Here is a 57456-nt window from a genome sequence, read left to right on the forward strand (position 1 = left end):
TTGGCGGAACGGACCTGGGCTTCTGGTTTGCTCAGCAAGGCTCCATTCTTACCTTCATCGTGCTGATCTTCTTCTACGCCTGGAGAATGAACGCGCTCGACAAAAAATACGGCCTGGGGGAGTAAGCCAGCATGAGCCAGTTTGCAATTAACTTACTGTTTGTTGGCGCCTCGTTTGCCCTCTATATCGGGATTGCGATATGGGCGCGAGCGGGCTCCACCAAAGACTTCTATGTCGCCGGTGGCGGCGTACACCCGATCACCAACGGCATGGCCACAGCGGCCGACTGGATGTCGGCGGCATCCTTTATCTCTATGGCGGGCTTGCTCGCTTCTGGCGGCTACGCTAACTCCACCTTCCTGATGGGCTGGACCGGGGGCTACGTTATCCTGGCGATGCTACTTGCCCCTTACCTGCGTAAGTTCGGCAAGTTCACCGTTCCAGATTTCATCGGCGACCGCTTCTACAGTAACACCGCGCGTTTAGTGGCGATTGTGTGTTTGATCGTAGCCTCGGTGACCTACGTTATCGGCCAGATGACCGGTGCAGGCGTTGCGTTCTCCCGCTTCCTAGAAGTGAGCAACACCTGGGGTATCTGGATCGCCGCGTTTATCGTCTTCCTTTACGCTGTTTTCGGCGGTATGAAAGGCATCACGTATACGCAGGTTGCTCAGTACGTGGTACTGATCATCGCCTACACTATCCCGGCGGTGTTTATCGCCATGCAGCTTACCGGCAACCCAATCCCGATGTTCGGCATGTTCAGCACACATACAGAGTCCGGCATTCCGTTACTCACGAAGCTTGACGATGTGGTCAATGCACTGGGTTTCCAAGACTACACCGCAGACGTTGATAACAAGCTGAACATGGTGTTGTTCACTCTATCGCTGATGGTCGGTACTGCCGGTCTGCCCCACGTTATTATCCGCTTCTTTACTGTACCGAAAGTAGCCGATGCACGTTGGTCAGCGGGCTGGGCACTTGTCTTCATCGCACTGCTGTATTTAACCGCTCCTGCGGTTGGCTCAATGGCACGTCTCAACCTGGCTACAACCGTCTATCCAGATATGGCTGGGCAGGTGGAAAACTATGAAGAAGCCGCTCTTAACCCCATCCTCTATGAAGATCGCCCTGACTGGTTCCGCACTTGGGAAGAGACTGGCCTGATTACCCACAACGACCTGAACAACGACGGTCGTATCCAGATGTACAACAATGCGGCTGATTTTTCTGATCGCGGCTGGGAAGGTAACGAGCTAGAAGTAAACAACGACATCCTGGTATTGGCGAACCCTGAAATTGCCAACCTACCAGGCTGGGTAGTGGGCTTAATTGCAGCGGGCGGTATCGCAGCGGCACTCTCTACGGCAGCGGGTCTGCTCTTGGCAATCTCGTCAGCGATCAGTCATGACTTGATCAAAACCATGATCAACCCGAAAATCTCCGAAAAAGGCGAAATGCTGGCAGCACGTATCTCCATGGCCGGTGCGATCCTACTAGCAACTTACTTGGGCCTTAACCCACCTGGGTTTGCCGCTCAAACGGTAGCACTTGCCTTCGGTATTGCCGGTGCCTCGCTGTTCCCTGCGCTAATGATGGGTATCTTCTCTAAGCGCATGAACAACAAAGGCGCAATTGCCGGTATGCTGACAGGTCTGATCTGCACCCTGCTCTACATCTTCACCTACCTGGGCTGGTTCTTTATTCCGGGCACCAACATGCTGGCCAATACGCCGGATAACTGGATACTGGGCATTTCACCGCTCTCGTTTGGTGCTGTAGGCGCGCTGATCAACTTCGCTGTGGCCTTCGTTGTCTCTAACGCCACCGATGCGCCGCCGCAAGAAATTCAGGACCTGGTGGAAAGCGTACGCTATCCGAAAGGTGCTGGTGCAGCGGTTGATCACTAAGTCATAATCGTTCCACTCTGTTGCGCCGTCGGCCAATAGCGAACGGAACCATCTTCCATCGGGCTTCCTCAGGGAAGCCCGATGGCTTTTCAGAAGGAAATAGTATGATTTGGCACTTAGTGGCCGCCGTGTTTGCAGGCCTTGCCGCGGCAGGTATCGGCCTATTGCTTCGAACAATCAGCCGTAAGCGGCTACCCAAATGGATCGTGCCGGTGTTTGGTGGGCTGGGCATGCTGGGTTATCAGGTTCAATTTGAGTATGACTGGTTCGAGCATAAGCAGCTGCAGCTGCCGGAAACGGCCCAAGTGATTTCCAGCGACACGTCCAGCAACATGTGGCGACCCTGGACGCTTATTTTCCCGATCACCACCACTTTTAGTGTGGTGGATAGCGAGAATGTACGTGCCCAAACCGTCGATGGCGATCTGGTGGCCAAGTTTATTCTTTACCAGTTTGAGCGCCGCCATACGGACCTGATCACCACGCAGCCCTACATCCTCAACTGCTCAAGCCGAGAGCTGATTCCGCTAAACCCAGAGACCGGGGACGCGGATCTCAATGAGCTACGCACACTCCGCGACACCTCACCGCTGCTGACCACCGTTTGCCAACTGGCCAACGAACGGCAGACGTAGCGCCGCCCCTTCGCCTAGAATGGAGCCCTTTGCTGGGCGAAGGCCGGTTTAGACGTGCTGTTTAGACGTACTGCTCAGTACGCGCTATTTAAAGGTACAGTTAAAAGTACGATTGGTGAGGAGACACTATGTTTCATGGCGGGCTGCTGGTCGCGGTGTCACTGCTCTATATTGCAGTGCTGTTTGGTATTGCCTGGTTTGGCGACCGGCGTGCACGCACTCACGGCGCTAGCCGGCGCCGCCCGATTATTTATAGCCTAGCGCTCGCTATCTACTGTACGTCATGGACCTTCTACGGCGCGGTGGGTCAAGCTGCCACCGCGGGCTGGTCATTTGCCAGTATCTTTGTCGGGCCTATTCTGACGTTTTTGCTCTTCTGGCCTGTGCTGGCGAAGATGATCCGCGTTGCTAAGCACCAAAACGTCACCTCCATTGCCGACTTCATCGCCTCCCGTTACGGTAAAACCCAATCGCTGGCCGCCTTTGCTAGTCTGGTCGCCCTTGTCGGCACCCTGCCCTACATCGCGCTACAGCTAAAAGCGGTCTCCACCACGTTCAGCGTGCTCACCGACGCTTCCGATGTTACTCATACGCCACTGTTTGGCGATACGGCCTTTTATGTGGCAGTAGTGATGGCCATTTTTGCCATTCTATTCGGCACGCGGCATACCGATGCCACTGAACATCATGAAGGTTTAATCCACGCCGTCGCGTTTGAGTCATTGGTCAAGCTGCTGGCCTTTGTCGTGCTCGGCGCTTTTGTTACCTGGGGCATGTTCGATGGCCTGGGTGAGCTGATGGGGCACGCAGAGAGTCAGCTTGAACTTCAGCGCCAGCTCGCTAATCAGGATTTTGGCCAGAGCTTCTGGGCGCAGACCCTGCTCGCCATGCTGGCAATCCTGTGTCTACCCCGCCAGTTTCATGTGGCGGTGGTCGAGAACATTCACCCTAACGACGCCACTAAAGCACGCTGGCTGTTTCCGCTTTACTTGCTGGCGATTGCCTTTTTCGTAGTTCCCCTGGCCGCCGCTGGTCTGCTGCTGTTTTCAGAAAGCGGTGTGGAGCCCGACACCTATGCGCTCGCCCTTTCCATGGCCTCCGGCCAGCAGTGGCTCACGCTGCTCACGTTTATCGGCGGATTCTCTGCCGCAACGGGCATGGTGATTGTGGCGGCGGTGGCGGTCTCCATCATGATCTCGAACGAAATTGTGATCCCGGCGCTCTTCAGGCTGCGCTGGTTCGACACCAAAGCCAGAGACTATGGCCGTTTGGTGCTGCGCGCTCGCCGCCTCACTATCGTGGCCGTTCTGGCCATGGCGTACGGCTTTTACCAACTGATTGGCGAATTCACCTCGCTGGCCTCCATCGGCATGCTCTCGTTTGCAGCGGCGGCCCAGTTTGCTCCGGCGCTGATTGGCGGGCTGTACTGGAAGCGCGGCAACCGCTTAGGCGTCATTGTGGGCATGAACGTGGGCTTTGCTATTTGGGCGTACAGCCTGCTCATGCCCGCCATGATTAACGCTGGTGTACTGCCTCAAGCGTGGCTTGCCGGTGGCCCGCTGGGGCTTAACTGGCTGTCGCCGACGGCGCTGTTTGGCCTGAACATGGGCGATGCCTTTACCCATGGCGTGATGCTTTCGCTAGGGGTCAATCTGTTCTGCTATATCTTTGTCTCACAGATCACCTCCCAGCGGGTAGTCGAACGCATTCAGGCGTCGCTGTTTGTGGATAGCGTCGAAACTCGCCAAACCTCCGTTAATCGCCCCTGGACAGGGGCCACAACGGTGGGCGATTTGAAAGTGCTGTGTGAGCGCTTCTTAGGCGCGGGCCAAGTCGACCGTGCCTTCGATGATTACGCACGCCGAGCGGGCAAGCCGCTGGACGATGGCACCCGCGCCTCCATCGACGTGATCCAATTCACCGAGCGGTTTCTCGCCTCTGTCTTGGGGGCATCGTCGGCGCGGATCGTGGTGAACTCTGCCCTTCAAGGGCGAGGCATCGGTATTTCCGATGTGATCTCCATCGTGGATGAGGCCTCCCAGGTGCTGGAGTTCAACCGTGCCCTGCTACAAGCCACCATCGAGAACATCAACCAAGGCATTAGCGTGGTCGACCAGAACCTGCGCCTAGTGGTGTGGAACCAGCGCTATTTAGAGCTGTTCCGCTTCCCCGACCACATCATTCGCGTCGGCGCACCGATGGATCGCATCTTCCGCTACAACGCCCACAACGGCGAGTACGGCCCTGGCGACCCGGAAGAGCACGTGCAACTGCTGCTGGATAACATTCGCGATGGCCAACCCCACCGCTACGTGCGCTACCGCCAGGATGGGAGCGTGCTGGAAGTACAGGGCAACCCGATGCCCGGCGGCGGCTTTGTCTACACCTATCAGGATATTACCCAGCAAAAGCGTATCGAAGAGGCGCTGATCCGCTCAGAAAACAATATCCGCATCTATACCGATAACGTCCCGGCGCTGATTGCCTACTTCGATAAAGAGAGCCGCTATCTCTTTACCAACCGCGCCTACGAGCAGGCGTTCAACATCGACCGCAACGCGGTGATTGGGCGGCGCTACGAAGACGTGCTGCCGGTGAAACAGGCCGAAGAACGGGTGCCCTGGGTACAGCGCACCCTGGCCGGTGAGCGGGTCAGTTTTGAAGTCTCCATGCAGGTCAACGACGCCATGCGCTATATGCTGGTGACCTACACCCCGCACTTTGGTGACAGCCAGTCGATTTTGGGTTTCTTCGCGCTGTATCAAGATATTACCGAGCGCCGCCAAGCAGAAATTGCCCTCAAAGAGACCAACGAAACCCTGGAAGAGCGGGTGCGCGAGCGTACCCAGGCGCTCTCCGAAGCCAACGCCGCGCTTCGCCAGGAGAACCGTGTGCGTGCCGAAGCGGAGCAGGCACTGCGACAAGCGAAACAGCTCGCGGAAGACGCCAACGCCTCGAAAACCCGCTTCCTGGCTGCCGCCAGCCACGACCTACTGCAACCTCTGAATGCCGCGCGCTTGTTTACCTCTGCGCTGATGCAGAACGTCACCGCCAGCGACACCCAGCGCACCATTGGCCATATCGATAACTCGCTGCAAGCGGCCGAAGAGCTACTAGGCACGCTGCTGGATATCTCCAAGCTGGATGCAGGGGCGCTGACACCTCGGCGCAGCCACTTTGCCCTGGCCGATATTTTCCGCCCACTACGCGCTGAGTTTGAGGTGATGGCCGATGATCGCGGCTTGGATCTTGACGTTGTGCCCACTCAGCAGTGGGTGGATTCCGACCCGCAGATGCTGCGCCGGATCGTGCAGAACTTCCTCTCCAACGCGATTCGCTACACTCAAGAGGGGCGCGTGCTGCTTGGCTGCCGCCGCCAAGGAGGGCGACTGCTGATCGAAGTATGGGACAGCGGGCCAGGGATTCCCGAATCCAAATTGACGGAGATATTTCAAGAGTTCCGACGCCTCGATCAGGTTTCCCGTCATAAAGAGAGTGAAAAAGGCCTGGGGCTGGGACTCTCCATCGCTGATCGCATGAGCCGCGTGCTGGATCACCCCATCAAGGTGCGCTCCTGGGAGGGTGTAGGTACGGTGTTCTCGGTCAGCGTGCCCATCGTTGCGGCACGGGAAGCGACGATAACTGATCATCAAGAACCCCACAGCCGCCGCAGCGGCAACAAGCTGGCAGGCACTCGGATCGTGTGTATCGACAACGAAACACTGATTCTAGAAGGCATGACTGCGATGCTCAGCGGCTGGGGCTGCGAAGTGTTTACCGCCACCAGCATCGGTGGGGCAAAGTCGATTCTACGCAATATGGACGGTGATCCTGACGCCATCCTGGCAGATTATCACCTGGATAACGAGGTCACCGGCCTGATGGCGCTAGAAGCACTTAGTGAGCGCTTTGCAGGGGCCGTTCCCGGCATTGTCATCACCGCCGACCGTACCGAAGCCGTCGCAGAAGAGATCAAGCGGGCAGGCTACCAGCTCCTGCTCAAGCCGGTGAAACCAGCCGCCCTACGCGCACTGCTCACTCGTACTCTCCAGGCCAGCCGCGCCAAACCCTAATAGTAAGCCTAAAAAACAGCAGCGCCGCGCTTAGAAAAATCTAAGCGCGGCGCTGTTCACCTGCCGTTAGCCGTTACGACTCGACTTTCGGCGGCTCCACTTCCAGTTTCTGCGCGGCAATAACCGCCTGAGTGCGCGAGTGCACACCCAGCTTACGCAGAATGGCCGTCACATGGGCTTTAATAGTCGCTTCTGACACATTCAGCTCGTAGGCAATTTGCTTATTCAGCAGGCCTTCGGTCAGCATGTTCAGCACGCGAAACTGCTGGGGTGTTAGCGAGGCAATCGCCTCAGCAAAGCGCGACTCCTCTTCACTGGTCTCTTCCAGTACGTTGGCTAGTGCTTCCGGTAACCACACCTCACCCTGCAGAATCTCGCCGACCGCTTCCGCGATCAGTTGCAGCGACGATGATTTAGGAATAAAACCAGAGGCACCGTAGTCGATGGCACGACGCACCACGTAGGGCTCATCGCTGCCGGACACGACGGCTACCGGAATATCCGGCATCTGCCCGCGCAGTTGGATGAGACCCGAAAAGCCGTGGGCACCAGGCATATGAAGATCCAGCAGAATTAAATCCGCATCGGGGTGTCGATTAACGACCTCCGTGGTGGCTTCCATGGTGTCGGCTTCGACAATCTCGGCCTGGGGGGCCAACTGGCGCAACGCCTGGGTAAGCGCTGCGCGAAACAGCGGATGGTCGTCAGCGACGATAAACTTATGGGCTACTGCCATGGATTTTCCTCCGGTTCCTCGAGCAGCGGGGTTGCCTGCCGCCGCGACGCTAGGCTCATACGGTTGAAGCATGGTACCCCATGGGCTTCATCATGCCCAAGCATCACATGCACAATTTGTTATTGGAACGTCATTCAAACAGAAACAGCGGTGCCGGCTCATGGCCGGCACCGCAACAGACTAACGCAGTTTGCCCTGATTCAATAAATCCAGGCGTGACGCTGGTCATTGAAAACAGCCCCCACAAGACGATTCATGGGGGTGCTTCCCTTACTGGTTGGCACGATGTTCGATCAGGTCATCGACCACCGACGGGTCTGCCAGCGTGCTGGTATCGCCCAGACCATCGCACTCGTTGGCGGCAATTTTGCGCAGAATGCGGCGCATAATTTTACCTGAACGCGTTTTCGGCAGCCCCGGCGCCCACTGGATAACATCCGGCGAGGCAATAGGGCCGATATCCTTACGCACCCACTGAGTCAGCTCTTTCTTTAGCTCGTCCGTGGGGTCGATACCGTCGTTCAGGGTCACGTAGATGTAGATGCCCTGGCCTTTGATATCGTGGGGGAAGCCCACTACAGCCGCTTCGGCCACGGCAGAGTGCGCCACCAGAGACGACTCAATCTCGGCGGTGCCCATGCGGTGGCCGGAGACGTTCAGCACGTCGTCCACCCGGCCGGTGACCCAGTAGTAGCCATCCTCATCACGACGGCAGCCGTCGCCCGTGAAGTACATGCCGTCGTAGGTAGAGAAATAGGTCTGAACGAAGCGCTCATGATCGCCCCAGATAGAGCGCGCTTGCCCCGGCCAGGAGTCCAGAATCACCAGGCTGCCCTCGGTAGCTCCTTCGAGTTGGTGGCCTTCGTTATCGACCAGGGCAGGTTTGACGCCGAAGAAAGGCGTGGTCGCCGAGCCTGGTTTCAGGTCGGTGGCCCCCGGCAGCGGCGCAATCATGATGCCGCCGGTTTCTGTCTGCCACCAAGTATCCACAATCGGGCACTTCTCGTTGCCGATCACGCGGTAGAACCACTCCCACGCTTCGGGGTTAATCGGCTCCCCCACCGACCCCAGTAAGCGCAGCGAATCACGCTTGCTGGAATCCATCACGTTGTCGCCATGAGCCATCAGCGCACGCACGGCTGTGGGCGCGGTGTAGAGGATATTGACCTGATGCTTATCGACGATTTCACCCATGCGACCGTGGGTCGGATAGCTCGGTACGCCCTCGAACATCAGCGTCGTGGCACCGTTTGCCAGCGGACCGTAAACGATATAGCTATGGCCGGTCACCCAACCCACGTCCGCCGTACACCAGTAGATTTCGCCCTCTTGATAGTCGAACACATACTGATGCGTCATGGCGGCGTAAGTCAGGTAACCGCCGGTAGTGTGCTTCAAGCCTTTCGGCGCGCCGGTGGAGCCTGAAGTGTAGAGAATGAACAGCGGGTCTTCCGCGTTCATCGCCTCGGCCGGGCACTCGCTGGACTGTTTGTCGACCAGCTCGTCAAACCAGATATCGCGGCCTTCCTGCCAGTCGATCTCACCGCCGGTGCGCTTCACAACCAGCACGTTTTTGCACACATCGGTGCCGTCACGCTTGAGCGCGGAGTCGACGTTCTCTTTCAGCGGCACATGCTTGCCGCCGCGAACCGACTCATCGGCAGTGATCACCAGTTTGGAATCTGCGCCGATGACCCGCTGGGCCACAGCGTCTGGCGAGAAGCCGCCAAATACCACCGAGTGCACCGCACCGATACGGGCGCAGGCCAACATGGCCATGGCCGCTTCGGGAATCATCGGCATATACAGCGTTACTGTATCGCCTTTCTGAACACCCAGCGATTTCAAGCCGTTTGCTAGCTGATTGGTGCGCTCGTAAAGTTCGCGATAACTAATATGTTTGGATTCGTTGGGGTTATCGCCTTCCCAAATAATCGCCGTTTGGTCGCCACGCTTCTCTAGGTGGCGATCTAAGCAGTTCGCCGCGACGTTAAGTTCGCCGTCTTCAAACCAGCGGATATCGACGTTATCTCGGGCGAACGAGGTGTTTTTGATTTTGCTGGGGGTTTTAATCCAGTCGAGGCGTTTTGCTTGCTCGCCCCAGAAACCTTCTGGGTCGTCCATGGACTGCTGATACATTGCCGCATATTTATCTTTATCGGCCCATGCCTTGGCAGCGATGCTATCGCGCACTGGATAGACGTTTTTATGCTCGCTCATGAAATTGCCTTTGTCCGTGAAGTTGCACTCTCTAGAAAATGGTGTCGGCCTTATTATTGACTACACCGACGCGCGTAATATTCACCTAGCATAAACCTGTCCTGAACGGCTTCCCTTTAGACATTGGTATTATCATTTTTTATTTTAAAAACAATGATTTAAAATAGCATCACAGGTTTTTAAATGCGCTGTAGACCAAGGTCTGATCACAATGGCGGCAACGATAACGACGCCCCTTTACCACCAAGGCATGACGTCTGGCGGTAAAATGATGGACTTGGCAGCCACACTCATACCGATAAGGACGCGGTTGGGAACGCTGAATATCAAAGCGGTGAGTCACCCGTGGCACCAAGCCAAACAGATTTCGCATCACTGACTGCCACTCGCGGCCGTGGGGCTTTAAGCGCGTGCCGTTGGCCAGATGAAAGACCAGCCAGTGGGCCATCTCGTGGGGAATCACTTCATCGAAGAAGGCCTGTCGATTGTCTTTCAACAGCACTGGGTTAAAGCGTAGTCCACCCCGCCCAAGATGCGCCTGCCCTGCTGAAGCACCTTTCAAATCAAACCATACCTTTGGGGCTGGCAGCGCTGGGTAGACTTCTCGGCAGCGTGCCAGGGCCTGCGCCACGCGCTCTTGAGCCGCCTGAAGCAGCGCGTCATGAGAACGCGACATGAGCTCATCGCGCGGCCAAGGGGGCAGTGGTGACGTCTTCATTAGTGATAAACTAGCCATTAGTAACGTTGCTCGATTGTGACGGATCGACAGCGGTTTTCAAAGATGACGTTGACCACGAGGCTCCCCATGGCAGAGCGCAATACCGTGACCGAAGCAAACTCGCCCGACAATGCCCCGCCTCAGCCGCTGCTTGATGATGAACAGCTCGACAGGCTGGATGATTTTCTCGATTCAGAGCAAGTGGGCGAAGATGCCCTCGATCTGATCTCGGCCCATGGCTTTCTAGTCGCCTTGGCGGTTGCCCCTAGCGAGCAGCCCACCGAGCAGTGGCTAGAGGAGCTATTCCAAGGCGAACCCAACTACCGCGACGCCGCCGAGCGCGAAGAGATCATCCAGCTGCTGACGCTACTGCGCGACAACACCATGGCGGTACTGGAGCAAGGTGGCCTACCGGAGCTGCCCTTCGAGCTAACGCTGGATGGCCTGCCCGCCGAGGAAACCCCTATTGGCGACTGGTGTGCAGGCTTTATGGAGGGCGTATTCAGCGACGAGAGCGCCTGGTTCCAGGATGACGAAGAGGCAGCCGCCACCCTGCTGCTGCCCTTCATGCTGCTCTCGGGTCTGTTTGACGACGAACCCGACATGGCCGAGATGGCCAGCGATCAGGCCAATCAGGAAGCGCTGGTGGCCCAGCTGCCCGAACTGGTGCTCGACCTCTACCTGCACTACCGCGTACCCCCCGAGACGCCCAAACCCAAGCCCCGCAAGAAAACCCCTGCCAAGGGCAAAAAGCGCAAGTAGCCGCTACTTGAGCCGCGTCACCAGGCCATCCAGCGCGCCATATACCCACTCCCGGGCGCGCTGCCACCAGGGCCGCGCGGCCCAGGCATGGGCATCCACCTCTTGGCTGGCGGCAAAGTTACGCTCGAAAAGCGCCTGCACTTCGCAGGCAAACGCCGAGTCCTCGATCTCCTGATTGGCCTCTAGGTTCCAGTGTAGGTTCCAGTGGTCAAAGTTACAGGAGCCGAGGCTAACCCACTCATCGGCCAGGACGAACTTGGCGTGTATAAAAGTCGGCTGGAACTCGAAAATACGCACGCCCGCTCTCAGCAGCCCTTGATAAAAACGCTGACCCGCATAGCGCACGCCGGGGTGGTCGTGCTTGGCACCGGGCAGTAGCAGACGAACGTCGACGCCTCGCTGGGCGGCTCGAATCAGGCGACGACGCAGCGCAAATGTCGGCACAAAATAGGGCGTACATAACCACAGTCGTTGGCGAGACTGGTGGACCCGCGCGTAGAGTGAGTGCCGAATGGCCTGGTAGCGATAGCCACGCCCCGAGATGACCCTGCCCCTGACACCCTCTTCCTGCGGCTCGGCTACCCGCGCCTCCGGCAGTGCCAGACGCGGCCCTTGCGGGGACGCATAGCGGGTCAGCCGCGAACACCACAAGCGACGAAACAGCGCCTCCCAGTCGGCCACCACGGGCCCTTCGACCCGGGCGGCGATTTCGTACCAGGCCTCCAGGAATTCATCCACCGCGCCAAACCCGCCCGTGAAGGCTACCTCGCCATCCACCACCACGATCTTGCGGTGGTCACGGCTAAGATTGCGTGCCAGCGAGTGGAAGCCAATCGGGTTGAACAGCTGCAAGGCCACGCCCGCTGCCTGCAAACGTTCACGGTCGCTTCGCTCCAACCCCATGGCGCCATAGCCATCTAGCAATAGATAGGTTTTCACCCCTCGCCGCGTTGCGGCTTCTAACGCGTCAATGACTTGGTTTGCGAGCTCGCCGGACTCCATCAAATAGAGCTCCACCAGCACGTAGTGCTGCGCCTGACTCACCGCCTCAAACATCGCCGGTAAAAAGCGCGATGCTTCCGGCAGCAGAATCACACGATTTCCTTCTCGCCACTCGTGCTGCATAGAGACTCCTTCTCTTGCTACGCTGCTTCATCCACGCTCAGCGGCTGAGTGAACGATGAACGTACAGATCGTAGCGGCTCGTTTTGCCTTCCAGCGTGTGCTGCGGCGCAGGCCCAGCAATGGGCGGCGCCTTACGCGGGCGTTTCACCACCACGCGGTGGGTTGCCACCTCCAGCGCCGCTGCTAATAAGCGCGGGGCATCGTCATCATCCCCGGCCAGCTCACGAAACACGCGCATCTCTTTTTTCACCAGCGCGGACTTTTCGCGATGGGGGAACATGGGGTCCAGATGAATGACCTGAGGCGCAAACTCAGCATCAGCGATGAGAGCTGCCAACTGTTCCGCGGCGTCGCCATGGCGAAGTGCCATTCGCCCGGCAATCAATGCCGTTTCATCTGCGCTAGCGGCACGTTCAAGGCCATCTTGCAGCAGCGCCGCAATGGCTTCGACCCGCTCAATCATTAGCACCTGCGCGCCTAGGCTTGCCAACACAAAGGCGTCGCGGCCAAGGCCTGCTGTGGCATCAACCACGCTCGGCGTGATGCCCTTGGTAAGCCCGCAGGCTTTGGCCACCAATTGCCCACGGCCGCCGCCGAACTGACGGCGGTGCGCGGCCTTGCCCGAGACAAAATCAACGCTGAGCGGCTTGCCGTACTGGCGCTCATCCCCCGCTAAGGCAAGCTGACCATTCACATACCCCAGGGTTAGCCCTGGCGGCAGGGCCACCTGTGGCACCGGCTGGCTCATGCCGGTTTTTTCCAGGCAACATTATTGCGCAAGTACACCGGCTGCGCTTCATGGGCCGCCCGGCCTAAGCCTGCGTCCAAGTCGCGCGCGGCCAGCCAGGCCATCTCCTCTGCGCGCGGTTCTAAGTCCGTGAGATGTTGCGACATACTGGCCTGCACGCCGACAGCAAACTCATCCCACAGGCTAAAGCCCGAGCCTACGCCCACCCAATCGGTCTCGTCGGCCGGCAAGCGGAATGCACCGGGCGCGATGACGACCTCGTCACTTTGTAAGCTTAGGGTATCGTTCAAGCAGTGCCAGGTGGCCGCATACACTTCGCCCATGCGCGCATCCAACGCGGTGACTACATGGCGAAAGTGATAACGCCGATGCGCTTGTAGCGCGAGCGCCTCCAAGGTCGAAATGCTGAGCAGCGGGCAGTCCAAGCCAAACGCCAGGCCTTGGGCAGCACCGGCCGCAATGCGCAGGCCGGTAAACGAACCGGGACCACGCCCGAACGCAATGGCGTTCAGCGCTTGAGGGGCAATGCCCGCATCAGCGAGCAGCTCGTCCACCATCGGCATCAAGCGCTTGGTGTGCGCGCGTGGCGTCATTTCATAGCGCGCCAAACAGTCACGCTGACCGCTTGCTTGGCGGAGCAAAGCCGCAGAACAGGCGCTGGAGGAGGCATCCAGTGCCAGAAGGTATAACGACGACATAGCGGTGTTGCACTCCGTAAAAATAGGCCTCTAGTATACCGTCACACGCCTGAAACGACGATGGCCCGCAGGAAGCCTGCGGGCCATCGTGACACGTGACGCTGCGGCGCGCTTAGCTCAGCGCTTCTTTCACCTGGCGCGTGATGTCCGCCACGCTGCCCACGCCTTCGACGCGGTGATACTGCGGCGCGGCGGCCGGGTCCTCTTTCGCCCACTGCTGGTAGTAGTCCACCAGCGGCGCGGTTTGTTCGTGGTAGACCGACAGGCGGTTACGCACCGTGGACTCTTGGTCGTCTTCACGCTGGATCAGCGCTTCACCGGTCACATCGTCTTTACCCGGTTCTTTGGGCGGATTGTGCTCGATGTGATACACGCGACCAGAGGCCGGGTGTACGCGGCGACCTGCCAAACGGCTGACGATCTCTTCATCCGGCACGGCGATTTCCAGTACGTGATCGAGTTTCACACCGCCCTCCTTCATGGCATCTGCCTGAGGAATGGTGCGCGGGAAGCCGTCAAACAGGAACCCATTCTCACAGTCGGGCTGGCTAATACGCTCTTTGACCAGGTCGATGATGATGTCATCCGACACCAGACCACCGCTGTTCATAATCTCTTTAACCTTCAGGCCCAGCTCAGTGCCGTCCTTGATAGCGGCGCGCAGCATATCCCCGGTGGAAATTTGGGGAATCTTGAACTGCTCACAAATAAACTGAGCCTGAGTCCCCTTCCCTGCGCCGGGGGCACCCAACAGGATTAAACGCATGGCACTGCTCCTTGAATGATCGTCTTGAATGGTAGTGATAGATGAAATCAATGAACCGACAATAACCGTGCCGTTCAGGCGACACAACTCCCCAAAAGCCTGAGAGCACGATTATTTTGTGTTTTTTTGAGCAAAAACAGCAAAGTGGCCAGCGTTAGTACTTTGGTCACCCTGTTTGCGCCAAGCCACCGTTTACACGGCTAAGCCGTTTAAACACAAGCGGCGCCCGAAAGGGCGCCGCTTGTGGCTTGCTCGTATGATCGCTTACAGCAGCAAGCGACGGATATCGGTGAGCACGTCCGCCAGGAAGGCGGTGAATCGCGCTGCATCCGCACCGTTGATCGCGCGGTGATCGTAGGAGAGTGACAGCGGCATCATCAAGCGCGGCTGGAAAGCACTGCCATCCCATACCGGCTTCATCTGCGCTTTCGATACACCCAAGATCGCGACCTCAGGGGCGTTGACGATCGGCGTGAAGGCCGTGCCACCAATCGAACCCAGGCTCGAAATGGTGAAGCAGCCACCGGTCATCTCTTCCCGCTTGAGCTTCTTGGTTTGCGCTTTCTTGCCCAGCTCCGCCATCTCCTTGGCAATCTCAATCAAGGACTTCTTATCGGCGTCGCGCAGCACGGGCACCATCAGACCGTCCGGCGTATCCACCGCGATACCGATATGGACGTACTTCTTCCATACCAGCGTATCGCCGTCGCCTTTCAAGCTGACGTTGAACTGCGGGAACTTGCGCAGTGCAAAGGCACACGCCTTGACCAGGAAGGGCAGCGGCGTGAGCTTGGCTCCCTGGGCTTCGGCTTCCGCCTTCATAGCTTTACGGAAGTTCTCAAGCTCGGTGATGTCGGCTTCATCGAACTGAGTCACATGGGGTACGTTGAGCCAGCTGCGGTGCAGGTTCGTTGCGCCCATCTTGAGCAGGCGACCCATCGGCTTCTCTTCCACGTCACCAAACTGGCTGAAGTCGACTTCCGGCACGGCGGGGATACCTGCACCACCGCTGGCAGCAGGAGCGGCTGCCTGGGCTTTGCCCTGGTTCGCAATGGCTTGCTTAACGTACGCTTGTACGTCCTCTTTCAGCACGCGGTCTTTCGGGCCGCTGGGCTTCACGAGGCCAAGGTCGACGCCTAGCTCACGGGCCAGCATGCGTACTGCGGGTCCTGCGTGAACCAGCTTGCCGTCACGCGGCTTATGCGCGGCCATTTGCGCTTCGGGGCTGGGAGAACCCGCCGGAGAAGCCTGCTTGGCGCTGGGTGCGCTCTGCGGCTTGCTATCCGCCTTTTCAGGAGCCGCTTTTTTGGGTGCGGCTTTCTTGGCACCCGCGACTTCCATATAGCCGATCACGTCACCTTCGGAGACCGTATCACCCTCTTTGACGGTGAGCTCCAGAATCTTGCCCTTGAAGGGGCTTGGCACGTCCATGGAGGCTTTGTCAGACTCCAGAGTGATCAGCGGGTCTTCGATGTCAACTTCATCGCCAGCGGCAACACCAATTTCGATAATCGGCACGTCAGAAGAGCCTGACAGATCCGGCACGCGAATCTCTTTGCGTTCGGGCTCGCCGCTGCCGCCCTCTTCTTCGGCCGCATCGTCTTCGGCGTCGGCAGATTGGTTAGCGGTGGCAGACTCGTCAGCCTGCTCAGGCGCGTCCGCGTCGTCGGTATCGTCACCTTCGCCCGCGATCTCCATCTGGCCAATCACGTCGCCTTCGGAAACGGTGTCGCCCTCTTTCACCGTTAGCGACACGATCTTACCGCTGTGCGGGCTAGGCACGTCCATGGAAGCCTTGTCAGACTCCAGGGTGATCAACGGGTCTTCAGCGTTGACGTCATCGCCTTCGCTCACGGCGACTTCGATGATCTCGACGTTATCGGAGCCGCCAAGGTCAGGCACCTTGATGTCGACGGTCTGCTTGCCACCGCTGGCTTTCTTCGGCGCAGGGGCCGCTTCTGGCTGCTTGGCGGGCGCGTCGGCTTCGGGCTGGCTGTCTTCTGCGGCGGCTTCTGGCTCGGCATCGCTCTCACCGCCACCTTCCACTTCCAGCTCAACGATATCGTCGCCTTCGGAGACTTTATCGCCCTCTTTCACCAACACTTTGACCACCTTGCCGCCTTTCGGGGCCGGTACATCCATGCTGGCTTTGTCGGATTCCAGAGTGATCAGGGTGTCTTCCGCTTCGATGACGTCGCCTTCTGACACCGCAATCTCGATGATTTCGACATCGGTATCCCCACCGATGTCGGGAACTTTGATGATTTCGCTACTCAAGGTCGCGCTCCTTCCAAATCGGATCGAGCCGGCGGACATCTGCCCGCCGGGCAGCGGTTTAGCTGGTCAGCGGGTTCGGCTTGTTGGCATCGATGCCATATTTCTTCAGCGCTTCGCCAACCTGCTTGCGATCAATTTCACCACGGTCGGCCAGGGCACGCAGCGCAGCAACGGTGACGAAGTAGCGGTCTACTTCGAAGAAGTAGCGCAGCTTCTCGCGGGTATCAGAACGACCAAAGCCGTCGGTACCCAACACGGTGTAATCACTGGGCACCCAAGCACGTACTTGATCCGCGTAGAGCTTCATGTAGTCGGTAGACGCAATCACCGGACCATCACGACCTTCCAGGCACTTGGTAACGTGGGGCTTGTTGGCTTCGGCATCCGGGTTGAGGAACGCTTCACGCTCCAGCAGCAGCGCTTCACGACGCAGCTCGTTGAAGCTGGTCACGCTCCAGATGTCCGCCCCGATGCCCCAGTCGTTGGCCAGCAGCTCAGCGGCAGCTTCCACTTCACGCAGAATGGTGCCGGAACCCAGCAGCTGAACGCGCCCTTTGTCACCCTTCGTCTCTTTAAGCAGGTACATGCCCTTGACGATGTCGTCGGCCGGTACGTTCTCAAGCTCGGGGTGCTCGTAGTTCTCGTTCATCACGGTCAGGTAGTAGAAGCAGTTCTCTTTGTCCGTGAACATGCGCTTCAGACCGTCTTGCACGATGACCGCAACTTCATGAGCGTACGTCGGGTCGTAGCTGCGGCAGTTGGGGATGGTGGAGGCCTGAATCAGGCTGTGGCCATCCTGGTGCTGCAGGCCTTCGCCGTTGAGCGTGGTACGCCCGGCGGTGCCGCCGACCATAAAGCCACGCGCCTGCAGGTCGCCTGCGGCCCATGCCAAATCACCAATACGCTGGAAGCCGAACATCGAGTAGTAGATGTAGAACGGCAGCAAGGTGACGTTGTTGTTGCTGTAGGAAGTTGCGGCGGCGATCCACGCCGACATCGCGCCTGCCTCTGTAATGCCTTCCTCGAGTACCTGACCTTTCTGGTCCTCGCGGTAGTACATGATCTGGCCTTTATCGACCGGCTCGTACTTCTGACCTTCGGCAGTGTAGATACCCAGCTGGCGGAACATGCCTTCCATACCGAAGGTACGGGCCTCATCGGGGACAATCGGCACAACCTGCTTGCCCAGCTGCTTGTCTTTCACCAAGCCGTTCAGGATACGCACGAAGGCCATGGTGGTCGAAATTTCGCGGCCTTTGGAACCGCCCATCTGAGAAGCAAACGTCTTGTCTTCCAGGCTGGGGATTTCCAGCGCTTCGAAATCGCTGCGGCGGCTCGGCAGGTAGCCGTTGAGACGCTCGCGCTGCAGGTGCATGTACTTGAGCTCGGGAGAGTCCTCTTCCGGCTTGTAGTACGGCACGTCTTTGAGCTGCTCGTCGGTGAGCGGAATGCCGAAGCGGTCGCGGAATTTCTTCAGCGCTTCGTACTCCATGCTCTTGACCTGGTGGGCTTCGTTGGCGGCTTCGCCATCGCCGCTGCCCATGCCGTACCCTTTGACGGTGTGCGCCAGGATGACCGTGGGCTTGCCGTTGCTGGTGTTGACCGCTTCGTGGTACGCCGCGTAGACCTTGAACGGGTCGTGGCCACCCCGGTTGAGCTTCCAGATATCCTCGTCGGAGAGGTCTTTGACCATCGCTTCGGTTTCTGGGTACTTACCAAAGAAGTGCTCACGGGTGTAAGCACCGCCGTTCGCCTTGTAGTTCTGGTACTCGCCGTCGACCGCCTCGTCCATGCGCTTCTGAAGGATGCCTTTCTTGTCCTTCTCGAACAGCGGATCCCAGAGACGACCCCAAACGACCTTGATCACGTTCCAACCGGCACCGCGGAAGACGCCTTCGAACTCGTCCATAACGCGGGAGTTGCCGCGTACCGGGCCGTCCAGGCGCTGCAGGTTACAGTTGATCACGAAGATCAGGTTATCGAGGTTCTCACGGCCCGCCAGGGAGATCGCGCCTAGGGATTCCGGCTCGTCACACTCGCCGTCGCCCATGAAGCACCAGATCTTGCGGTCGTGCATGTCTTTCAGCTCACGGTGATGCAGGTACTTCATCACGTGGGCTTGGTAGATAGCCTGAATCGGGCCAAGCCCCATGGAGACCGTGGGGAACTGCCAGTAGTCCGGCATCAGCCACGGGTGCGGGTAGGAAGAAAGGCCATCGCCGTCGACTTCACGACGGAACTTGTCCATCTGCTCTTCGGTCAGGCGGCCTTCCAGGAAGGAGCGCGCATAGATACCTGGTGCCACGTGGCCCTGAATGTAAACCAGGTCGCCTTCAAAGTCGCCTTTGGGGGCGCGGAAGAAGTGGTTGAAGCCCACGTCGTACAGCGTGGCGGACGACATGAAGCTTGCAATGTGGCCCCCCAAGCCCGGGTTGGCCCGGTTGTTACGAATCACCTGGGCAATCGCGTTGTAGCGAATCAGGGAGCGAATGCGACGCTCCATGAACAAGTCGCCCGGCATGGGCGCTTCGCGATGAACCGGGATCGTATTACGGTGGGGGGTTGTCACCGAGAAGGGCACCTTCATCCCGTCCCGGCGCAGGCGATCCGCCAGGCGGGTCATCAGGTAGCGGGCACGATCTTCGCCCTCACGATCCAGTACCGATTCCAGGGATTCCAGCCACTCCGTGGTTTCGACCGGATCGAGATCTTCTCTTGTCTCCAGACTCATAGAGGTCTCTCCGAATGACGATAAATGACAATGAGCCCCGCCAACCCTTCGGGCCTGGGGCGGCTGCAGTGTTTGGCCACCACAGGCCTGTGAATAGCCGACGCGATGCATCGAGCAGGGGATTTTCACCCTACATTCAATGAGCTACGCTTTCATGAATGTAGTTAAGCTACAGGTATTTGGTAAAAATTAGCCTTTTGTATATGCGAAGATACCGCAAAGTCGCCACGCTGCCAATTCCGGCACGCCGCAAAAAGCCATCGAAAACAAACTATTGCACTGCAACATAAGCGCTTTATAAGACCTTTATCGCTGCAGCTAACGCCTTCTGAATGTAGTTAAACTACCGTTTTATTGTCTGCCACCAGAACCACTTAAAGGGTGTTTTTAACCAACACTTTTATCCATTAAACGCCGTGCCAACTGCTGGCGAAAGTAAGCCCAATCAAAGGCGGGCCCTGGATCGGTTTTACGCAGCGGGGCCACTTTGGCATGGCTGGTGATTCGCTGGGTCGTTAATGCAGGATAGCGTGCCATCAGCCAGCAGGTGGCTTCGACCAGGGCAGAGTACTGCGCTTTGGTAAAGGGAGTGCAATCATCGCCCTCAAGTTCGATGCCCACAGAAAAATCATTGAGCTTTGATCGCCATACGCTCAGCGCGGAGTCCCACCAGCAGGAGCGACCAGCATGCCAGGCTCGCTGATCGCTATCGACAAACTGAATGCACTCGCCGTCCCGGCGAATCAGCAGATGCGCCGAGACCAGCAAATGGTCAATCTCAGCAAAAAAAGGGTGCTCGTTTGGGTCCAAGCGATTGGTAAACAGCGCTTCTATAGCATCGCCCGAGAACTGCCCAGGCGGCAGGCTAATGGCGTGCAAGAGCAGCAGCGACACCTCGCCGTGAGGGCGTGTATCCTGGTTAGGCGACGCTACCTGCCGTGCCCTGGACCACTGCCCTGCCCTGTTTTCTTGGTTCATGATCGCACACGCTCCTCTACGTTAGCGTTCTGTTTCACTATAATGCCCGTCATCGAAGACGACGCCCAGAGACCTCACCGCTATGGATTATCAAACTGCTCTTGCTGAAGAGATTCGCGCCTGTGCTGCCCGCCTGTTAGCGGAAGACGTTGGCGCGGGAGATATCACGGCTCAGCTGATTCCTGAGAACCAGTGGGCAACCGCTAAGGTGATTACCCGTGAACCTGCCGTGCTCTGCGGAGTTGCCTGGGTTGATGAAATTTTTCGTCGTTTGGATAGCCGCGTGACATTACGCTGGCAGGCTGCTGACGGCGATACTTTAGATGCGGAGCAGTGTTTTTTAGAGATTGAAGGCCCGGCCCGTAGCCTGCTGACCGGTGAACGCGCAGCGCTGAACATGCTGCAAACGCTGTCAGCCACGGCCACTGCCACGCGTCGCTACGTAGATTTAATCGAAGGCACCGGTGTGCGGCTACTGGATACGCGCAAAACACTCCCCGGCATGCGGCTGGCCCAAAAGTACGCCGTTACCTGCGGTGGAGGGCACAACCACCGTATCGGCTTGTGGGATGCATTTTTGATCAAAGAGAACCACATTGCCGCCTGTGGCGGCATTCAGGCAGCCATTGCCCAAGCCCGCAAACTAGCCAGCGACCTGCCGGTAGAAGTGGAAGTCGAAACCTTCGAGGAGTTGGACCAAGCGCTGGCGGCAGGTGCCGACATCGTTATGCTGGATAACTTCGCCATTGAAGATCTCCACGTAGCGGTAGAAATCAACGGCGGCCGTGCCACGCTGGAAGCCTCTGGCAACGTCGATGACACGACGCTGAGAGCGATTGCCGACACGGGGGTCGATTGCATCTCCAGCGGCGCGCTGACGAAAGACGTCAAATCCATTGACCTGTCGATGCGGATCACTCAAACCTTTAACGTTTAGCCGTTAGGTTTCCACCGCGCTGAGCTGTTTCACCAGCCGGTAGCGTTGAAGCATTTCACCACTGCGTTCCACCCACTGCTCGCCGAGGTTATCGAACCCTCGGCGCAGCAGGCGCTCATAAAGCACCAAGCTTGCTTCAATCTCCACCTGAGACACGCCATGTTCCAGCAGAATACGCTCGGCATGGATCAGTAGCGTGGTGCCTATGCCGCGTCCCGCTAATGACGGCCACACGTAGAGGGTCTCAATACGTCCAGCGCTGATATTAAGCTCTAAAAAACCGACGCATCGGCCATCACAAGCGGCTACCAGCGTAGTGTATAGCGCTTGGCGCGCCGCCCAGGCGCTCGCCTCGCGGGGTAGCGCATTGGCCCAGGCGCGGCGCTCATCCAACCCGTAATGGGTGGCCGCCCCCTGCATGACGGCATGGTAAAATACTTCCGCCTGATCAGCGGCATCCTTGGCTAACGCCGCGCGATAGGTAACGCGGGCGGTGGGCGCAGGGGATGGTGCGCGTTCGTTCGTTTTCAACATGCTTCGCCTCAATGCGATTTAGCGGCTGGCAACGGACAACTCACTGTCTGCCGCCAGTTGGCTATTTTATACTCATCGCTACATTACTAAATACCCACGACTTCGTTGACCACGTTGGCACCGACCAACCTTCAAAAGGCAGTGCTATGCACGATCGTTCAGATAGCGCGTCATTTGCGCTGACGCCCATTGGTCATATCATCAGCGACTATCCGGATAAATTCGGCGTCCCCCGCCAGCCAGGGTTAGCGCCAGCGGCCAATGCACGTCTAGTGCTCACAGCGCCGTTTGATGATCCTCTCACCGTACGGGGCTTGGAAGACTTTAGCCACCTATGGATATCATTTATCTTTCATCAAAGCCCAACCCGGTGGACGCCCTTAGTGCGCCCGCCGCGCCTGGGTGGCAACCGTAAAGTCGGTGTCTTTGCCAGCCGCAGCACCCATCGCCCTAACCGGTTGGGGCTTTCGTTGATTGAGCTATCGCACATTGATACTCAGCAAGGGGTGAGTTTGCACTTGGCAGGCTGTGACTTAGTCAGCGGCACGCCAGTGGTCGATATTAAACCCTACCTGCCCTGGGCCGAAGCGAAGCCCGAGGCGCGGGCGGGATTTGCCCCCAGCGCCCCGTCACTGCTGCCCGTGAGCTTTAGCCAGGCCGCCCAGGCCAGCCTTGCCGCCCGCGCCGACGGAGCGTCGCTCTACGCGCTAATTGAGCAGGTGTTAGGTCAAGACCCACGCCCGGCTTACCAGCGTGAGGAGCAGAGTGGGCGCATTTATGGGGTACGACTGCGGGATATAGACGTGAAATTCCAAGCGGTAAAAGAAACACCCCTTGCAAACGACGCCACCACCCTGAAGGTGGTGGCGATCGATACGCTGACTAACGAAACACGTTAGGCGGGAAAGGTAATCCCTAGACGACGGCCGACTTCTTCGTAGGCTTCAATGACGCCACCCAACCCCTGACGGAAGCGGTCCTTATCCAGCTTCTCGCGGGTGTTGGCATCCCATAAACGGCAGCCATCCGGGGAGAACTCATCACCCAGCACCACCTCGCCTTTGAACACACCGAACTCCAGCTTGTAATCCACCAGCAGCATATCGCCTTCGGCAAACAGCTGTTTGAGGATGTGATTCACCTTAAAAGTTAACGTCTTCATTTTGGCGAGCTGCTCGGGTGTTGCCCAGCCAAAAGTTTCCGCCAGCGACTCATTGATCATTGGGTCGCCCTTCTCATCGTTCTTTAAGAACAGCTCAAAGGTCGGCGGGTTAAGGGCGATCCCCTCATCCACGCCCAGTCGCTTCACCAAACCACCTGCGGCAATGTTGCGCACCACGCACTCGACCGGAATCATCTGCATTTTTTTGACCAGACTCTCGTTGTCGGAAAGCTGCTTCTCAAAATGCGTCGGGATACCGCCCTCTTCTAAACGCTCCATGATGAAAGCGTTAAAAATGTTGTTCACCATCCCCTTACGGGCCAGCGCCTCTTTCTTTTTACCATCGAAAGCGCTGGTGTCATCACGAAATTGCAGTACCAGCAGGTCAGGATCGTCAGTGGTGTAGACAGATTTTGCCTTGCCGGCATAGAGTTCTTGGCGCTTTTCCATGGAGGCTCCGTGAGAAAGTGAGAGTCAAAGGGTTAACGTAAGTAGCCGGAGACGCGCTCAAGCAACTCGCGCTGATCATCAGCGCTAAAACTACGCTCGCTGGCGTTGATAGCCCGCAGCACGGTCTGGTCACCGTTGGGCTCAAGCGCTAGTCGAATCTGCTGCGACATGCGACGAACATCAGGGCTAAAGACGATCTGCAACGGGTTGCGCCCACGCTCAGTTTCCGTCATGTACTCCACCAAGAACTCATAGTCATCGGCGGAGGTCGCGAGCAGATTACGCTGCCCCTCTTGGGTGAAATCAAGAGAGAGGTAGTGGTTCAGCTCCGCCCAAACGCGGTCGATGGGTTGCGGAATCAGCACTTCCCACTCATCGCCCTGTTGACGCAGTTGCAGTGTTTGCTCGCTAGCCAAGCGCTGAGCGGTCCAGGAAGAGGAGCTAGCCGTTGCGCTACGCGCGCCCAGATACTGCTCTAGTGCCGTTAAGCAGCTCTCAGCACTTTGCCCACTCTGGTCACAGCGCACTTCGCTGCTACCAGCGCGTAGGGCACTCTGCAGGCGCAACGTCGCTTGCGGGGTCACGATCACGCCTTGGTTGGCACTGCTCTCTTGAACAGGAAGCTGGCGGCTGCGTACAAACGCTTCCAGTTGTGGCCAAACGGTACCGGGATCGGCGGCAACTACTAACCAACTTTGATCGCCCACCTGACGGCGCTCAACGTACTCAGGCTCTAATCCACCACCAATGGCCAACGACTGCGGCGGTTCAATCTCTGCCGGTTCGTCAAGCTGTGAACCCTGCAACGCTACCTGGGGAACGGGCATGGCATCTTGGTAACGCTGCGTATTACGGGTTTCAGGCAGCACGAGGGGCGGCGCAGGAGCCGCTTCGGTGTAGTCCAAGTTGCGGTCGTGGTAATAACCATCGCGCGCGCAACCTGCCAGTGTGACAGCAGCTGCGAGTGCCAGCGGTATCCATTTAAGCGCACGTTGTTCAAGCACAGAGCTCATCAAGCCACCTTAACAGTCAACAGATCAGTTACCCGGAAGGCCATGCTATCACCGGGTAGCAAAAGGGTTTCGAGCGCCGGGTTACTCCTCTACGACGCCCGCCAGCTGCAGTGCTTCGCTTACCGTGCCGTGGTACTTCTCCGACAGCCACGTCAGCGGCAGACGAATACCTGCTTCCATGTAACCCATGCGGTGCAGCGCCCACTTTACGGGAATGGGATTAGATTCAATGCCTAGGTTAGTGTGCAGCGGCATCAAGCGCGTATTAATTTGGTGAGCCTTGTCGGCATCGCCAGCCACAGCAGCCGCGCACAGGTCATGCATGGCTTTGGGGGCAACGTTCGCGGTCACGGAGATATCACCATGCCCACCCATTAGCATGAAATCGCAGGCCGTTGCGTCATCACCCGAGTAGAGCATGAAATCGCTGCCTTTCAGGCGTGAGATTAGATCCTCAGCGCGCTCAAGGTTCCCGGTAGCATCTTTCAGGCCGATAATGTTGTTCACTTCCGCTAAGCGCACCACCGTCTCGTTGTAGAGATCGGAGCAAGTGCGGCCAGGAACGTTGTACATAATGACTGGAAGTTTGCTACCTTCAGCGACCGCTTTAAAGTGCTGGTACAGGCCTTCCTGGGTAGGCTTATTGTAGTAGGGGCAGACGGATAGGCAGTAGTCCGCGCCCACTTCACTGGCGTAGCGCGCCAGCTCAACGGCTTCCGAGGTAGCGTTCGCCCCGGTACCGGCAATGACAGGAATGCGACCATTGACTTCTTCAACCACGCTGCGGATCACATCAAAGTGCTCAGCAAAGGACATGGTCGTGGGTTCACCCGTGGTGCCCGCAGCGACGATGGCATCAGTGCCATTATCGAGGTGGAAGTTCACCAGACGACGAAGCGCCTCCCAGTCGATGTCGCCATTGACTTTCATCGGCGTCGCCAGGGCGACAATGCTGCCTGTGATCATCCGTATTTTCCTCACCTGCAAAAAGTTGAAATCAAGCTGCCACGTAGGGTGCAATGACGCACATTGAGTTAAGACGCGGCGTTGATACTTTGAAGGAGCGCGATCACCCCTGCCCACAAACAGCAAATGGTACTCAGGCGATTCGAGCCTGTACAGCGTAAAGCGCTGCGAGTTTACTTAACGCTTTGACAGCAGCGCAGCGCTTGCGTGTAATTTTCTATGAAAGTCACCCCTATAAGGAGCCTTTATGGCGATTGAACTCGGCAAGCCCGTCCCTGATTTTTCCGCCCCAGCCACCGGCGACACCACCATCACGCTGTCGGAACTGCGTGGCAAGCAGGTAGTCATCTACTTCTATCCGAAAGCCAGCACGCCAGGCTGCACCACCGAGGGCGGCGACTTCCGTGATCGCAAAACTGCCTTCGATGCTGCCAACACCGTGGTCATCGGTGTCTCCCGGGACGGTCTGCGCGCCCAGGAAAACTTCAAAGCCAAGCAGGATTTCAACTTTGCGCTGATTTCCGACAAAGACGAAACCGTTTGTCAGCTGTTTGATGTGATCAAACTCAAGAAAATGTACGGCAAAGAGCACCTGGGCATCGAGCGTAGCACCTTCTTGATCGACCAGGATGGCAAGCTTGCCCAAGAGTGGCGCGGCGTTAAAGTTCCTGGCCACGTAGATGAGGTACTAAGCGCGGCGCAGGCACTTAATAGCCAGTAATAATGCACCGCTGGCTGTGCCCATATCGGGGCACAGCCATGCTCACGGCTAATCCTGCTTCAGCGGTGGCACCTGCGATGTTTGTCGGCCTTCAAGCCCTCTTGGCCATGCATACACCAGCGCTTTCAGCAGCGTGGCAAGCGGAATGGCAAAAAACACCCCCCAGAATCCCCAAATACCGCCAAAGAACAGCACCGCAACGATAATCGAGACCGGGTGGATGTTATTGGTTTCTGAGAACAGCACGGGGGCAAGTACGTTGCCATCCAGTGCCTGCAGCACGCCGTAGGCCACTAAAACGTAGACAAACTGCTCGCTAATACCGAAATGGAAGCCCGCTACCGCCGCCACGGGGATGGTTGCCACCGCCGCGCCAATGTAGGGCACCAATACGGAAAAACCGACCAGCACGGCCAGTAGCGCCGTATAGGGCAAGCCAAAAAAGGCAAAGGTGATATACGCCACCGTGCCAACGATGACGATCTCAATGGACTTACCGCGAATATAGTTGGCGATTTGGCGATCCATTTCATGCCAGATGCGCGTCAGCAGCGTACGCTTCTGCGGCAGCAGCGAGAGCGTAAAGCCCACCAGCGCCTCACGATCTTTCAGCATAAAAAAGACCAAAATCGGCACTAACACCAAATAGATGATCAACGACATGACATTGCCAAGCGAGGTCAACGAGAGCGTCAAGGCGCGCTGACCTAGCTGGCTAATTTCCCGCCCGGCGACGCCAATCCAGCTCTGCATCTGATCAGGCGTCACGATATTAGGGAAGCGCTCCTGCAACTGATCTAGCCAGCCCTGGCCGCTGGCAAACATGCGCGGCGTCTCTTGAACGAGCCCTACCAGCTGATTCCAGATCAGCGGCATCAAGATAAACGCTAGCGTGAGCAGCACGCTGACAAATGCCAAAAACACCATAATGACAGCCAGCAAATGCGGCACTCGACGTCGCGTGAGCGCGCTAACCACGCCTTGCAGTAAAAACGCCAGCACCAACGCAGTAAAGAACGGTGCCAACATGCGGCCAAACCAAATAATGGCGGCAAACCCTGCCACCAGCACCACCAGAAGAATTAACGCCTCTTCGTCTGAAAAGTAGCGCTCTACCCAACTTTTCAGAATACTGCGCATGGTCATGAGTGGGTGTTCCCTGCTTTACGAATCCAAAATACATACACGTCGCCGCGTTGCACCCGCGCTTCCATCACATGGTCGCTTAGTTCAGTAAATGCCGCCATATCCCGCCACGAGCCCGCATCGGTCGCACTTACTTCCAGCAGTTGGCCTGGCGCAAGGCCTGCCAGTGCCTGCTTCGCCTTTAGCAGCGGTAGCGGGCAGTGCAATCCGGTGGCGTCCAACACTTGATCGGGCTTAAGCCCTTCGGCTAACCCTGACGCTGTTTGCTCAGACATACTCTCCCCCAAAGGCAGCTTCCATGATGCTAAATCGTTCAATGGCTACATAACCATCGCATTGTTGCATAAACTGTTTTTTTGCGATGCCCACTGCGATATTGATTTAACGGCACTTCCCTGCCTGAATCAATGTCACACCGTTGTTAGCCGTGCCTATTATTCGAACGAATGGGGATGTCATGCTGCATTTTAGACCCGCCTACTCTCGCTGGGCCTGCACGCTCGCGCTCTCGCTCAGCGCTTTGTGCGTTAGCTTGCCCAGCCACAGCTATGACGACTACCAACTGCCCAGTTTAGGGGGCGCATCGGCATCGGTAAGCAATGAGGAGTTTCGCCTTGGCCGCGCATGGCTGCGCCAGTTTCGTGCCCAGGCCCCTCAGTGGCAGGATCCTATTGTCAGCGACTACCTGGAGAGCCTGGTGGCACGCCTGGCTCCTTACAGCCAGCTCGGCAGCCTGCAAACCACCACGGTGATGGTGGATAACCGTTCGCTCAATGCGTTTGCGGTGCCCGGCGGCGTGGTGGGCATTAATTCAGGGCTGTTTGCCTTTGCTGAAGATGAAGGCGCTTTTGTATCGGTGATTGCCCACGAGCTTGGCCACCTTTCCCAACGCCACTACGCCCGTGGCAGCGCCCGTGCAGAACAGACCCAGCTGCCCGCCATGGCGGCTATGCTAGCGGGTATGCTGATTGCTGCCAGCGGCGGCGGCGATGCAGGCATTGCCACCGCCATAGGCTCTCAGGCGGCGCTTATTCAGGACCAGCTCACCTACTCCAGACGTTTTGAACAGGAGGCTGACCGTATTGGCCTACAGGCCATGGCAGAGGCAGGCTACGACCCAGAGGCCATGGTGCGTATGTTCGATACCATGCAGCGCCTGTCGCGGCTTCAAGGCGGCACGCCGCCTGAATTTCTATTGACCCACCCTGTGTCAGATAGCCGCCTGAGCGACGCCCAAGCGCGGGTTTCTCAGCTTAGCGTGGCCAGCCGCTACACCAGCGATACGCTCTACGACATGATGCGCGCTCGCGCTTTGCTGAGCATTTACCGCAATTCACCCCAGCAAGCGGCTTCGCGGCTGGCTCAGGAGAATGCCGAGGAGCCTGCGCTGCGTTATATCAACGCACTTATTGATGCGCACAATGGTCAAACCGACCGCGCGCTGCAAACCCTCGACCAGCTTGCCAACGAGCTTCCTGATTACGGCATGCTGCCCGCCTCCGCGGCGAACGTAGCCCTGGAAGCCCAACGCTACGATGACGCCATTTCCCGCAGCCAGCGTTTACTGCGGCTGATGCCTAACTATCTGCCTGCTCAGCTGACCCTGGCGGAGGCGCAGCTACAGCGCGATCCAGCAGCGGCTTACGATCTGCTTCGAGATATCACCACGCAGCACCCGGAAAGCCCCCAGGGCTTCAACCTGCTGGCAGAGGCCGCCGGGCGCAGCGGGTTTAACGGCTGGGGTCACCTGGCCCGCGCCGAGCACCTGCAGCTTACCGGTCGAGTGGACCGCGGCATTCGACAGTTAAGTATTGCCAAAGACGCCGCCCAGCAGGAAAACGACACTCAGGCGCTAGCGCGCATTGAACAGCGCAGAGAAGCGTTTCTTGAGTACCGAGAGGCGCTAGAGAAGTTTTAGCGCCCTAAAGCACATGCAAAACATACAAAAAAGCCCGACGCATCGCGTTCGGGCTTTTGGCTTACAGCAGAAACGTTGTACTGATATTAAAGCGCTGATACTTAAGCGCTAATGTTTAAGCGTTAAAGTTCAGCATACGCTCAAGGGGCTTTAACGCCTGCTGACGCAAGGCATCATCAACAAAGATCTCGCCGCTGCCTTCACGCAGCGCGCCAGCCAAATTATCCAACGCGTTCATCGCCATCCAGGGGCAGTGGGCACAGCTGCGGCAGGTCGCGCCGTTACCGGCAGTGGGCGCTTCAAAGAGCGTTTTGCCAGGCACCGCCTGCTGCATCTTGAAGAAAATGCCGCGATCGGTCGCTACGATCAGTTGCTCGTTGGGCAGGGTTTTCGCCGCCTTGATCAGTTGCGAGGTGGAACCCGCCACATCGGCCAGCTTGACGACGGCCTCCGGCGATTCCGGATGCACGAGCACGGCGGCATCTGGGTAGAGGCGCTTTAGATCCTCGATACCTCTCGCCTTGAACTCCTCGTGCACGATGCAGGCACCGTCCCACATCAGCATGTCGGCACCGGTTTTTTTCTGAATATAGCCACCCAGATGCTTATCCGGTGCCCACAAAATCTTTTCACCCTTCGCCTGCAGGTGCTCAATGACCTCCACGGCAATCGAAGAGGTCACGACCCAATCGGCACGCGCTTTTACCGCCGCCGAGGTATTGGCATACACCACCACGGTACGGTCCGGATGGGCATCGCAGAACGCGCTGAACTCGTCAATCGGGCAGCCAATATCGAGCGAGCAGGTCGCTTCGAGCGTAGGCATCAACACACGCTTTTCTGGGGAAAGGATCTTGGCCGTTTCGCCCATAAAGCGCACGCCTGCAACCACCAGCGTGGTGGCATCGTGACGGGCACCGAAGCGGGCCATTTCCAGGGAGTCCGCCACACAGCCGCCAGTCTCTTCAGCAAGCTGCTGAATGGCATCGTCGGTATAGTAATGCGCTACCAAAACGGCGTTATTCGCCTTGAGCAACTGCTTGATCTCAGCCACTCGCGCTTCGTCTTCCGCAGGGATACGGGTAGGACAGTATGGGCTTGGTAGCGGAGCGTCTAGCTCAGCTTGAGAGGTCATCATAGTCATTGTGTCTACCACTGTGACGAACAGGGAATCCCCCTGTTAAACACCAGTCACGGCGTATGCGCTCCGCATGCGCCGCACTCGGGGCAACGACCGCTGCGTCTCTCGCGGTGGCACGCTGCCAACCTGACTGCTGAGAGTCAGGACAATAACGTCGTTGTTATGACATTGTGGTGGACAACCCTTCGTTGCTGCAAGCACAACGTCACTTCGCCATGCACCACGATGCACATAGCAAAACGCCCCTGGCAGCAAGCTACCAAGGGCGTCGGAATTTGGTGGGTCGTGTAGGATTCGAACCTACGACCAATTGATTAAAAGTCAACTGCTCTACCAACTGAGCTAACGACCCAAATTTTGCTGCGCTAATCAAAAACGACTAGCAAATTCTACACTAACTCACATCAAAACACATATTAAAAACAAAGCATTGGTCGAACTACTACCTGATGCGCTTGCTTATTTCGGATGGTGGGTCGTGTAGGATTCGAACCTACGACCAATTGATTAAAAGTCAACTGCTCTACCAACTGAGCTAACGACCCGTCCGAACGGATGCATATAGTACGGATACAGCTTGTGAATAGCAAGCCCTTTTTTATCTTTCGTCTATATCTACTGCTCTGCACGGTGCCAAAAAGCCTTACCCCGTGCAGAGCGCACTGCTTGAACCGCGCCTAGCTTAACCGCGCTTGGGTTTCGGCTTGCGCATCGCCTGCACCGGACGACGCTTATGCTTGTCGCGGCTCCAGCGGTTCTTCTCATCTGGCGTCAGCTCAGGCACTTTGCGGGTTTCCAGGTTGGCCAGCGTCGCTAAGTCATCCACCTCATCCTGAGAGAGCTCGACCCACTCACCGGCTTTCGCCCGCTTGTCGAGGAAGATGTTGCCGTAGCGCACACGCTTCAGGCGACTAACGGTAAGCCCCTGGGACTCCCACAGGCGGCGCACTTCACGGTTGCGGCCTTCCAGAATCACCACGTGGAACCAAGTGTTAATGCCTTCGCCACCAAACTCCTGCACGTCGGTAAAGCGCGCTGGGCCATCTTCTAGCATGACGCCGTCGACCATGGCGACGATATGCTCACGCTTGACGTCGCCCATGACCCGCACCGCGTACTCACGCTCTACTTGGGTAGAGGGGTGCATCAAGCGGTTGGCAAGTTCACCGTCGGTGGTGAACAGCAGCAAGCCGCTGGTGTTGATGTCCAAGCGGCCAATGGCAATCCAGCGCTCGCCTTTTAGACGCGGTAGGCGCTCGAAGACCGTGCGACGGCCTTCCGGGTCTTTACGGGTACACAGCTCGCCTTCTGGCTTGTTGTACATAATGACCCGACGCGGCACTTCCTCTTCCGGACGCAGCGTCACCGGGCGGTCATCAAAGCTGACCTTATCCCGCGCTTCCACTCGGTCGCCCAGTTTGGCGACCTGGCTATTCACCTTCACTCGGCCGTCGGCAATGGCGGTTTCCATTTCACGACGGGAGCCAAGGCCCGCACGGGCGAGGACTTTCTGCAGCTTTTCGCTGGAGGGGGGCGTGGTGGTGTTACTCTGACTCATGGTCGTCTGACCTCACATCGTTGGTCTGCGTGCTAGCGTGTTCGTGTTGACGCTTTGCACGTGCCGCCAGCCGTGCCTCTAAATCGGCAAAGCTCAGCGGCTGGGTTAACGCCGTCTCGGCGTGGTGGTCGGCACTCGCTGCCGACGTGTTCTCATCTTGCTGGGGTGGCGCATCCTGCACGCTTTCAGGCGTTTCGTCCAGTGCTGGCGGCGGGTTTTGTTCGGTTGATGCCTTCTCTAGAGAAAGCGCTTCGGGGTCGTCGCCGTTGACCAGCGTATGCATGGGCGGCAGCGCATCCAGGGTTTTCAAACCGAAGTCATCCAGAAAACTGCGCGTGGTGGCATAGACCGCCGGGCGACCCGGCACATCCCGGTGACCTACCACGCGTATCCAGCCGCGCTCCATCAGCGTGCGAATGATCGAACTGCTGACGCTCACGCCCCGCACATCTTCGATATCGCCCCGAGTCACCGGCTGGCGGTAAGCGATCAGCGCAAGGGTTTCCAGCAACGCTCGCGAATAGCGCTGGGGCCGCTCGTCCCACAGCCGCGAGACCCAGTGAGCCAAGCGTGGACGAATACGTAGCTGAAAGCCCGAGGCAGTCTCGACCAGTTCCAGCGCGCCGTTATCGTGGCGCAGCGCCAGCCGTGACAGCGCTTCCCTCAACGCTTTGCGGGAAGGGCACTCGTCGGCCAAAAATAGCGTTTCCAGGCGCTCAACCGGCAGCGGTTCACCCGCTGCTAGCAGCGCCGCTTCAATAATGTCGTCTAACGTGGTGTCTCTCACCGCGACTCCTCGTCAGGTTCAAACGCGGACTCTTCGAATGCTGAGGCGGCATCGTCCTGCTCCTCTTCCAAACGCTCGAATGCGTCCTCTTCCCCATCGACCAGTGCCGCTTGGCGGGCACGCACATGAATGGGCGACAGCGGTGCATTTTGAACAATCTCAATCATGGCCTCTTTGGCAAGCTCTAGAATGGCCATAAAGGTCACGACCACACCGGCACGCCCCTCTTCCAGGGTAAACAGCGCTTCAAACGGCGTATAACGGCCGCCCTCGCCATCCTGGCTGAGCCGCTCCATGATTTTCAGCATTCGCTCGCGGGTGGAGAGCACTTCCCGGCTGATCTGGTGGGCCTGGGCCAGCTCAGCGCGTTTGAGAATATCGGACAGCGCTCCCAGCAGCTCATCCAGCTCCACATCGGGATGGATCACCCGCGTTTCCAACGGCGGTAAGCCCGCCTGTACGCTGAACCAGTCCCGGCCGACGCGGGGCAGCGTATCCAGCGCCTCGGCGGCCTCTTTTAGGCGCTCGTACTCCTGCAGGCGGCGAATCAGCTCGGCACGGGGGTCCTCCTCCTCGCCCTCCGCTTTCGGCGGGCGCGGCAGCAGCGTCCGGGATTTAATCTCCGCCAGCATGGCAGCCATTAGCAGGTACTCACCCGCCAGCTCGATCTCCATGGCTTTCATCAGCTCCACGTACTCAATGTACTGGTGGGTGATGGTGGCCACGTTGATGGTCAGAATATCCAAGTTCTGGCGCCGAATTAAATAAAGCAACAGATCCAGCGGCCCTTCGAAGGCTTCCAGAAAAACCCGCAGCGCCTCGGGGGGAATATAGAGGTCTTCCGGCAGCTGCATGATGGGCTCATCAAACAGACGCCCAAGCGCCTCCACCACCGGCTCGGCAGTAGATTCCGCCACGTCTTGGTCTTGGTCTGGCGCTGCGCTTGGCGTCTCGCTCACGCGGGTCGAATCCTTTATTGATGAGTGGGAAAACAGCAGTGTAACAGCGTGCTTTCAGCGCGGCATCTAGCCCGCATCGGCGGCTTTACGATAGCGCCCTTGATAATCAAACAGCTTATCGCGGATTTGAAAGTGCCGGCCTACCTTTCGCCCCACTACAAAATCCGGGTGGCGCAATCGGCGCTGCTCGTTGACGACCTCATCAGGCGTCGTCGGTTGCCATTTACCACCTGGCGCGCGCAGGTGAGCACGTAAAAAAACGACATAAAACGCGCGGCGCTGGGCCGGGGTTTCTAAGGCAAACCATTCGCTCAGACTTTCGCCATCTTCATCGTGGTAGGTGGCTTTTAGGCGCGGCAGGCCACGACCATTGGTGGTCGCCTCTAACTGCATGCCGCTGACGCGCAGCACTTTGGCATCTTTTAGCATCAGCGCATCCTTGAGCTTGTCGTCGGCGTCCACCAGCAGCTTCTCGCAGCCATGACAGCGGCGGGCGGCAATATCGTTCTCAGCGCCGCACTCGTCGCATACTTTGAAGCGAAAGCGAAACTCGCACTGGCGGCGGCGCCCTGCGTCATCCTCAATCAGCCCCTGGCAGCGGCGGCCGAAGTGTTCAATCACCAGCTCGCCGTCGCGCTTGCCCCAAAACAGGTTCGCGTGACCGCAGTCCGGGCAGGGCACCTGCACCGGTTCGCTATCGCTATCCGGCTTGGGTTCGCCTACTTCCGGGGCGTAGAGATCCCAGGGGTTGCCCGCATAGTCGAGAATCAAGCACTCCTCTTTACCCGGCGAGAGGCGCAGCCCGCGACCAACGATCTGCTGATACAGGCTGACCGACTCGGTGGGCCGCAGAATCGCGATCAGATCGACGTGGGGGGCATCGAAGCCAGTAGTCAACACCGCCACGTTGACCAAATACTTCAGCTGGCGCGCTTTAAACGCATCGATCAGCGCGGTGCGCTCGGCCGAGGCCGTCGCACCGGTAATCAGCGCGGCCTGCTCGGCGGGCAGATACCCCATGATCTCTTCGGCGTGGGCCACCGTCGCGGCGAAAATCATCACCCCCTGGCGGTCGGCAGCGTACTCCACCACTTGGGCAATGATGCCCGGTGTCGCCCGGTTGCCCGCCACCACCCGGTTGAGTTCCTCCTCCCGAAAAAGCCCGCTGGACGAGGGCGCAAGCGCCGAGAAGTCGTACCCCTCGATGGCCATATCCAGCCGCTTGGGCGCGGCCAAAAAGCCCTGTTTGACCATTAGGCGCAGCGGCTGCTCGAACACACAGTCGGCAAAAAAGCTCTCTTCTGAACCACGCACCATCCCGTGATGGTGGCGGTGGTAGATAAAGCCCTGCCCCAAACGAAACGGGGTGGCGGTTAGGCCGAGGATTTTTAGCTGCGGGTTCTGGCTCCGCAGGTGCTCAATTACTTGGCGATAGCTGGAGTCCTCCTCCAGCGATACCCGATGGCACTCGTCGATTACCAGCAGAGTAAAGCTGGCGTCGTTGAACTGCTCCAGGTTACGCACCACCGACTGCACCGAGCCAAACACCACTTGGCGGCTAGCCTCTTTGCGCTTTAACCCGGCGCTGAAGATATCCGCCTCCAAGCCGTAGGCTTGGTACTTGGCGTGGTTCTGCTCCACCAGCTCGCGTACGTGAGCCAACACCAGCACCCGCCCACGGGCGAGTCTCGCCAGTTCAGCGATCACCAGCGACTTGCCGCTGCCGGTGGGCAGCACCACCACGGCGGGAGAGCTGGTGGCGCGAAAGTGGCTGACTACCCGCTTGACCGCCTCGGTTTGGTAGGGGCGCAGCGAAGGCGCTGCCCCGTTAGCCAAGAAAGGCGGCCCGGAGGCCGCCTTTTCAGGATGTGTCATCCATCACCTATCGGGTTGATCACATGACGTTAGCCCAGCCATACCCGCGCATTGCGGAACAGGCGCAGCCATGCACCATCTTCGGTCCACTTCGCCGGACGCCAGGAGTTGGTGACCGCGCGGGTCACCCGCTCGGGGTGCGGCATCATGATCGTCACGCGGCCATCCGGCGTGGTCAGGCCGGTAATGCCCGACGGGGAGCCGTTGGGGTTGGCCGGGTAGCGCGTAGTGACTTGACCGTAGTTATCGATATAGCGCAGGGCAATTTGGCTGCTCGACTGCATGCTGCGCAGGTGCGCCGTATCGCGGAACTCGGCGCGGCCTTCCCCGTGGGCCACAGCGATGGGCAGCTTGGAGCCTTCCATACCCGCCAGCAGAATCGAGGGGCTCTTCTCGACCCGAACCATGGAAACGCGGGCCTCGAACTGCTCGGACTCATTGCGCACGAAAGCCGGCCAGTTTTCCGCACCGGGAATCAGCGTTTTGAGCTGCGAGAGCATCTGGCAGCCGTTACACACGCCCAGCGAGAAGCTGTCGTCTCGGTTGAAGAAAGCTTCAAACTGCTCGCGGGCGCGTTCATTGAATAGCACTGACTTCGCCCAGCCGCCGCCTGCTCCCAGCACATCGCCGTAGGAGAAACCGCCACAGGCCACTAAGCCTTTGAACTCCTCCAGGGAGACACGGCCTTCCAGGATGTCGCTCATGTGCACGTCCACCGCATCGAAGCCCGCTTTGTGGAAGGCCCAGGCCATCTCTACCTGACCGTTGACGCCCTGCTCGCGCAGCACGGCCACCGCCGGCTTGGTGGTGTTGATATACGGCGCGCTGATATCGTCGTTGATATCGAAAGTCGGTGCGGCGCTAAGGCCCGGGTCGCGAACGTCGAGCAGGTTGTCGAACTCGTTCTTCGCGCATTCCGGGTTATCCCGTAGCGCCTGCATGCGGTAGCTGGTCTCGGACCAGGTGCGTTGGGTTAGCTGACGGGTAGTCTCCAGCAGCGGCTCTTCGAACAGCGTGACACGCACTTGGTCGTCGTAACGCGGGCGAGCAATCACGCCGCAGGTTTCGATACCGGCCATGGCGAACTGCGTCAGCACCTCTTCGGTGTGTTCACGGCTTACCTGGATCACCGCCCCCAGCTCTTCAGAGAACAGCGCGTTGAAGGCTTCTACCGGCTCATCGATCAGCCAGTCGAGCTTGATTTCGAGACCGGCGTGCGCGGCAAAAGCCATCTCCAGCAGCGTCACCAACAGGCCACCGTCGCTGCGGTCGTGGTAAGCCAGCAGCTTACCGTCGCGGTTCAGACCTTGGATCACTTCGAAAAACGCTTTCAGATCTTCCGGGTCGTCCACATCGGGGCACTCATCGCCCACTTGGCCATAGACCTGCGCCAGCGCCGAGCCGCCAAGACGGTTCTGGCCGTTCCCCAGGTCGATCAAGATCAGATCAGACTCGTCCTGTTCCAGGTTGATCTGCGGCGTCAGCGTCGCCAGCGCGTCGGTCACCGGCGCAAAACCTGTGACCACTAGCGACAGCGGCGAGGTAATGCTCTTCTCTTCGGCATCCTCGCCCTCTTGCCACGCAGTGCGCATGGACATCGAGTCCTTGCCCACCGGTACAGCGATGCCAAGCGCCGGGCATAGCTCCATGCCGACGGCATGAACGGCGTCGTACAGCGCCTGGTTTTCACCGGGGTGGTCGGCGGCGCTCATCCAGTTGGCAGAGAGTTTGATATCCGACAGCTTGGCAATCGGCGCGGCGGCTAAGTTGGTAATTGCTTCTGCCACCGCTAAGCGCGCGCTGGCGGCGGGGTTGATGAGCGCCACCGGCGGGCGCTCGCCCATGGCCATGGCTTCACCGGCATGGGTATCGAAGCTGGCGGTGGTGACCGCTACGTCGGCCACCGGCACCTGCCAGGGGCCGACCATCTGATCGCGAGCTACTTGGCCGGTGATGGAACGGTCGCCGATGGTGATCAGGAAGCTTTTCGAGGCCACCGTGGGCAGGCGCAGCACCCGACCCATCGCTTCGCGCAGGTCCAGGTTATCCAGCATGACGCCCGAGAGCTCAGGGGTTTGGCGCTCAAACGAACGGGTCATCTTCGGCGGCTTGCCAAACAGCACGCTCATGGGCAGATCGACCGGTTTGGTCTCGAAGTGGCCGTCGCGCACTTCCAGGTGGTGCTCCGCCTGGGCTTCGCCCACTACCGCGTAAGGGCAGCGCTCGCGCTTGCACAGCGCGTCGAAGGTATCCAAGTCTTCAGGGGCTACTGCCAGTACGTAGCGCTCCTGGGCTTCGTTACACCAGATTTCCAGCGGGCTCATGCCCGGCTCGGCATTGGGCACCGCACGCAGGTCGAACAGACCGCCACGGTTGCCGTCTTTTACCAGCTCCGGCAGGGCGTTAGACAGCCCGCCCGCGCCTACGTCGTGAATGAAGCGAATCGGGTTTTTCTCACCCAGCGCCCAGCAGCGATCGATGACTTCTTGGGCACGGCGCTCAATTTCCGGGTTTTCCCGCTGCACAGAGGCGAAGTCCAGGTCCGCGCTGGACTCACCGGAGGCCATGCTGGAGGCCGCACCACCGCCCAGGCCGATCAGCATCGCCGGGCCGCCCATGACGATCAGCTTGCCGCCGACCGGGATCTCGCCTTTTTGCACGTGCTGAGCGCGAATGTTGCCGTAACCGCCGGCAATCATGATCGGCTTGTGGTAGCCGCGACGCTCGATGCCGCCTTCGCTGAGCGCATCCTGCTCGTAGGTGCGGAAGTAGCCGGTCAGGTTGGGGCGGCCAAACTCGTTATTGAACGCGGCACCGCCAATCGGGCCGGCCAGCATGATATTGAGTGCGGACTGCATGCGCTCGGGCTTGCCGTAGTCGAAGGCTTCCCAGGGCTGAACAAATTCAGGAATGCGCAGGTTAGAAACGGTAAAGCCGGACAAACCTGCTTTCGGCTTGCCGCCGATGCCGGTAGCGCCTTCGTCCCGAATCTCACCGCCAGAGCCGGTGGCCGCACCGGGGAACGGCGCAATCGCCGTGGGATGGTTGTGGGTCTCCACCTTCATCAGAATGTGGATCGGCTCTTGGTGGGCATCGTAGCTGGCGCGCTCGCCCTCGGCACCGGTGAGCGGCGTGGGGAAGAAGCGTCCGCCGTGGCTGCCTTTGATCACCGCCGCGTTATCGCTGTACGCAGAGAGCACGTTATCCGGTGACGTGGCGAAGGTGTTCTTGATCATCTTAAACAGCGAGTGGCTCTGGGCTTCGCCGTCGATGACCCAATCTGCATTGAAGATTTTGTGGCGGCAGTGCTCAGAGTTCGCCTGGGCGAACATCATCAGCTCAACATCGCTGGGGTTGCGGCCTAGCTCGATAAAGGCGGCTACCAGGTAGTCGATCTCATCGTCTGCCAGCGCAAGGCCAAGTTCGCGGTTAGCCGTGACAAGAGCGTCGCGACCGCCTTCCAGAATATCCACGCTGCCAAGGGGCGCAGGCGAGTGGTGGGCAAACAGTTTGCCCGCCTCTGCTACGTCGGCCAGTACGTTTTCGGTCATGCGGTCATGCAGCAGCGCGCTAATCGCTTCCAGCTGTTCTGTGCTGGGTGCGCCGCGCAGCTCTACGCGGTAATCAATGCCGCGTTCAATGCGGCTGATCTGGCTAAGCCCGCAGTTGTGGGCAATGTCGGTTGCTTTAGAGGACCACGGTGACTGGGTGCCTAAACGCGGGACGACCAAAAAGCGCTGGGCGTTGTCGGGAATCTCTTGGCTGTCTCGGCTGCCGTACTCCAGCAGTTTCGCCAACCGCTCCTGGGCGGCATGATCGAGCTCTTCGTGGTGGTCAATGAAGTGGACGTAATGGGCAGACAGTGCCTCCACCTCCGGAACACGGTCACGCAACACCGTTAACAGCCGTTCATGGCGGAAGGCAGAAAGGGCGGGTGCGCCTCGCAGTTCGAGCATATCTGGGAGCCTCTAAAGCAGGGAGAGTTCGAGCAGGAAATCACCGGGCCGCAAAGCGGCAATCCCACTATGATACTGGAAAGCGACGGCCACACGAAATCAACAAGGTGACAGCGTCTATCAGGCTGGGTATCGTGGCAGACTGTTCCATGTTGACAAGACATCATACCGACATTGATTTACCAACACTTTATCGCCTATTACCGGGCGTATTTCGCGATGATCGCGACACTTTTGCTTATTTTGGTGCCGCGCAGTTCGTCGGTACCAAGCGGTGAACATTTAGCGCAAATTAATGCAAAAGAGTTCATCACTATTCACACTCGCAACACACCTACCACCTATTACGAAGGCCGCCAGGGGCCGACTGGCTTTGAGTATGAGTTGATGCACCGCTTTGCGGACTACCTGGGGGTCAGCCTCAACCTGAACGCAAGCCACCACCCGGAGAGCGTGCTCCCCGCCGTGCGCGAGCAGGGCGACTTAGGTGCCGCGGCCCTCCCCCTGCTGGCGGATTCACCAGGCATTCACTACACCCGCTCCATCATTCAGATGCAGCCGCTGGTGGTGTATCGCCGCGGGCTCAACGGCATTGATGAACCGGCAGATCTTGTCGACCTGGAACTTGGCACGCTAAGCGAAGCGGGCACCAGTCAGGCACTGCTATCACTGCAGCGTGACTACCCCAGCCTTACTTGGAAAGAGTCTCACGAGCTTGAAGTGGCCGAACTACTGGCGCGGGTAGAGAGCGGCACCCTGGATGCGGCGATTATTTTTGATCATCAGTTTCGTTTGAACCGGCTGTTTTTCCCTAACGTCGAACGCGGCTTCTTTTTAGGCGAGCCGCTCTCTCTGGCCTGGGCGGTTCCTAGCGGCCGCGGACTTGGATTATTAGAAGCCGCCAATCAATTTCTCCAGGAGCTGCAAGAGAACGGCACCCTGGAGCAGTTGGTAAGTCGCTATTTTGGCCACGATGACTATCTTGAGTACGTGGGCACTCGAACGTTTCTCGCCCACCTTGACGAACGTCTGCCCAACTACACCGAGCTATTCAAGCAAGCGGCCCGCGATACCGGCTTTGATTGGAAGCTACTGGCCGCCGTCGGGTATCAAGAGTCGCACTGGGACCCGACCGCTGTATCCCCCACCGGGGTTCGCGGCCTGATGATGCTGACCAACCCCACGGCCAGCGAAATGGGCGTAGCCGACCGCACCGATGCTGCACAGAGTATTGATGGCGGCGCGCGCTACCTGCGCAGTATTAAAGACCGGCTTCCAGACAGCATTACCGGGGATGACCGGCTCTACATGGCCATGGCAGCCTACAATGTAGGCCTTGGCCACCTTTACGATGCGCGTAAGATTGCCGAGATGCGCGGCGGCGATCCGGATCGCTGGCAGGACGTTCGTGCGGCGCTCCCGCTCTTACAGGAACGAGAGTGGCATAGCCAAACCCGCCACGGCTATGCCCGTGGCGGCGAGCCGGTCATCTATGTGCGCAACATCCGCCGCTACTACGAGATGATTGAGTATGTGGAGCGCAGCCGACAACAGTTTTTCCAGCTAGAGCAAACGCCAGCCAGTGAAGAACCATTATTGCTGTTCGATATTATTCCGCCGGTTGAGCAGTAATCGCGCGCTAACGTTTTTCAGCGAAAAACTGCTTGAGCAGCCTTTTGGCCGGCACTGCTAGCACGCCGCCCGTAATCTCTATCTGATGATTAAACCAGGGCTGAGCAAGCAGGTTGGCCTTTGACTCCACCATGCCCGTGCGTGGCTCGGGCGCGCCGTATACCAAACGGGCAATGCGCGCATGCACCATGGTGCCTGCGCACATCATGCAGGGCTCTAGCGTTACAAACAGCGTACAGCCCTCTAAACGGTAGTTGCCCAGCCGCTGCCCCGCCTCGCGTAGCGCACGCACCTCGGCGTGGCCGCTGGGGTCGCAGCTTGCCAGCGGTGCATTGTGGCCAGCACCAATAATCTCCCCCTGGGTATCCACCACCACCGCGCCCACCGGCACTTCTCCGTTGGTAAACGCCAGGTGCGCTTGGTCCATAGCGCGGTGCATGTAAAATTCATCGCTGCGTATCAAGGCAAACTCCGCTAAGGTAGCAAAACGATCGTTTTAATAGCGTGATGGCCGCACTGGGTATACTTGCAATCATCGGCGGGAAAACAGACAGCACCAAGGATACAGAGAATGAACGACGCGCTGAAGTCACTGGTCAACTTGTTAGAGCTTGAAACCCTTGAAGAGACGCTATTTCGAGGCCAGAGCCAAGATTTAGGCTTTCCCCAACTGTATGGCGGCCAAGTGTTGGGCCAGGCACTGGCCGCAGCGGCGCGCACGGTGCCGGATGAACGCCGCCCGCACTCCCAGCACGGCTATTTTTTGCGCCCAGGCGACCCGCACCGCCCGGTGGTGTATCAGGTCGATACCATTCGCGACGGCGGCAGCTTTACCACACGGCGGGTGACGGCTATTCAGAAAGGGCGACCGATCTTTTTCTGCAGCGCCTCTTTTCAGAGCGCTGAAGAGAGCATCAATCATCAGCGGGCCATGCCAGAAGTGCCCACGCCGGAAGCGCTTATAGAGAGCGGCGATGCCAAACACGCGCGCTTCCCCGGCCACCCTATCGAGTTTTTGCACTTGAAGGATAAGCCGGACAGCGCGTCACCGGCCGGTCAGTGCCTGTGGTTCCGCTTTGCAGGTGGACCGCTCCCGGATGACCCGACACTGCATCGTCATCTGCTCTCTTATGCGTCAGATTTCAACCTGCTGACCACCGGACTGATTCCTCATGGCATCAAGTACACCGACCCGAAACTGCGCATTGCCAGTCTCGACCATGCGATTTGGTTGCACGAAGATACGCGGCTAGATGAGTGGCTGCTGTACGCCATCGACTCCCCCTGGAGTGGTGGCGCACGGGGCTTGGCGAGGGGCCATATTTATCGCCGCGATGGGCGTTTAGTCGCCACGACGGCGCAGGAGGGGTTGGTGCGCTATCCGCAGTCTTGAACCTCTGCTCTAAACACCTCTAAAAACAGCAACGCCCGCAGTGTGCGGGCGTTGTAAAATACCGGTCAGCACAACCCTAGACGGGGGGCGCTGTAAACCCGTCCTTGGGCGCTACTTTCGCCATCTGACCGCCATGGATGGTGGAAATACCGAAATTGCAGGGAGCATTTTTCGGCCATGGCGAAAGACCCCCGTTACGGGCTGCCCTGACCTAAGTGGCCTTGTTAATTACCCACCATACACGTCATTAATGGTTTTCAGCGGGTAGTGAGCCGGGTACGGCTTGCGGGCCACGCCAGAGTCGACCGCTGCCTGGGCCACTGCAGATGACACGCGCGCCAGCAGACGGATATCCACCGGCGTGGGGATGATGTAATCACGCCCGAAGCTCATCTCGGTACGCTCGTAGGCGTTCAGCACTTCCTGGGGAACCGGCTCGCGGGCCAGGTCTTTCAGTGCATGCACCGCCGCCAGCTTCATGGCTTCGTTGATACGCGTGGCGCGCACATCCAGCGCGCCGCGGAAGATGAACGGGAAGCCCAGCACGTTGTTCACCTGGTTCGGGAAGTCCGAACGGCCGGTGGCCATGATCACATCCGGGCGCGCTTCGCGGGCTACGTCCGGGTGAATTTCCGGGTCGGGGTTGGTGCAGGCGAAAATCACCGGGTCAGCGGCCATTTTCTTCACCTGATCTGCAGAGAGCAGGCCCGGGCCAGAGAGGCCGATAAACACGTCCGCGCCGTCGATGGCATCGTCCAGCGTGCGCATGTCGGTATCGCGGGCGAACTCCGCTTTGTACTCGTTGATGCCGTCACGCTCAGTGTGAATGACGCCACGACGATCCAGCATCACTAAGTTCTCTTTCTTAGCACCGCAGGAGATCAGCAGGCGCATACAAGCAATAGCAGCCGCCCCGGCGCCCATGCAGACGATTTTCACGTCTTCAATCCGCTTGCCCGCGATATCCAGCGCGTTGAGCATGCCCGCAGCGGTCACAATTGCCGTGCCGTGCTGGTCATCGTGGAATACAGGGATGTTGCAGCGTTCAACTAACGTCTTTTCGATCTCAAAGCACTCAGGCGCTTTGATATCTTCCAGGTTAATACCGCCCCAGGTGTCGGCAATGCGGGCAACGGTGTCGATAAACGCCTGCGGGCTTTCAGCGTCTACTTCGATATCAACGGAGTTAATGCCCGCAAAGCACTTGAACAGCACGCCTTTACCTTCCATCACCGGCTTACTAGCCAGCGGGCCAAGGTTGCCCAAACCCAGAATCGCACTGCCATCTGAAATAACCGCGACTAGGTTACCTTTGCCGGTATAACGGTACGCATTTTCCGCTTCGCGAGCGATTTCGCGAACCGGCTCAGCAACGCCTGGGCTATACGCTAGCGCCAAATCCCGAGCTGTCGCGGTGGGCTTGGTCAACTCCACGGAAAGCTTACCGGGGATCGGCTTAGCGTGATAATCCAAAGCTGCCTGCTTATTTGCATCCGTCATAGTAAAGGTCTCATCAGCCTAAAGTAGAAAAGTTGTATCAGAATATAGAAAAAACCTAGGCGCCTCAAGCACGTAGTAAACTTACCTACGAAACGATCGTTTTAGCCACATTCCCTTCCATTTCGGAACTTTTCCACGTTATTTGCTGCAACTTATGCATCCAGCCATCAGCTATAAAGGTTTCCTTATTGATGCAGCGCAGTATTTTTGGAAATAAATTCCAATAAGAGCAACACATAGTTATCCACACCTGGTTGTCAAAACACCCTGTGGAAAAGATGACCAAGTAAGTAGAAAAAGAACCGCGTTAGGAGGGCAACACGTCAAGCAACGTGCCGTAAAGCAAGTGGCAACACATTCAGGCAGTAGGAACGCTAATAAAAAGGGTAGTCCCTTAGGGACAAAAAGCCCACGCCGTGGCGTGGGCTTTTGCACAGAGCACAATGCGTGCCTGCGATAGGCTTAATCCGTTAGGATTAGCCGCGCTTGATAGCAGCGCCGAAACGCTTGTTGAAGCGCTCTACGCGGCCACCAGTGGTCGCTTGCTTCTGCTTGCCCGTGTAGAACGGGTGGCAGTTGGAGCATACGTCCAGAGAGAAGTCCTGACCAGAGGTAGAACCGACCTGGAAGCTTGCACCGCAAGAACAGTTGGCGGTGACCGTGTTGTAATTCGGGTGGATACCTTGTTTCATCTTGAGCCTCATAAGCTATATGCCGCCACCTGATCCGTTGCCAGGCACCGCATACGGGTTTGAAAAACTGCTAACCGGTTAACCGCTCCATCCGATAGATTCAGAGCGGCCGCGCATTCTAGCAAACTAATCGCCGGAGGCCAATTGTCCGATTCTGTTTCTGCCCAGCCATCGTCACCTGGGCTGCCTAAGGGCGCTTTTCAGGTGCTCAAGGTCGCGTTACCGTCGCCGCTAAGACGCCTGTTTGACTACTTACCCGCACCGAGGGCTCCCGCCTGTGGCTGGCAGCCTGGGCTGCGGGTAAGGGTGCCGTTTGGCCGCCGCGATGTCGTCGGAGTGGTGGTGTCTTTGGCTTCCGGCAGCGAATTACCGCGCTCGCAGCTGCGGGCCATCGGTGAAGCGCTGGATGAGGGCCCATTACCCAGCGACTGGCAGTGGCTGTGCCAGTTTGCAGCGCGTTACTACCAGCACAGCCTGGGCGATACCATGCAGCACGCTATGCCCGCCAGGCTACGCCAGGGCCACCCTATGGCAGGGCGCACCCAAACCCTGTGGCTTCCGCTACCCAACGATGAAACAGCGCTGGCACGCGCGCCTAAACAGGCGGAGCTTTATGCGCTTCTTCGCCAGCACCCTCACGGGCTGCCGGGCCGCGCCGTGAGCGCCCACGGCTTCACCCGAGACCAGCTATTAGCGCTGCAAAAAAAAGGCTTTACCCAACCCCAAGAGATTACCCTCACCGCCGCTCAACCCACCGGCGGAAGCTTACTCGCCTCCCCGTCGCTGCCGCTCAACCGTGAACAGGCCACTGCGCTATCCGTGCTGCATGAAAAACTCGACGGCTACCACCCCTGTTTATTGGAAGGCGTGACCGGTAGCGGCAAAACCGAGATTTACCTACAGCTCATCGAAGCGCTCGCTGCCAAAGGAAAGCAGTCCCTGGTGCTCGTGCCCGAAATTGGCCTCACACCACAAACGCTAGCGCGGTTCAAAAGCCGTTTTCGCGTGCCGGTGGTGGCGCTGCACTCCGGGCTTACCGACCCAGAGCGCTTAGATGTATGGGAAGCCGCCGCCAACGGCCGCGCACTGGTGATTATCGGCACCCGTTCGGCCATTTTCACCCCGCTGGCAAACCCCGGCGCGATCATCGTCGATGAAGAGCACGACGGCTCCTATAAACAGCACGACGGGCTGCGCTACCACGCACGGGACCTTGCTGTTGCCAGGGCGCACTACCACGGCATTCCCCTATTACTGGGCAGCGCGACGCCCTCGTTTGAAAGCCTGCAGAAGGCGCTTACGGGCGCTTATCGACACCTGCGGCTAACTCAGCGGCCCAGCCGTCACCCGCCCGCTAAGTTAGAGCTAATCGACCTGCGTCATCAACGTCGCCAAGGCGGGCTGTTGCCGGGGGCCATCAAAGCCATCAAAAGCACCCTCGCGGCGGGCAAGCAGGCGCTCATTTTCATCAACCGGCGCGGCTTTGCGCCGAGCCTAGCCTGCCATAGCTGCGGCTGGATGGCCGAATGTGGCCAGTGCGATGCGCGTATGACGCTACACCGCCAGCCACCGCTGCTGGCCTGCCACCACTGCGACAGCCGCCGCGCCCTGCCGGATGCCTGCCCAGAGTGCGGCAGCGGCGATTTACGTGCGCTGGGTAGCGGCACGGAGCGCACCGAGGAGACGCTACAAGGGCTGTTCCCTGACACCACTGTTCACCGTATTGACCGCGACAGCACGCGCAAAAAAGAGAGCTTCGAGCAGGTGCTCAAAGAGATTCAGCGCGGCGAGCCCTGCCTGCTGGTGGGTACTCAAATGCTCGCCAAAGGCCACCACCTGCCCCACGTCACCTTGGTGGTGGTGGTCAACGCCGATGGCGGCCTCTACGCGGCGGATTTTCGCGCCCTAGAGCACAGCGCACAGCTATTGGAGCAAGTAGCGGGGCGCGCAGGCCGCGCCGCCCACCCTGGCCGGGTGCTGGTGCAAACTCTCCACCCGGATGACCCACACCTAGGCCAGCTGGCCGAACATGGCTACGGCGCGCTGGCCCGCAACCTGCTGGAAGAGCGCCGCATTGCCAAACTGCCACCGTTCAGCTTTATGGCCCTACTACGTGTCGAAAGCCCCCAAGAGCACGCCGCCCTAGCGCTGGCCCAGCAGGCCGCCCAGGCGCTACGCCAGTGGTTGAAGGACGCCAATGTGCCGGTACGCTGCCTGGGGCCCGTGCCCGCCCCCATGGAGCGTCGCCAAAACCGCTACCACATTCATGTCATGATCACTGCTGACAAACGTAGCCACCGCCACGCCGCCGCTAACTGGCTGGTGCAGTGGCTAGAAGCTAACCGCGAGGCGCGAAAAGTGCGCTGGTCGATTGACATCGATCCACAAACCCTGGCCTAGCCGCCAGAGCTCGTATCCAACGCAAGTCCTATCCTAAGGGAATACGGCTTTGAAACTGCGCGCCAATTGCCGATAATGACCGCTTTGCCGCTGCATTACCTGGGCGCCTGCACACGCCGCCACCGACGACATCCGGATATTTACATGAAAGATACGATTATTTCTCTGCTCGAAGGCGCGGTTGACGCGCTTAAGCACCAAGGCGTGCTGCCCAACGACTTAACGCCCACGATCAAAGTGGACCCTACCAAAGACAAGGCCCACGGCGACTACGCCACCAACCTCGCACTGATGTTGGCCAAGCCTTCCGGCATGAAGCCACGCGAGCTGGCCGACACCCTCGTCGCCGCCCTGCCCGCCAGCGATGCCATTCAAAAAACTGAGATTGCGGGTCCTGGGTTTATCAACTTCTTTGCCGCCACGGACGCCGCTGCACAAATCGTTGCTCAGGTGCTGGATAGTGGCGATGCTTTTGGCCGCAGCCTAATCGGCAAAGGCGAGAAAGTGCAGGTGGAGTTTGTCTCTGCCAACCCCACTGGCCCGCTCCACGTAGGCCACGGCCGAGGTGCGGCGATTGGCGACAGCCTTTGCCGACTGCTGGAAGCCACGGGCTACGACGTGACCCGCGAGTTCTACTACAACGACGCGGGTGCTCAGATTAAGAACTTAGCACTTTCCGTTCAGGCTCGTGCTAAAGGCCTCGGCCCCGACGATGCCAGCTGGCCGGAAGATGGCTATCGCGGCGAGTACATCGTGGATGTCGCCAACGACTATATGGCGGGCAAAACGGTCACCGCCGATGACCGCGAAGTAACGGCTAAAGCGGATGCGGATGATTTAGATGCCATTCAAGCCTTTGCCGTTGCCTGGCTGCGCCGCGAGCAGGATCTAGACCTCAAAGCCTTTGGCGTCGAGTTTGACGTTTACTTCCTGGAGTCCTCGCTCTACGAGGATGGCAAGGTCGAGGCCACCGTCGAAAAACTGGTCGCCAACGGCCACACCTATGAAAAAGACGGCGCCATGTGGCTGCGTACCACCGACTTCGGTGATGACAAAGACCGTGTGATGCGCAAGCGCGAAGGGGGCTACACCTACTTCCTACCCGACGTCGCCTACCACCTGAACAAATGGCAGCGCGGTTTTAAAACCGTGATCAACGAGCAGGGGGCTGACCACCACTCCACCGTCACGCGCGTACGCGCAGGCCTACAGGCGCTGGAAGTGGGTATCCCAAAGGGCTGGCCCGATTACGTGCTGCACCAAATGGTCATGGTGACCCGCTCAGGCGTTGAGGTAAAACTGTCCAAACGCGCAGGCAGCTATGTCACCATCCGCGATTTGATTGATGAAGTAGGCCGCGACGCCACGCGCTTCTTCCTGGCGGCACGGCGCGCGGACTCTCAGTTGACCTTTGACATCGACCTCGCCCGGTCGCAGTCCAACGACAACCCGGTGTATTACATTCAGTATGCCCACGCGCGGGTGTGCAGCATGTTGCGCAAAGCCGAAGAGGCAGGCCAACCCTTCGATCACAGCATCGCCACGGCCCACTTGGCACTGCTCGATAGCGATCAGGAGAAAGCGGTGCTGAACCGGTTGGCCCGCTATCCGGAGGTGGTCGAACACGCCGCCAAGAACCGCGAGCCGCAGCAAGTCGCCCAGTACCTGCTGGACTTGGCCGGTGACTTCCACACCTGCTACAACGCGGTCAAAGTGATGGTCGATGACGACACGCTGCGCAACACTCGCCTAGCCCTGGGCCTAGCAACCCGCCAAGTGCTGCGCAATGGTCTGGACCTTATGGGTGTTAGCGCACCCGAGGAGATGTAGTTCATGGCCAGCCCGCGCACTAAGCCCACCCGCCGTGGAGCCACGTCGCAGCGTAAGTCCGCCCGCCGCTCTGGGGGCGGGCTACGCATTCCCGGCTGGCTGTGGGGGATTGTCGGGGTCGCCGCTGGTTTTTTCCTCGCCCAGCACCAGCACGGCACTGCTCCCTGGCAAGATCAGCAGAAGGTTCCTCAGGCGACGGTACTGCCAAAACCCGCGGGTAGCGATGAGCGCAGCGCAGCGCGGCAAACCGAAACGCCCACCGAGCCCTCCATGCCTACGTTCGAGTTCTACACGCTGCTGCCTGAAACCGAAGTCATCGCCCCCGGCGGAGCGATTCCCTCGACCACCACGCCCCCGACCGTAGCGGCCAGTGATGCAGACGCAAGCGATACGGCAACCGACACGTCAACCGATAGCACAGAAACCGCCACCAGCACGCCTGCTGACGACCCCATTGCTCAGGTGATTGCCGCCAACACGCGCCCCAACGAGCAGGCCGCTGCCGCTCAGCAGACACCCGCGGCCAGCAATAGCACGCCCAGCCGCTATATGCTGCAAGCCGCTTCGTTTCGTGAGATTGGCGATGCCGAACAGCTGCGCAGTCGTTTGCGTAACCTAAGCCTGCTAGCGCAGATCAGCGAAGTGCAGGCCAACGGTGATACCTGGCACCGGGTTCAGGTTGGCCCCTACGACGACACCCGCGAGCTCAACCGCGCTCAGGACTTAATGAGCACACAAGGCATTGAGCCGCTGCTGATACAGCTACAGAACTAACTAACAGCGTGCTGAGCTGCGCCAGGCACGCTTTATCTGATGGCTTTCGCTTGCGGGCGGTTGATTTTTTATCAGCCGCCCGCATTTTGTTGGGAATCGCTTTTTATACGGCCGCCCAGGCGGCCGATCAGTCATCGGGAGCGCGTCTCCCCCAAGGAGTTATCTCCATGACCACAATTGTTTCCGTTCGCCGCGGTAACCAAGTAGCCCTCGCAGGCGATGGCCAAGTCTCGCTTGGCAACACCGTGATGAAAGGCAATGCCAGCAAAGTACGCCGCCTTTACCGTGGCAAAGTGCTGGCCGGTTTCGCCGGTGGCACCGCTGATGCGTTTACCCTATTTGAGCGTTTTGAAGCGCAGCTTGAAAAGTATCAGGGCCATTTAACCAAGGCAGCAGTTGAGCTTGCCAAAGATTGGCGCACCGACCGCGCGCTGCGCCGCTTAGAAGCCCTGTTGGCCGTGGCCGACCACAGCGCCTCGCTGATTATTACCGGTAACGGCGATGTGGTTGAGCCAGAGCGCGGCATTATTGCGATTGGCTCAGGCGGCAACTTTGCCCAGGCCAGCGCCCGCGCGCTGCTCGAAAATACTGAGCTGTCTGCTCGCGAGATTACCGAAAAATCCCTCGCCATCGCTGGTGACATCTGCGTATTCACCAATCACCACGTGACGCTCGAAGAGCTGAACATCAACGAACGTTGAGGCCACTTTAATGACCCAGATGACACCCCGCGAAATCGTCCATGCGCTGGATCAGTACATTATCGGCCAGCAAGATGCCAAGCGCGCAGTGGCTATTGCCCTGCGTAACCGCTGGCGTCGTATGCAGCTCGACGACGAGCTGCGCCCGGAAGTTACGCCGAAAAACATTCTGATGATTGGCCCCACCGGCGTGGGTAAAACCGAAATTGCCCGCCGGTTGGCGAAGCTGGCCCGTGCGCCGTTTATCAAGGTAGAAGCCACCAAGTTCACCGAAGTGGGCTACGTGGGCCGCGACGTCGAGTCGATTATCCGCGACCTGATGGAAGCGGCGATCAAGATGGTCCGCGAGTACGCCAAAGAAGAAGTTAGCCACCGCGCCGCAGACGCCGCTGAAGACCGTGTACTCGACGCCCTGCTGCCGCCGCCCCGAGGCCAGGAAGATAAGCCCCGCGAAGATAGCAGCACCCGCCAGACCTTCCGCAAAAAGCTGCGTGAAGGCCAGTTGGACGATAAAGAGATCGATATTGAGATCTCCTCCCACGGCCAAGGCATCGACATCATGACCCCTCCGGGTATGGAAGAGATGACCAGCCAACTGCAGAGCCTGTTCTCCAACATGGGCCAGCAGAAGCGTGAGCAGCGCCGGGTGACCGTGAAAGAAGCGCTGGTGCTACTACGTGATGAAGAGGCCGGCAAACTGGTCAACGAAGAAGAGATCAAAGCCCGCGCCGTGGAAGCCGTCGAGCAGCACGGCATCGTGTTCCTGGACGAGATCGACAAGGTCGCCAAGGGCAGCGGCCAGTCAAGCGGCGGCGAAGTATCTCGGGAAGGTGTGCAGCGTGACCTGCTGCCGCTGATTGAAGGCTCGACGGTGTCGACCAAGTACGGCATGGTCAAAACCGACCACATTCTGTTCATCGCTTCCGGTGCTTTCCACCTGTCGCGCCCTTCAGACCTCATTCCGGAACTGCAGGGCCGCCTGCCGATTCGCGTTGAGCTGGATGCGCTAACGCCGGGCGACTTCAAGCGGATTCTCACCGAGCCTTCTGCCTCACTGACCAAGCAGTACCAAGCGCTGCTGGCAACTGAAGGGCTGGATCTTGAGTTCACCCCGGACGGTATTGAGCGTATTGCCGAAATCTCCTGGCAAGTGAACGAAGGCACCGAGAATATCGGTGCTCGCCGCCTGCACACCGTGCTGGAGCGCCTATTGGAAGAGGCTTCGTTCAAGGGTGGTGATATGGATAGCCCCTTGGTGATCGACGCTGACTACGTCAACGCTCAGCTAGGCGAACTGGCGGTCGACGAAGACCTGTCGCGCTATATTCTGTAAGCGCTACTATCGGTATAGCCACCGGCAGCTTGTCCGCTTTGCGGGCAGGCTGCTTTTGCTACTTATCGTCACGAGGTTCCCGTATTTATGAACGCCCCGACACCCACACGGGTTCACTACCATAAGCAGGCTCGCGAGCTGGAGCTTGGCTATGCCAACGGTGACACCTATCGACTACCCGTTGAATTTTTAAGGGTTTACTCCCCTTCAGCTGAAGTGCGCGGCCACGGCGGTGACACGGCCGTTCTGCAAGTCGGTAAAAAGGAAGTCGGCCTGCAAAATATTACCCAGGCCGGTAACTACGCGCTCAAACTGCACTTTGATGACGGTCACGACAGCGGCTTGTTTAGCTGGAACTACCTGTTTGACCTTGCCACACATCAAGATGCCTATTGGCAGAACTATCTCAAACGCTTGGAAGAGGCAGGGGCCTCCCGCGAGCCTGCGGGCATTCAATTCAAGCAGCTGTGACGCGGTGCCCCAGGTGAAGCGCAGACAAGCCGGGGTCGGGAAGGCTACAATGTTGCCAACTACTTATTGCGATGACCTAACGGTCGACAACTACCGCCTCGAACTCGGGAGCTAAAGCCCCATGAGCCCCACCGAAAAACGCACTACCCATTTCGGCTACCAAGAAGTGCCGGTCGACGAGAAAGCCTCTCGCGTGGCCGATGTATTCCACTCAGTGGCCGCCCGCTATGACGTGATGAACGACCTGATGTCCATGGGCATTCACCGGGTCTGGAAACGACTCACCATTGAGCGTGCAGGCGTTCGCCCAGGGCACCATGTGCTGGACATCGCTGGCGGCACGGGCGATCTCACCCTAAAGTTCTCCCGCTTAGTTGGCCCGCGTGGCAAAGTCGTTTTGGCCGACATCAATGCCTCCATGTTACGCGTTGGCCGCGACAAGCTGATGGATAACGGCGTAGGTGGCAACGTGGAGTACGTTCAAGCCAACGCCGAGTGCCTACCCTTCCCGGATAACAGCTTCGACTGTATTACCATTGCCTTCGGCTTGCGTAACGTCACCGATAAAGATGCCGCGCTGCGTTCTATGGCACGGGTACTCAAGCCAGGCGGCCGCCTGCTGGTGCTGGAGTTCTCCAAGCCCAACAACCCGCTGCTCTCCAAGGCCTACGATGAGTACTCTTTCCGCCTGCTGCCCAAAATGGGCGAGCTGGTGGCGGGTGACGGCGAAAGCTATCGCTACTTAGCCGAATCAATTCGCATGCATCCGGATCAAGAAACCCTGAAAGGCATGATGGAAGCCGCGGGCCTTGAGCGGGTCGAGTACACCAACCTGACCGGCGGTATCGTCGCCCTTCACCGCGGCATCAAGTTATGACACAGCAGCATCAAGCAATCATCCTCTGGCACCAGAGGTCAGCATGCTAATCACCCCGACCCTGCTGCTGGCCGGATGTGAACGCACGTTAAATGCTCTACTTGCCCGCGATCCAGCCGCACCTGCGCGGCTGGCGGCGCTAGCGGGCAGTCGGCTGTTGGTTCGGCTTGAGAAACCTCATTTGGCGCTTCTTCTGTGCTACCACGCGACAGGCGTTGATCTGCAACATGGCGATGAGGTGGAAGAGACCGACGTTGATGCGGTGGTGGAACTGACGCCTGAAACGCTCTCCGAATGGCTGAGCGGCGCTTCCATTGAGCGGCTGATGTTCGACGGGAAACTGGCCGTACGCGGGCGTATCCACCTATTGGAAGCAACCCGCGATCTGCTGTTCGATCTGGATATTGATTGGGAGAGCGAGCTGGCGCGCTGGCTAGGCGATATGCCTGCCCACTCACTGGCGGAAGGTATTAGACGTGCGGCCCGCTGGGGGCTGCGTGCCAAAGACGAGCTGCTGCAGGACGTATCGGAGTACGTGTTTGAGGAAGCTCGCCTGCTTCCCGGCCGCCAACAGCGCGACGTGCTCCGCGACCACCTGACCGAGCTTGAGATCGCCACCGACCGTCTGGAAGCGCGACTTAACCGTCTCCATAAGCGACTCACGCAGCCAGCGGAACCATCAACGCCTAAGGAGCAGCGCGGATGAGCCTGCGGCTGTTTAAAATTGTCTGGGTCGTCACGCGGCACCGTTTAGACACTTTGATTCCCGCTGAACGCCTACCGCTATGGATGCGCTTGCTGCTGAAGCTGTCGCCGCTGCAGCTAGTGCCCCTGGGCCAGCGTAGCCGCGGCGAGCGTTTGCGTTTGGCGCTAGAGGCGCTGGGGCCGATTTTTATTAAATTTGGTCAAATGCTCTCTACCCGCCGGGACTTGCTGCCCGAAGATATCGCCGACGAGCTGAAGCGCCTACAGGATCAGGTGCCGCCCTTCCCTGGCGAACTAGCCGCCGCGCGGATAGAAAACGAGCTGGAGATGACGCTGGCAGAAGCCTTTGCCGCCTTTGATCGCGTGCCATTGGCATCGGCATCAATTGCCCAAGTCCACGCCGCTACACTTCACAGCGGCGAAGACGTGGTGGTCAAGATCATCCGCCCCGGCATTGACCGCATCATGCGTCAAGACATGGGCTTGATGTATCAGGTCGCCAAGCTGCTGGCCAAAGTGCCCGATGCCCGACGCTTACGGCCGGTCGAAGTAATCCGCGATTACGAGGCGACGCTGTTCGACGAGCTGGACCTCTACAAAGAGGCCGCCAATACCTCGCAGCTCAAGCGTAATTTCAAAGACTCACCGCTGCTGTTTGTGCCGACCATTTACTGGCCCTACACTCGACGCCACGTCATGGTGCAGGAGCGCATTCGCGGCGTGCCGGTCGCCGATTTAGACACCCTGATCGCACGGGGCACAAATTTGAAAAAGCTCGCCGAGCGCGGGGTGGAAATTTTCTTCACCCAGGTGTTCCGCGATAACTTCTTCCATGCGGATATGCACCCCGGCAACATCTTTGTGAACTGCGATGACCCAGACAACCCGCAATATATTGCGATTGACTGCGGCATTGTGGGCAGCTTGACGCGGGAAGATCAGGACTACTTGGCCCGTAACCTGCTGGCGTTTTTCCATCAGGATTACTACGAGGTCGCTGCGCTGCACATTGAATCGGGCTGGGTAGGTGAAAACACCCGCGCCAACGAATTTGCCGCCGCTATCCGCACAGTTTGCGAGCCCATTTTAGAGAAGCCGCTCAAGGACATCTCTTTTGGACAGGTGCTGCTCGGGCTTTTCCAGACCGCTCGGCGTTTTAATATGGAAGTGCAGCCCCAATTGGTGCTGCTGCAAAAGACGCTACTCAATATTGAAGGCCTGGGCCGCCAGCTCTATCCAGAGCTGGACTTATGGAGCACCGCCAAGCCCTATTTAGAGAAGTGGATGAAAGAGCGGGCAGGCATTGGCGGGCTGTGGGAGTCCCTCAAGCGCCAAGCGCCGGAGCTTTCTCATCAACTGCCCGAACTACCGGTGCTTGCCCATCAGGCGCTTAGCCGCATGGAGCATGAGCACCGTCAGCGCCATCAGCAAGTGACAGCGATCAGCCAGATGCGCCGCCAAATGAGTCAGCAAGGTAAGCGCCAGCACCGGCTGCGCATTGGCTTGGCCCTAGTCGCTATTGCGCTGGCTTGGCAGCCACTCAGTAGTTGGGCTGCCACTCAGGATTGGCCGATACTCGCGGCTGCGGGTGCCGGCTTAATCCTGCTGCTTTGGCACTGACACGATGCAATCACTTGACGAAACGACGCCGCCGATTGATAAAGAGAACACCATGACCGACGCTAACCATGTTCCTGTGCTTGACGCCCTTGCTGAGGTTTTAAAGCAGCGCCGCCACGCTAATCCAGAAGATTCTTATGTTGCCTCCTTGCATCATAAGGGTTTGAACAAGATACTCGAAAAAGTCGGCGAAGAAGCCACCGAAACGCTGCTGGCGGCCAAAGACGCCGAGCACGGCAGCGACGAGGCCCGTGAAGCGTTGATCGCCGAAACGGCCGACCTGTGGTTTCATAGCCTTGTCATGCTGTCGCATCTGGATCTCGACCACCAGCGAGTACTCGATGAGCTCGCTCGACGGTTCGGGGTCTCTGGTCACGACGAAAAAGCGTCCCGATCACAACGTTAACCCTGCTCCAATGAGGAAATGCATATGTTAGGTGGTATCAGTATTTGGCAGTTGCTGATTGTTCTGGGCATTATCATCCTGATTTTCGGCACTAAAAAACTGCGTAACGTGGGCACCGACCTTGGCGGTGCAGTGAAGGGCTTTAAGAAAGCCATGCACGACGAGGAGAAAGAAGGCGACAAGAAAGATGCCGATCAGCCTCAGGCCAAGGTGAGCCACGAAGACGTGGGCAACACTTACGATGTGCAGGCCGAAGAGAAACGAGCCGCTGCCGACCGCGACGAAGAGCGCAAATAAGCCATGCTGGATATCGGTTTCCTTGAACTCATGCTCATTGGCATCGTGGCGCTGCTAGTGCTCGGCCCTGAGCGGCTCCCCAAAGCAGCACGCACGACGGGGCTATGGATCGGCAAGATCAAGCGTACGGTATCCGGCATGCAGCGTGAGATCAGCGCCCAACTGGAAGCGGAAGAGCTGCGGCAAAAGCTGAACGAGCAGCAGAAGAAGCTCGACGATAGCTTGAAGAAAGCCAAGCAGGACGTGGAGAGCATTGCCGAGTCTCCCTCGCCCAGCAGCAATGCGACCGCTAATCAGCAAGCGACCGAGCAGCGAGTAGCAAGCGCCAGTGCCCGGCTAGACGACGCGCTGCAAACGGTGCGTGAAGATACCCCAGCCCCCACTGACAAGGCCGATCATCAAAAGGATAGCAACCACCAATGAGTATGTCTGGCGATTCCCCGGAGCCGCATAACGACCAAAGCCAAGCGCCTCTCATTGAGCATCTCATCGAACTGCGTTCGCGCTTGATGAAGGCCATTGTGGTAATTCTGGTGGTGTTTCTGGGGCTTTACGCGTTTGCGAACGACATCTACAGTTTTGTGGCCGACCCACTGATGTCGCTGCTCCCAGAAGGCTCACAGATGATTGCCACCGAGGTGGCTTCTCCCTTCTTAGCGCCGTTCAAGCTCACCCTGGTGGTGGCGGTCTTTATTGCTATCCCCTTTGTGCTGCATCAGGCCTGGGCCTTCGTCGCGCCAGGGCTTTACGACAACGAAAAAATGTTGGCCATACCGATTTTAGTATCCAGCGTGGCGTTGTTTTATGCCGGTGCGGCCTTTGCTTACTACGTGGTGTTTCCGTTGCTGTTTGAGTTTTTCACCCAAACCGGCCCGGAAAACGTTGCGGTAATGACCGACATCAACCAGTACCTCAACTTTGTACTGAAGCTGTTCTTTGCGTTTGGGGTGGCCTTTGAGATTCCCATTGCCACCTTCCTGCTGATTTTATCTGGTGCCACAACCGTTGAGAGTCTCTCCAAAAAGCGACCTTACATTGTTTTAGGCTGCTTTGTGGTGGGTATGCTACTGACACCGCCGGATGTCATATCCCAAAGCCTGCTAGCGATCCCTATGTATCTTTTATATGAGGTTGGTTTGCTCTTTGGCCGCTTGGTCCGCAAGCGCCGCGCAGAAGCAGACGCCGAAGATCAGGAGTCGTAAGCTCTCTGCGTGCCCGGTACTAAAAAGCCTCTGTCATCCCAGGATGACAGAGGCTTTTCCCCTACTAAGCGCTGACACTTAGCCCATCATTTCATCAATGCGGTCTACCAGCTTAAAAAT

The 57456-nt window shown here is 58.5% G+C and carries 50 protein-coding genes and 2 tRNA genes (2 of these 52 running past the window's edge); 24 read left to right on the forward strand and 28 right to left on the reverse strand.

All coding sequences use genetic code 11. The annotated features are described in order from the left end of the window. From L1249_RS05385 to L1249_RS05400, 4 genes are all read left to right on the forward strand, one after another. A protein-coding gene (locus tag L1249_RS05385; protein ID WP_044628717.1) for a DUF4212 domain-containing protein crosses the window boundary here: on the forward strand, positions 1 to 125 show its final stretch. The gene continues 136 nt to the left of window position 1, outside the view; 125 of the gene's 261 nt are visible here — the last part of the coding sequence; its start codon lies off the left edge, out of view; its stop codon occupies positions 123 to 125. Between the two features lie 6 nt (positions 126 to 131). Further along, positions 132 to 1913, forward strand: coding sequence for a sodium:solute symporter family protein (locus tag L1249_RS05390; protein WP_074211532.1), 1782 nt, complete (start codon positions 132 to 134; stop codon positions 1911 to 1913). A gap of 104 nt (positions 1914 to 2017) precedes the next feature. Continuing rightward, a complete protein-coding gene (locus L1249_RS05395) occupies positions 2018 to 2548 on the forward strand; it encodes a hypothetical protein (RefSeq protein WP_172416486.1) in 531 nt (176 codons plus the stop codon). A gap of 128 nt (positions 2549 to 2676) precedes the next feature. Continuing rightward, the gene (locus L1249_RS05400; protein WP_228168335.1) at positions 2677 to 6621 is read left to right on the forward strand and encodes a NahK/ErcS family hybrid sensor histidine kinase/response regulator; all 3945 of its coding nucleotides are present in this window, start codon (positions 2677 to 2679) and stop codon (positions 6619 to 6621) included. Between the two features lie 73 nt (positions 6622 to 6694). Here L1249_RS05400 and L1249_RS05405 read toward each other — a convergent pair whose 3' ends face one another. The 3 genes from L1249_RS05405 to L1249_RS05415 all read right to left on the reverse strand — a co-directional run bounded on the left by L1249_RS05405 (position 6695) and on the right by L1249_RS05415 (position 10253). Then, on the reverse strand, positions 6695 to 7357 hold the full coding sequence (locus tag L1249_RS05405) for a LuxR C-terminal-related transcriptional regulator (protein WP_016916171.1): 663 nt from the start codon (positions 7355 to 7357) through the stop codon (positions 6695 to 6697). Between the two features lie 270 nt (positions 7358 to 7627). After that, the gene (gene acs / locus L1249_RS05410; RefSeq protein ID WP_228168336.1) at positions 7628 to 9577 is read right to left on the reverse strand and encodes an acetate--CoA ligase; all 1950 of its coding nucleotides are present in this window, start codon (positions 9575 to 9577) and stop codon (positions 7628 to 7630) included. A gap of 169 nt (positions 9578 to 9746) precedes the next feature. Next, a complete protein-coding gene (locus L1249_RS05415; protein WP_228168337.1) occupies positions 9747 to 10253 on the reverse strand; it encodes a SprT family zinc-dependent metalloprotease in 507 nt (168 codons plus the stop codon). 129 nt (positions 10254 to 10382) lie between these two features. Here L1249_RS05415 and L1249_RS05420 point away from each other — a divergent pair, with 129 nt between their 5' ends. Continuing rightward, positions 10383 to 11057 carry a YecA/YgfB family protein gene (locus L1249_RS05420; RefSeq protein ID WP_044628723.1) on the forward strand — a complete coding sequence of 225 codons (675 nt, stop codon included), beginning with the start codon at positions 10383 to 10385 and terminating at the stop codon, positions 11055 to 11057. A 3-nt stretch (positions 11058 to 11060) separates the two neighbouring features. On the opposite strand, the gene L1249_RS05425 is transcribed toward L1249_RS05420, so the two are convergent. From L1249_RS05425 to ampD, 7 genes are all read right to left on the reverse strand, one after another. Continuing rightward, positions 11061 to 12182, reverse strand: coding sequence for a phospholipase D-like domain-containing protein (locus L1249_RS05425; protein ID WP_044628724.1), 1122 nt, complete (start codon positions 12180 to 12182; stop codon positions 11061 to 11063). 37 nt (positions 12183 to 12219) lie between these two features. Further along, positions 12220 to 12930, reverse strand: a complete 711-nt coding sequence (locus L1249_RS05430) for a class I SAM-dependent methyltransferase (protein ID WP_044628725.1) — start codon at positions 12928 to 12930, stop codon at positions 12220 to 12222. Next, entirely contained in the window at positions 12927 to 13628 is a 702-nt protein-coding gene (tsaB, locus tag L1249_RS05435) for a tRNA (adenosine(37)-N6)-threonylcarbamoyltransferase complex dimerization subunit type 1 TsaB (protein ID WP_228168338.1), read from the reverse strand. The genes L1249_RS05430 and tsaB overlap by 4 nt, the downstream gene beginning before the upstream one ends. Positions 13629 to 13740: 112 nt before the next feature. Then, complete coding sequence (gene adk / locus L1249_RS05440) at positions 13741 to 14394, reverse strand: adenylate kinase (protein ID WP_044628727.1); 654 nt, start codon at positions 14392 to 14394, stop codon at positions 13741 to 13743. A 264-nt stretch (positions 14395 to 14658) separates the two neighbouring features. Further along, a complete protein-coding gene (gene aceF / locus L1249_RS05445; protein ID WP_228168339.1) occupies positions 14659 to 16671 on the reverse strand; it encodes a pyruvate dehydrogenase complex dihydrolipoyllysine-residue acetyltransferase in 2013 nt (670 codons plus the stop codon). A 58-nt stretch (positions 16672 to 16729) separates the two neighbouring features. Beyond that, on the reverse strand, positions 16730 to 19402 hold the full coding sequence (aceE, locus tag L1249_RS05450; RefSeq protein WP_044628729.1) for a pyruvate dehydrogenase (acetyl-transferring), homodimeric type: 2673 nt from the start codon (positions 19400 to 19402) through the stop codon (positions 16730 to 16732). Between the two features lie 387 nt (positions 19403 to 19789). Continuing rightward, the gene (ampD, locus tag L1249_RS05455; protein ID WP_044628730.1) at positions 19790 to 20380 is read right to left on the reverse strand and encodes a 1,6-anhydro-N-acetylmuramyl-L-alanine amidase AmpD; all 591 of its coding nucleotides are present in this window, start codon (positions 20378 to 20380) and stop codon (positions 19790 to 19792) included. An 82-nt stretch (positions 20381 to 20462) separates the two neighbouring features. Between ampD and nadC the strand changes: the two genes are divergently transcribed. Further along, positions 20463 to 21317 (forward strand): carboxylating nicotinate-nucleotide diphosphorylase, encoded by an 855-nt coding sequence (gene nadC / locus L1249_RS05460; protein WP_044628731.1) that lies wholly within the window; start codon positions 20463 to 20465, stop codon positions 21315 to 21317. Positions 21318 to 21320: 3 nt separating this feature from the next. Here the strand turns inward: nadC and L1249_RS05465 are convergent, their stop codons facing one another. Next, positions 21321 to 21851 carry a GNAT family N-acetyltransferase gene (locus L1249_RS05465; RefSeq protein ID WP_044628732.1) on the reverse strand — a complete coding sequence of 177 codons (531 nt, stop codon included), beginning with the start codon at positions 21849 to 21851 and terminating at the stop codon, positions 21321 to 21323. Between the two features lie 146 nt (positions 21852 to 21997). Here L1249_RS05465 and tsaA point away from each other — a divergent pair, with 146 nt between their 5' ends. Beyond that, the gene (tsaA, locus tag L1249_RS05470) at positions 21998 to 22750 is read left to right on the forward strand and encodes a tRNA (N6-threonylcarbamoyladenosine(37)-N6)-methyltransferase TrmO (protein ID WP_058577141.1); all 753 of its coding nucleotides are present in this window, start codon (positions 21998 to 22000) and stop codon (positions 22748 to 22750) included. Here the strand turns inward: tsaA and purC are convergent. From purC to dapA, 3 genes are all read right to left on the reverse strand, one after another. After that, a complete protein-coding gene (gene purC / locus L1249_RS05475) occupies positions 22747 to 23463 on the reverse strand; it encodes a phosphoribosylaminoimidazolesuccinocarboxamide synthase (RefSeq protein WP_058577140.1) in 717 nt (238 codons plus the stop codon). The genes tsaA and purC overlap by 4 nt on opposite strands. Before the next feature lie 32 nt (positions 23464 to 23495). Next, on the reverse strand, positions 23496 to 24476 hold the full coding sequence (gene bamC, locus L1249_RS05480) for an outer membrane protein assembly factor BamC (protein ID WP_058577139.1): 981 nt from the start codon (positions 24474 to 24476) through the stop codon (positions 23496 to 23498). A gap of 81 nt (positions 24477 to 24557) precedes the next feature. Beyond that, positions 24558 to 25442: a 4-hydroxy-tetrahydrodipicolinate synthase gene (gene dapA, locus L1249_RS05485; RefSeq protein ID WP_044628736.1), complete on the reverse strand. Its 885-nt coding sequence runs from the start codon at positions 25440 to 25442 to the stop codon at positions 24558 to 24560. A gap of 247 nt (positions 25443 to 25689) precedes the next feature. Here dapA and L1249_RS05490 point away from each other — a divergent pair, with 247 nt between their 5' ends. Then, the gene (locus L1249_RS05490) at positions 25690 to 26163 is read left to right on the forward strand and encodes a peroxiredoxin (protein ID WP_044628737.1); all 474 of its coding nucleotides are present in this window, start codon (positions 25690 to 25692) and stop codon (positions 26161 to 26163) included. 48 nt (positions 26164 to 26211) lie between these two features. Here the strand turns inward: L1249_RS05490 and L1249_RS05495 are convergent, their stop codons facing one another. Together L1249_RS05495 and L1249_RS05500 are read right to left on the reverse strand one after the other, a co-directional pair. Next, positions 26212 to 27309 carry an AI-2E family transporter gene (locus tag L1249_RS05495; protein ID WP_044628738.1) on the reverse strand — a complete coding sequence of 366 codons (1098 nt, stop codon included), beginning with the start codon at positions 27307 to 27309 and terminating at the stop codon, positions 26212 to 26214. Beyond that, on the reverse strand, positions 27306 to 27584 hold the full coding sequence (locus L1249_RS05500) for a sulfurtransferase TusA family protein (RefSeq protein ID WP_044628739.1): 279 nt from the start codon (positions 27582 to 27584) through the stop codon (positions 27306 to 27308). The genes L1249_RS05495 and L1249_RS05500 overlap by 4 nt, the downstream gene beginning before the upstream one ends. A 182-nt stretch (positions 27585 to 27766) precedes the next feature. On the opposite strand from L1249_RS05500, the gene L1249_RS05505 reads away from it, so the two are divergent. Next, positions 27767 to 29227, forward strand: coding sequence for a M48 family metalloprotease (locus L1249_RS05505; protein ID WP_228168340.1), 1461 nt, complete (start codon positions 27767 to 27769; stop codon positions 29225 to 29227). 115 nt (positions 29228 to 29342) lie between these two features. On the opposite strand, the gene nadA is transcribed toward L1249_RS05505, so the two are convergent. From nadA to purL, 8 genes are all read right to left on the reverse strand, one after another. Further along, positions 29343 to 30371, reverse strand: a complete 1029-nt coding sequence (gene nadA / locus L1249_RS05510) for a quinolinate synthase NadA (RefSeq protein ID WP_044628741.1) — start codon at positions 30369 to 30371, stop codon at positions 29343 to 29345. A 273-nt stretch (positions 30372 to 30644) separates the two neighbouring features. Further along, positions 30645 to 30720: transfer RNA gene (locus L1249_RS05515), tRNA-Lys, on the reverse strand. 117 nt (positions 30721 to 30837) lie between these two features. Then, a tRNA-Lys gene (locus L1249_RS05520) sits at positions 30838 to 30913 on the reverse strand. A gap of 137 nt (positions 30914 to 31050) precedes the next feature. Beyond that, entirely contained in the window at positions 31051 to 31926 is an 876-nt protein-coding gene (rluB, locus tag L1249_RS05525; protein ID WP_137093275.1) for a 23S rRNA pseudouridine(2605) synthase RluB, read from the reverse strand. Then, a complete protein-coding gene (gene scpB / locus L1249_RS05530) occupies positions 31913 to 32713 on the reverse strand; it encodes an SMC-Scp complex subunit ScpB (protein ID WP_172416491.1) in 801 nt (266 codons plus the stop codon). Before scpB ends, rluB begins: the two co-directional genes overlap by 14 nt. Further along, complete coding sequence (locus tag L1249_RS05535; protein ID WP_137093271.1) at positions 32710 to 33672, reverse strand: segregation and condensation protein A; 963 nt, start codon at positions 33670 to 33672, stop codon at positions 32710 to 32712. Before L1249_RS05535 ends, scpB begins: the two co-directional genes overlap by 4 nt. 66 nt (positions 33673 to 33738) lie before the next feature. Beyond that, the gene (locus L1249_RS05540) at positions 33739 to 35547 is read right to left on the reverse strand and encodes a DEAD/DEAH box helicase (RefSeq protein WP_228168341.1); all 1809 of its coding nucleotides are present in this window, start codon (positions 35545 to 35547) and stop codon (positions 33739 to 33741) included. A 29-nt stretch (positions 35548 to 35576) separates the two neighbouring features. Continuing rightward, positions 35577 to 39503 (reverse strand): phosphoribosylformylglycinamidine synthase, encoded by a 3927-nt coding sequence (purL, locus tag L1249_RS05545; protein WP_228168342.1) that lies wholly within the window; start codon positions 39501 to 39503, stop codon positions 35577 to 35579. Positions 39504 to 39668: 165 nt separating this feature from the next. Here purL and mltF point away from each other — a divergent pair, with 165 nt between their 5' ends. Beyond that, entirely contained in the window at positions 39669 to 41135 is a 1467-nt protein-coding gene (gene mltF, locus L1249_RS05550) for a membrane-bound lytic murein transglycosylase MltF (RefSeq protein WP_228168371.1), read from the forward strand. 7 nt (positions 41136 to 41142) lie between these two features. Here the strand turns inward: mltF and tadA are convergent, their stop codons facing one another. Further along, the gene (tadA, locus tag L1249_RS05555; protein WP_208596167.1) at positions 41143 to 41595 is read right to left on the reverse strand and encodes a tRNA adenosine(34) deaminase TadA; all 453 of its coding nucleotides are present in this window, start codon (positions 41593 to 41595) and stop codon (positions 41143 to 41145) included. 111 nt (positions 41596 to 41706) lie between these two features. On the opposite strand from tadA, the gene L1249_RS05560 reads away from it, so the two are divergent. Continuing rightward, positions 41707 to 42528 (forward strand): acyl-CoA thioesterase, encoded by an 822-nt coding sequence (locus tag L1249_RS05560; protein WP_062374825.1) that lies wholly within the window; start codon positions 41707 to 41709, stop codon positions 42526 to 42528. Between the two features lie 228 nt (positions 42529 to 42756). Here L1249_RS05560 and L1249_RS05565 read toward each other — a convergent pair whose 3' ends face one another. Then, entirely contained in the window at positions 42757 to 44028 is a 1272-nt protein-coding gene (locus L1249_RS05565) for a malic enzyme-like NAD(P)-binding protein (protein WP_054645111.1), read from the reverse strand. A gap of 476 nt (positions 44029 to 44504) precedes the next feature. Next, positions 44505 to 44720 carry a 50S ribosomal protein L31 gene (rpmE, locus tag L1249_RS05570; protein ID WP_044630499.1) on the reverse strand — a complete coding sequence of 72 codons (216 nt, stop codon included), beginning with the start codon at positions 44718 to 44720 and terminating at the stop codon, positions 44505 to 44507. A 144-nt stretch (positions 44721 to 44864) separates the two neighbouring features. Here rpmE and L1249_RS05575 point away from each other — a divergent pair, with 144 nt between their 5' ends. The 13 genes from L1249_RS05575 (at position 44865) to tatC (ending at position 57336) form a co-directional block, all read left to right on the forward strand. Further along, complete coding sequence (locus L1249_RS05575; protein ID WP_228168343.1) at positions 44865 to 47120, forward strand: primosomal protein N'; 2256 nt, start codon at positions 44865 to 44867, stop codon at positions 47118 to 47120. Between the two features lie 144 nt (positions 47121 to 47264). Then, a complete protein-coding gene (argS, locus tag L1249_RS05580) occupies positions 47265 to 48950 on the forward strand; it encodes an arginine--tRNA ligase (RefSeq protein WP_235253439.1) in 1686 nt (561 codons plus the stop codon). A 3-nt stretch (positions 48951 to 48953) separates the two neighbouring features. Next, positions 48954 to 49724: an SPOR domain-containing protein gene (locus L1249_RS05585; protein WP_235253440.1), complete on the forward strand. Its 771-nt coding sequence runs from the start codon at positions 48954 to 48956 to the stop codon at positions 49722 to 49724. Between the two features lie 167 nt (positions 49725 to 49891). Next, positions 49892 to 50425, forward strand: coding sequence for an ATP-dependent protease subunit HslV (hslV, locus tag L1249_RS05590; RefSeq protein WP_044630495.1), 534 nt, complete (start codon positions 49892 to 49894; stop codon positions 50423 to 50425). 10 nt (positions 50426 to 50435) lie between these two features. Further along, positions 50436 to 51758: an ATP-dependent protease ATPase subunit HslU gene (hslU, locus tag L1249_RS05595; protein WP_062374819.1), complete on the forward strand. Its 1323-nt coding sequence runs from the start codon at positions 50436 to 50438 to the stop codon at positions 51756 to 51758. Between the two features lie 87 nt (positions 51759 to 51845). Continuing rightward, entirely contained in the window at positions 51846 to 52229 is a 384-nt protein-coding gene (locus L1249_RS05600; RefSeq protein ID WP_044630493.1) for a gamma-butyrobetaine hydroxylase-like domain-containing protein, read from the forward strand. 121 nt (positions 52230 to 52350) lie between these two features. After that, positions 52351 to 53106 (forward strand): bifunctional demethylmenaquinone methyltransferase/2-methoxy-6-polyprenyl-1,4-benzoquinol methylase UbiE, encoded by a 756-nt coding sequence (ubiE, locus tag L1249_RS05605; RefSeq protein WP_062361961.1) that lies wholly within the window; start codon positions 52351 to 52353, stop codon positions 53104 to 53106. Between the two features lie 43 nt (positions 53107 to 53149). After that, on the forward strand, positions 53150 to 53812 hold the full coding sequence (locus L1249_RS05610; RefSeq protein WP_044630491.1) for a ubiquinone biosynthesis accessory factor UbiJ: 663 nt from the start codon (positions 53150 to 53152) through the stop codon (positions 53810 to 53812). Beyond that, entirely contained in the window at positions 53809 to 55431 is a 1623-nt protein-coding gene (gene ubiB / locus L1249_RS05615; RefSeq protein ID WP_235253441.1) for a ubiquinone biosynthesis regulatory protein kinase UbiB, read from the forward strand. The genes L1249_RS05610 and ubiB overlap by 4 nt, the downstream gene beginning before the upstream one ends. Before the next feature lie 52 nt (positions 55432 to 55483). Beyond that, entirely contained in the window at positions 55484 to 55837 is a 354-nt protein-coding gene (locus L1249_RS05620) for a phosphoribosyl-ATP diphosphatase (protein WP_062374859.1), read from the forward strand. Positions 55838 to 55861: 24 nt separating this feature from the next. Further along, positions 55862 to 56134 carry a Sec-independent protein translocase subunit TatA gene (gene tatA / locus L1249_RS05625; protein WP_137093259.1) on the forward strand — a complete coding sequence of 91 codons (273 nt, stop codon included), beginning with the start codon at positions 55862 to 55864 and terminating at the stop codon, positions 56132 to 56134. 3 nt (positions 56135 to 56137) lie between these two features. After that, positions 56138 to 56557 (forward strand): Sec-independent protein translocase protein TatB, encoded by a 420-nt coding sequence (gene tatB / locus L1249_RS05630; RefSeq protein ID WP_235253442.1) that lies wholly within the window; start codon positions 56138 to 56140, stop codon positions 56555 to 56557. Then, positions 56554 to 57336, forward strand: coding sequence for a twin-arginine translocase subunit TatC (tatC, locus tag L1249_RS05635; protein ID WP_062361953.1), 783 nt, complete (start codon positions 56554 to 56556; stop codon positions 57334 to 57336). Before tatB ends, tatC begins: the two co-directional genes overlap by 4 nt. Before the next feature lie 78 nt (positions 57337 to 57414). Here tatC and elbB read toward each other — a convergent pair whose 3' ends face one another. Further along, positions 57415 to 57456, reverse strand: the end of a protein-coding gene (gene elbB / locus L1249_RS05640; protein WP_044630486.1) for an isoprenoid biosynthesis glyoxalase ElbB. Its footprint extends 618 nt past the window's final position; the window shows 42 of its 660 coding nt (coding positions 619-660); the start codon falls outside the window, past its right edge; the stop codon is at positions 57415 to 57417.

Source organism: Halomonas sp. Cn5-12, assembly GCF_021532545.1.
GTDB classification, from domain to species: domain Bacteria; phylum Pseudomonadota; class Gammaproteobacteria; order Pseudomonadales; family Halomonadaceae; genus Vreelandella; species Vreelandella aquamarina.

Excerpts from the sequence above, each read along its gene's own strand:
- tatC (WP_062361953.1), top strand. The coding sequence starts at position 56,554 with ATGAGTATGTCTGGCGATTCCCCGGAGCCGCATAACGACCAAAGCCAA.
- ubiB (WP_235253441.1), top strand. The coding sequence starts at position 53,809 with ATGAGCCTGCGGCTGTTTAAAATTGTCTGGGTCGTCACGCGGCACCGT.
- L1249_RS05490 (WP_044628737.1), top strand. The coding sequence starts at position 25,690 with ATGGCGATTGAACTCGGCAAGCCCGTCCCTGATTTTTCCGCCCCAGCC.
- L1249_RS05415 (WP_228168337.1), bottom strand. The coding sequence starts at position 10,253 with ATGTCGCGTTCTCATGACGCGCTGCTTCAGGCGGCTCAAGAGCGCGTG.
- L1249_RS05425 (WP_044628724.1), bottom strand. The coding sequence starts at position 12,182 with ATGCAGCACGAGTGGCGAGAAGGAAATCGTGTGATTCTGCTGCCGGAA.
- tatA (WP_137093259.1), top strand. The coding sequence starts at position 55,862 with ATGTTAGGTGGTATCAGTATTTGGCAGTTGCTGATTGTTCTGGGCATT.
- L1249_RS05560 (WP_062374825.1), top strand. The coding sequence starts at position 41,707 with ATGAACGACGCGCTGAAGTCACTGGTCAACTTGTTAGAGCTTGAAACC.
- L1249_RS05500 (WP_044628739.1), bottom strand. The coding sequence starts at position 27,584 with ATGTCTGAGCAAACAGCGTCAGGGTTAGCCGAAGGGCTTAAGCCCGAT.
- L1249_RS05610 (WP_044630491.1), top strand. The coding sequence starts at position 53,150 with ATGCTAATCACCCCGACCCTGCTGCTGGCCGGATGTGAACGCACGTTA.
- L1249_RS05465 (WP_044628732.1), bottom strand. The coding sequence starts at position 21,851 with ATGTTGAAAACGAACGAACGCGCACCATCCCCTGCGCCCACCGCCCGC.
- adk (WP_044628727.1), bottom strand. The coding sequence starts at position 14,394 with ATGCGTTTAATCCTGTTGGGTGCCCCCGGCGCAGGGAAGGGGACTCAG.
- L1249_RS05395 (WP_172416486.1), top strand. The coding sequence starts at position 2,018 with ATGATTTGGCACTTAGTGGCCGCCGTGTTTGCAGGCCTTGCCGCGGCA.
- L1249_RS05600 (WP_044630493.1), top strand. The coding sequence starts at position 51,846 with ATGAACGCCCCGACACCCACACGGGTTCACTACCATAAGCAGGCTCGC.
- dapA (WP_044628736.1), bottom strand. The coding sequence starts at position 25,442 with ATGATCACAGGCAGCATTGTCGCCCTGGCGACGCCGATGAAAGTCAAT.
- rpmE (WP_044630499.1), bottom strand. The coding sequence starts at position 44,720 with ATGAAACAAGGTATCCACCCGAATTACAACACGGTCACCGCCAACTGT.
- L1249_RS05540 (WP_228168341.1), bottom strand. The coding sequence starts at position 35,547 with ATGACACATCCTGAAAAGGCGGCCTCCGGGCCGCCTTTCTTGGCTAAC.
- argS (WP_235253439.1), top strand. The coding sequence starts at position 47,265 with ATGAAAGATACGATTATTTCTCTGCTCGAAGGCGCGGTTGACGCGCTT.
- rluB (WP_137093275.1), bottom strand. The coding sequence starts at position 31,926 with ATGAGTCAGAGTAACACCACCACGCCCCCCTCCAGCGAAAAGCTGCAG.
- L1249_RS05400 (WP_228168335.1), top strand. The coding sequence starts at position 2,677 with ATGTTTCATGGCGGGCTGCTGGTCGCGGTGTCACTGCTCTATATTGCA.
- purL (WP_228168342.1), bottom strand. The coding sequence starts at position 39,503 with ATGCTCGAACTGCGAGGCGCACCCGCCCTTTCTGCCTTCCGCCATGAA.
- bamC (WP_058577139.1), bottom strand. The coding sequence starts at position 24,476 with ATGAGCTCTGTGCTTGAACAACGTGCGCTTAAATGGATACCGCTGGCA.
- purC (WP_058577140.1), bottom strand. The coding sequence starts at position 23,463 with ATGGAAAAGCGCCAAGAACTCTATGCCGGCAAGGCAAAATCTGTCTAC.
- L1249_RS05585 (WP_235253440.1), top strand. The coding sequence starts at position 48,954 with ATGGCCAGCCCGCGCACTAAGCCCACCCGCCGTGGAGCCACGTCGCAG.
- acs (WP_228168336.1), bottom strand. The coding sequence starts at position 9,577 with ATGAGCGAGCATAAAAACGTCTATCCAGTGCGCGATAGCATCGCTGCC.
- aceE (WP_044628729.1), bottom strand. The coding sequence starts at position 19,402 with ATGAGTCTGGAGACAAGAGAAGATCTCGATCCGGTCGAAACCACGGAG.
- L1249_RS05565 (WP_054645111.1), bottom strand. The coding sequence starts at position 44,028 with ATGACGGATGCAAATAAGCAGGCAGCTTTGGATTATCACGCTAAGCCG.
- L1249_RS05505 (WP_228168340.1), top strand. The coding sequence starts at position 27,767 with ATGCTGCATTTTAGACCCGCCTACTCTCGCTGGGCCTGCACGCTCGCG.
- L1249_RS05390 (WP_074211532.1), top strand. The coding sequence starts at position 132 with ATGAGCCAGTTTGCAATTAACTTACTGTTTGTTGGCGCCTCGTTTGCC.
- hslV (WP_044630495.1), top strand. The coding sequence starts at position 49,892 with ATGACCACAATTGTTTCCGTTCGCCGCGGTAACCAAGTAGCCCTCGCA.
- L1249_RS05620 (WP_062374859.1), top strand. The coding sequence starts at position 55,484 with ATGACCGACGCTAACCATGTTCCTGTGCTTGACGCCCTTGCTGAGGTT.
- L1249_RS05420 (WP_044628723.1), top strand. The coding sequence starts at position 10,383 with ATGGCAGAGCGCAATACCGTGACCGAAGCAAACTCGCCCGACAATGCC.
- L1249_RS05430 (WP_044628725.1), bottom strand. The coding sequence starts at position 12,930 with ATGAGCCAGCCGGTGCCACAGGTGGCCCTGCCGCCAGGGCTAACCCTG.
- tsaA (WP_058577141.1), top strand. The coding sequence starts at position 21,998 with ATGCACGATCGTTCAGATAGCGCGTCATTTGCGCTGACGCCCATTGGT.
- hslU (WP_062374819.1), top strand. The coding sequence starts at position 50,436 with ATGACCCAGATGACACCCCGCGAAATCGTCCATGCGCTGGATCAGTAC.
- ubiE (WP_062361961.1), top strand. The coding sequence starts at position 52,351 with ATGAGCCCCACCGAAAAACGCACTACCCATTTCGGCTACCAAGAAGTG.
- L1249_RS05405 (WP_016916171.1), bottom strand. The coding sequence starts at position 7,357 with ATGGCAGTAGCCCATAAGTTTATCGTCGCTGACGACCATCCGCTGTTT.
- tatB (WP_235253442.1), top strand. The coding sequence starts at position 56,138 with ATGCTGGATATCGGTTTCCTTGAACTCATGCTCATTGGCATCGTGGCG.
- L1249_RS05495 (WP_044628738.1), bottom strand. The coding sequence starts at position 27,309 with ATGACCATGCGCAGTATTCTGAAAAGTTGGGTAGAGCGCTACTTTTCA.
- nadC (WP_044628731.1), top strand. The coding sequence starts at position 20,463 with ATGGATTATCAAACTGCTCTTGCTGAAGAGATTCGCGCCTGTGCTGCC.
- nadA (WP_044628741.1), bottom strand. The coding sequence starts at position 30,371 with ATGACTATGATGACCTCTCAAGCTGAGCTAGACGCTCCGCTACCAAGC.
- ampD (WP_044628730.1), bottom strand. The coding sequence starts at position 20,380 with ATGAACCAAGAAAACAGGGCAGGGCAGTGGTCCAGGGCACGGCAGGTA.
- tsaB (WP_228168338.1), bottom strand. The coding sequence starts at position 13,628 with ATGTCGTCGTTATACCTTCTGGCACTGGATGCCTCCTCCAGCGCCTGT.